This window comes from Amycolatopsis sp. cmx-4-61 (genome assembly GCF_046548775.1).
Lineage (GTDB): Bacteria > Actinomycetota > Actinomycetes > Mycobacteriales > Pseudonocardiaceae > Amycolatopsis.
The window spans coordinates 222872-278695 of the sequence record NZ_JAEBEI010000006.1; the positions used below are offsets into that span (position 1 = coordinate 222872).

The following is a 55824-nucleotide window of genomic DNA, read 5'->3' on the forward strand; positions in this document are numbered from 1 at the left end:
CGTTCAATCACGCGTGTCGACCCTCTGATCATGCGGCTCGGCCGGATCGCCGGTCGAAGGCCTGCCGCAACTCGGTCAGCAGGCGGCTCGGGTCCCGGAGATCGGCTGCGGTGGCTCGAACGGTGATCCAGCCGCGGGCGGCCATACGCTGATCGCGCTCGAGGTCGTACTCGCGCCGGTCCTCGTGGGCGGCGAACCCGTCGTACTCGAGCGCAATCTGCCTGTTCGGCCAGGCCATGTCGAACACGTAGAGCTTGCGGCCGTCGATGGTCATGATCTGGTGCTGCGGGTCCGGCACCGGAAAACCGGCTTCGACGACGATCAGCCGGAGCACGCTCTCGGGAGGTGATTCCGCCTTGCCCGTGGCGAGGTCCAAGAGCATCAGAGCCCTGTGGATACCTCGTCGGTCCCGGCGATCCGAAAGACGATCGCGGACGTTCTCGCGAAGCTTCGCGCGGTGGTCCGTCGGCAGCCCTCGCATGGCTTCGTCGACAGCCGAAAAGGCCGCTCGCTTGTCGCCGTCACAGAGGAAGTCGGCCAGTGCCCGGTCGAGCAGGAACGTCGCGAGACCATCGATTTCGATGACGTCGTGATCACGGAAGCCGCCTTGGTGCACGACCAGGCCGGCACGCGATCGGATACGCCTCGAATAGGGCACCGTCACGTGGATCTCGCGCTCGTCGGCTGCGGAAATCCCATGCAGCGCAAGGGAAGTGACGCCAGCCAACGCGGCAGGAGGACCGACAGCGAGCAGAGCGGCCGCGGCTCTCGTCGGCAGCTTCAGCAAGTCGGCAGCGTGCACGACGACGCCTCTCCACGGCTGGGAGAGCACCCCCCGTTCGAGGCCTTCGAGGACTTTGCGTCGCCCCAGGATTCGATCGGCTTCGCCGCGCGAGAGCACTCCGTGTCGCCTTGCCCACTGGTTCACAAGATCGAGGATGAGGCCCGATCGGCCGGTCCCGGAAGGGCCTCAACCCTCATTCTGTGGACAACTACCTGCCTGTGGATAACTTGTGCACAACTCGCTCCGTGAAGGAGCAGTCGACACGCGTGATTGAGGGGTCGACACGCGTGATCAGAAGGTCGACACGCGTGACTGGAGGGTCGACACGAGTTAGGCGAGGGTGGTCAGGGCGGTGTGGACCAGGGTTCGGACTCCGCAGAGGAGGGCGCGCTCGTCCAGGAGGAACGTGGGGCGGTGGATGTCCGACTGGGGGGCCGGGGGGCCGGGCCAGACGCCGAGGCGGGCGAACGCTCCCTGGACGTGTTCCAGGTACCAGCCGAAGTCCTCGCCGCCGGAGGACTGCTCCGTCTGGGCCACCGCGCCCTCGCCCAACGCGGCCTCGACGCCGGCGCGCATCAGGGCCGTCGACTCCGGGTCCGAGACCACCGGCGGGACGCCGCGGCGGTAGTCCAGCGAGAAGCCGACGCCGGTCGGAGCCAGCAGGGACTCCACCGAAGCCGCCACCAGGGGCTCCAGGGCCGTCCAGACCTCGTGGTCGGCCGTCCGCAGCGTGCCGCGCAGGACGCCGTCCTGGGGCACCGCGTTGGCCGCCTGGCCCGCGTGGACGGCTCCCCAGACCAGGATCGTGCCGGAACGAGGGTCGACGCGGCGGGAGAGCACCGCCGGCAGGGACGTGATCACCGTGCCCAGCGCGTGCACCAGGTCGGCCGTCAGGTGAGGGCGGGACGTGTGGCCGCCCGGGGACGTCAGGCGCAGCTCGATCAGGTCCGCGGCCGACGTCAGCGCGCCGACGCGCATCCCGACCGAGCCCACCTCGAGGCGCGGGTCCACGTGCAGGCCGTAGATGCGCTCGACGCCCTCCAGCGCGCCCGCCGCGATCATGTCCAGCGCGCCGCCGGGCATGACCTCCTCGGCGGGCTGGAAGATCAGCCGCACGCGGCCGGGCAGCTCCGGCGCGCCGGCCAGCGCGCGGGCCGCGCCGAGCAGGATCGCCGTGTGGGCGTCGTGGCCGCACATGTGCGCCGCGCCCTCGATCGTCGACGCGTACGGCAGCCCGGTCGCCTCCGTCAGCGGCAGCGCGTCCATGTCCGCACGCAGCGCCACGCACCGCTCACCGGTGCCGATGTCGCACACCACGCCGGTGCCGCCCGGCAGCACCCACGGCTTGAGCCCGACCGAACGCAGCAGCGTGACGACCAGTTCCGTGGTCGCGAACTCGTGCCGTGACAGCTCCGGGTGCGCGTGGATGTGCCGCCGCCAGGCCAGCACGTCGGTGGCGTTGGCGCGCAGCCAGTCGTCCAGCCAGAACGGGCCGCGGCCCGCACCAAGGTCCTCCACGGGAGCCATGCTTACGCCGGCGTCGGAAATCAGCGCTTCGGACCCCTCCATGGGGTTGATGATGCGCCCTTGGGGGTCGCCTGGAACGTCCGGTCGTGAATCCAACACCGTCACGCCGCACCTCCTCCCGCAACACGGGTAACCCGCGCAGCGGCTGGGGTCACGCGTCGTGCCGATCGATCTGTCGTACGCATTTGCAGACGATCGTGCACCATGCAGGCGGCAAGCCGCCCCTCGAAAACGGCCGTCCGAGACGGCCGGTACCGGATCTGCGTTGAACGGCGGGCTCAGTTCGGCAAAGCCGAAGGCCTCAGGACCCCTTGGCCCGCTTCGAACGGATCTTGCGCCCCCAGATCACGATGGCGAGCAGGACGACCGCGAGCAGGCCCGCGATCAGCTTGTTCTTGGTCTTTTCGCTGTTCGCCTTGTCCGTCTGGGCCGGGTCGAGGACCGGGCCCGGCTCGACCGTGGTCTGCGCCGGGACCGGACCGGCGGGAACGTGCGCCGCGCTCACCGTGACGACGGCCGGCCGCACCGGCCCGGCGAGCGCCAGCGCCGGCGAGGCGGTGAACAGCACCGCGCCCAGCAGGCCGACCAGGACCAGACCCCGCAGTTTCGCCATGTCATCCCTTCGCCACGACCAGGCATTCTGCCCGCGGACCGCCCGCGCGTCAGCCACTGAACGCGTCGAGGATCCGCTGAGCACCGAGGGTAGCCGTCAGTTCACCGTCCCGCACCGCCCGTTCGACGTCGGGAACGACCGTTCGCACGTCCGGATGCGCCGCCAGCCGACCCAGCAGCTGCTCGCGGACCATCGCCCAGGTCCAGTCGACCTGCTGCTGCCGCCGCCGGGCGTCGAGTTCGCCGGACGCCGTGAGCGTGTCGCGGTGCTGCTCGATCGCGCCCCAGACCTCGTCGAGCCGCAGGTTGTGCAGGCCGCTGCAGGTCAGCACCGGCGGCGTCCACGACGCCTCGGGCCCGTAGATCATCCGCAGCGCGCCCGCCAGCTCACGAGCCGCACGCTTGGCGTCCCGCTCGTGGTCACCGTCGGCCTTGTTGACGGCGATGACGTCGGCGAGCTCCAGCACGCCCTTCTTGATGCCCTGGAGCTGGTCGCCGGTGCGGGCGAGCGTCAGGAAGAGGAAGCAGTCGACCATGTTCGCCACGGTCACTTCGGACTGTCCGACCCCGACCGTCTCGACCAGCACGATGTCGTAGCCGGCCGCTTCCATCAGCACGATCGTCTCGCGGGTCGCCCGCGCGACCCCGCCCAAGGTCCCGGAGGTCGGCGACGGCCGGATGAACGCCTGCGGGTCGACCGCCAGCCGCGCCATCCGCGTCTTGTCGCCGAGGATCGACCCGCCGGTCCGCGTCGACGACGGGTCGACGGCCAGCACGGCGACCCGGTGCCCCGCCGCGGTCAGGTCGGTGCCCAGCTGGTCGATGAATGTCGACTTGCCGACACCGGGGACGCCGGTGATGCCGACGCGCTGCGCCCCGCCGGCCGCGGGCAGCAGCTCGACCAGCAGCTCCTGCGCCAGCGCCCGGTGGTCGTCGCGCTGCGACTCGACCAGCGTGATCGCCTTCGACAGCGTCCCGCGGTCGCCCGCCAGGACGCCCTTGGCGTAGGCGGTGACGTCGATCTTGCGCGGCAACGGTCAGGACTCCTGCGCCGACAGCTGGCCGAGCAGGTCGATGGCGGCGTCCGCGAGCACCGTGCCGGGCCCGAAGATGGCGGCCGCCCCGGCCTCGCGCAGCGCCGGGTAGTCCTGCGGCGGGATGACGCCGCCGACCACGACCATGATGTCCTCGCGGCCCAGCTCGGCGAGCTCGTGCCGCAGCGCGGGCACCAGCGAGAGGTGCCCGGCGGCCAGCGACGAGACGCCGACGACGTGCACGTCCGCTTCGATCGCCTGCCGCGCGACCTCGGCCGGGGTGGAGAACAGCGGGCCGACGTCGACGTCGAAGCCCAGGTCGGCGAAGCCGGTGGCGATCACCTTCTGGCCGCGGTCGTGGCCGTCCTGGCCCATCTTCGCGACGAGGATCCGGGGACGGCGGCCCTCCTCCGCGGCGAACTCGTCGACCAGCTGACGGGCCTTCTCGACGTTCTGCGTCTTCCCCACCTCCTCGCGGTACACCCCCGAGATCGTCCGGATCTGCCCGGAGTGGCGGCCCCAGATCTTCTCGAGCGCGTCGGAGATCTCGCCGACCGTCGCCTTCGCGCGGGCCGCGTCGATGGCCAGCTCCAGGAGGTTGCCGCCGTTCTGCGCGCCTTCGGTGAGCCGCCGCAGCGCGTCCTCCGTCGCCGACGAGTCGCGTTCGGACCGCAGCCGCCGCAGCTTCTCCAGCTGCTGGGCGCGGACGCCGGCGTTGTCGACCTTGAGGACGTCGATGTCGATGTCGTCGGTGACCTGGTACTTGTTCACGCCGATCACCGGCTGCCGCCCGGAGTCGATCCGCGCCTGGGTGCGCGCGGCGGCCTCCTCGATGCGCAGCTTGGGGATGCCCGCGTCGATCGCCTTGGCCATGCCGCCGGCCCGCTCGACCTCGCTGATGTGGCCCCACGCCTTGCGCGCGAGGTCGTAGGTCAGCTTCTCGACGAACGCGCTGCCGCCCCACGGGTCGATCACGCGCGTGGTGCCGGACTCCTGCTGCAGCAGCAGCTGCGTGTTGCGGGCGATCCGCGCGGAGAAGTCCGTCGGGAGCGCCAGTGCCTCGTCCAACGCGTTCGTGTGCAGCGACTGCGTGTGGCCCTGGGTCGCGGCCATCGCCTCGACGCAGGTCCGGACGACGTTGTTGTAAACGTCCTGCGCGGTCAGCGACCAACCCGACGTCTGGGAGTGCGTCCGCAGCGAAAGCGACTTCGGCGACTGCGGGTCGAAGCCCTTCACGAGCTTCGCCCACAGCAGGCGCGCCGCGCGCAGCTTCGCGACCTCCATGAAGAAGTTCATGCCGATGGCCCAGAAGAACGACAGCCGCGGCGCGAACTTGTCGACGCTCAGTCCCGCGGCAACACCCGATCGGATGTATTCGACGCCGTCGGCCAGCGTGTACGCCAGCTCCAGGTCGGCCGTCGCGCCGGCTTCCTGCATGTGGTAGCCGGAGATGGAGATCGAGTTGTACTTCGGCATGTGCTGCGAAGTGAAGGCGAAGATGTCGGAGATGATCCGCATCGACGGCTGCGGCGGGTAGATGTAGGTGTTGCGGACCATGAACTCCTTGAGGATGTCGTTCTGGATGGTCCCCGCGAGCTGCTCCGGCTTCACCCCCTGCTCCTCGGCCGCGACGACGTACAGCGCGAGCACCGGCAGCACCGCGCCGTTCATGGTCATGGACACCGACATCCTGTCCAGCGGGATGCCGTCGAAGAGCTGGCGCATGTCGTAGATGGAGTCGATCGCGACGCCCGCCATGCCGACGTCGCCCGACACGCGCGGGTGGTCGGAGTCGTAGCCGCGGTGGGTGGCCAGGTCGAAGGCGACCGAGAGGCCCTTCTGGCCGGCCGCGAGGTTGCGCCGGTAGAAGGCGTTGGACTCCTCGGCGGTGGAGAACCCGGCGTACTGGCGGATGGTCCACGGCTGGTTGACGTACATCGTCGGGTACGGCCCGCGCAGGAAGGGGGCGATGCCCGGGTACGTGTCCAGGAAGTCCACATCGGACAGGTCGGCGGCCGTGTAGACGGGTTTGACGCCGATGCCCTCGGGCGTCTCCCAGGCCAGGGCGTCCGGGCCCTTGCCGGTGGCGCTCTCCACCGCGCGCGCCCACGTCTCGCGGTCGGCGGGGGCGGGCGTGCCGAGGTCGAGACCGGCGAAGTTCGGGATGGTCATCGCGCAACTCCCAGCTTGGCGTGCAGGCCGTCGAGGACTTCCAGAGCGTCGCAGCCGGCGAAGATGGTGCCGTCGACGCCGTCGTAGGACCCCTTGCCCGCGAGCAGGACGTACTCGGCTCCGAGGGACCCGGCGACGTCGGCCGCGTGGGCCGCGTAGGCGTCGTCGGTGCCGCAGAGGCAGGCGATCTTCGCGCCGGAAGCGCGGAACGCGCCGGGCAGGTCGTCGGTCGCGCCCGGGTTCACGGCTTCGATGCCGCCCGCCTGGAACAGGTTGGCGGCGAACCCGGCCCGCGCGGTGTGCGCGGCGACCGGGCCGAGGGTGGCCAGGAAGATCTTCGGCCGCGAACCGTGCTCGGCCAGGTACGCGTCCGAAGCGTCCCGAAGCGCTTCGAAGCCTTCGGCGTACCGGTGCCGCGGCAACCCACCTTCCACAGTGGACTCCAGCGGCGCCCGGACCACGGGTTTCTCGGCCAGGTTCGGGAACTCGCTGACGCCCGTGAGCGGGTCGCGCCGCGTCGCGATCCGCGCAGAACGCTTCTCCCACGTCGACGCGAGCCGCCCGGCCAGCGCGCCGGAGGCGAGCTCCGCGACCAGCCCGCCCGCGCCCTCGACGGCGGTGAACTCGGCCCAGGCCGCGTGCGCCAGGTCGTCGGTGAGCTTTTCGACGTACCAGGAGCCGCCCGCCGGGTCGGCCACGCCGGCCAGTTTGGACTCCTCGAGCAGCACGGCGTGGGTGTTGCGGGCGATCCGCGCGGAGAAGGCGTCGGGCCGGCCGATGGCGGCGTCGAACGGCAGCACGGTGACCGCGTCCGCGCCGCCCACACCCGCGCCGAAGCAGGCGACCGTCGTGCGCAGCATGTTCACCCAGGGATCGCGCCGGGTCAGCATGGCCGGCGACGTCACGGCGTGCTGGCGCATCGGCGAGGTGAAGCCGCAGACCTCGGCGACGCGGGCCCACAGGCGGCGCGCCGCGCGCAGCTTGGCGATGGTGGAGAACTGGTCGGCGGTCGCGGCCAGCCGGAACTCCAGCTGCCCGGCCGCCGCTTCGACGTCGAGCCCGGCGTCGGTCAGCGAACGCAGGTAGGTGACGCCGGCCGCGACGAGCGCGCCCAGCTCCTGCGCGTCCGACCCGCCCGCTTCGTGGAACGGCAGGCCGTCGGCGACGATCGTGCGCACCTTCGGGTACTTCCCGGCGACACGCGCGGCGAGCGCGGCAGCCGGTCCGAGGTCGGCGGGCGAGCCGGTGCGGGCCGCCAGCCCGATCGGGTCGGCGCCCAGCACGGCCGTCGCTTCGCTCGCCGGGATCTCGCGCTCGGCGAACAGCGCCAGCAGCTCCGCAGCGGCAGCTTCGTAGGACGGGCCCGCGTCCAGCACGACCGGCGCCAGGTCGAGGTACACCTCGTTCAGCGCGTCGGCCAGGGCCGCGGGCGGGACCGAGAGCCAGATCGACGTCACGCCGCCTTCGAGGTCGGCCAGGATCGCCCTGTTGACCTCGCGCGCGTCGGAGCCGGTGAACCGGGCCCGGACGTCCCAGCCGGTGCCGACCCGGCCGTCCGGGCGCGCGCCGCGCACGTACGGCGGCAGGCCGGGGAAGCCGATGTCACCGGGGACGTCCTCCGCCGTGTACAGCGGCTGGATCTCGATCCCGTCGTAGGTCCGCGTGACGAGCTTGCTCTCCGGGGCGCCCGCGAAGTCCTCCGGCAGCTTCCCGCTCTTGCGGAGCACGCCCGCGACCAGCTCCTGCCACTGCTCGCGCGTCGCCTGGGGGAACTCCGCCGCGAGGTCGAGCTCGGAGATCGGCACTGACTCCGGACCGGCCACTTCAGTCATAACCTGTGATGGTAGAGGCACTCGCCGCGCTCGACCTGTGAGTCTGGTCGCGCCGGGGGCAGGGTTGGGGGACCGAACGCGCACGCTGCGTCGAGACGGCCGGTCGCGTACGACACAATTGGCGCGTGCCCCCCTCCAGCGAAGACACACGAGTGGTCGCCGGTCGCTACCGGCTGCGTTCGGTGCTCGGCTCCGGGTCGATGGGCACCGTCTGGTCGGCCTACGACGAGTTCCTGCACCGGCAGGTGGCCGTCAAGGAGATGAAGGTGCCGCCGGGCATCCCGGCGTCGCAGGCGGACGAGCTGCGGGAGCGCACGCTGCGCGAGGCGCGCGCGATCGCCGTGCTCTCCCACCCGAACGTCATCATCCTGCACGACGTCGCCCGCGAGGACGACCAGCCGTTCGTGGTCATGGAGCTGCTGCCCTCCCGCAGCCTCGCGCACATCCTGCGGGACCACGGGCCGCTGACCGTCGGGCAGGCCGCCGCGGTCGGCATCGCCGTGGCGTCCGCGCTGGAGGCCGCGCACTCCGCCGGGATCACCCACCGCGACGTCAAGCCGGGCAACGTCCTGGTGGCCAGCGACGGCCGCATCAAGCTGACCGACTTCGGCATCGCCCGCAACGTCTCCGAGGCGACCATGACCCGCACCGGGATCATGCTCGGCTCGCCCGCCTACATCGCCCCGGAGGTGGCCTCCGGCGGCGCCGTCACGCCGGCCGCGGACCTGTGGGGTCTCGGCGCCACGCTGTTCGCCGCGGTCGAGGGCGCACCGCCGTACGACGCCGACGGCGATCCCCTGGAGACGGTCGGCAAGGTCGTCAACGGGAAGGTGCCGCAGCCGAAGGCCGGTCCGCTGGCCGACGTCATCGGCGCGCTGATGCGGAAGGAGCCCGGCCGGCGGATCACGCTGCGCGAGGTCCGGCACCGGCTGTACCCGCTGCAGACGAAGACGCCGCTCGACCTGTTCGGGTCCGAGCTGTTCCACACCCCGGACGGCAAGAAGACGTCCGCGCAGCCGGACGCCACCGACACGCAGGTGATCAAGACGGTCCTGCCCGAGAAGGCCAAGGCGGAGAAGAAGGCCGAGGGGTCGAGCAGCGAGCTCGCCGCCGATCCGGGCCCGCTGCCGTTCCTGCGCCCGCCCACCCCGGCGCCGGCCGCGGACCCGCCGACGGTGTTCGTCGCGCCGCCGCGGGTGAGCCGCCGCAGCTCCACGGCCACCGCCGTGCTCGTCGCGGTCGCGATCCTGCTCTTCCTCCTCGCCGCGGGCGGCGGGTTCGCGCTGGCCAGGGCGGTCGGCGGCCAGTCCCTGCTGCCGCCGGCCGCCGCCCCGCGCAGCACGTCGAACGGCGTGACCGAGGTGCCGCCGCCGTCGCTGGTGCAGCAGTCCGGCGACGCCAGTTACGTGACCGGCAACGGCGGGCAGTTCGGCCTCCAGGTGCCCGAGGGCTGGCAGAAGTTCGTCGCCCCGCACACGACCACGAAGTTCGGGGCGAGCACGGCGGTCCAGTACGTCTCCCCCGACGGCCGCCGGTCGCTGCGGGTGGAACGGCTGGCGAAGTACTTCGCCCAGTACCCCGACGACGGCGAGTACATCACCTGGCTGAAGGGGTCCTACCTGGACAACACGTTCGTGCTCGACGGGCCGGTGCCGCTGCCGGGCGGCAAGGGGTCGACGCTGACGTACCGCCTGGCCGAGGGCGGCACGCTGCCGGAAAGCGACAGGAGCGGCGGCACCCGGGTGACGTTCATGAACCTGACGCAGGCGGGTACCAGCCTGTGGATCCTGTCCGTCACCGTGCCGGCCGAGCAGGAGAACTCGGGCCGCCGGGACGTCTTCGACCGCGTCGCCCCCACGTTGAGCGTCTCGGACTAACCGCCGAGGACCTCGCGGGACACCTGTTCCTGGGCGAGGTGGCGCAGGCCGGCGAAGATCCGGTCGCCGAGCACGGTCGCGACGAGCCCGGTCTCGATGATCCGGTCCACCGAAGTCAGGCCGGCCACCGTCGCGACGTCGACTTCGGCGACGCGCATCGCCAGGCCGGCGTACTCCTCGAGCCGTTCGATCAGCTTCCCCTGCCCCAGCTCCTTGGCCGTCGCCAGCGCGGCGACGAGGTTGGCCATCGTCCGGTGCTCGGGCGGGTGCGCCTTCCAGCCGTGCCGGCGCATGAGGTCGGCCAGCCGCCCGGACGCCCACTCGGCGGCCTCTTCGGAGACCTTCGGCGGAGTCCCGGCCAGCTCCTGCTGGACGACGCCCATGGTGCGATGCGGGCTCTCGTCGCCGTCGATCGCGTTCAGCACGACGCCGACCGAGGCCAGCGACAGCCCGCCGACCTCGGTGAGCGCCTTGATCAGCCGCAGCCGCTGGACGTGCGCCGCGGAGTAGCGCGCCTGGTTCGGGCTGGTGCGCTCGCCGGCCGGGAGCAGGCCTTCGCGCAGGTAGTACTTGACGGTCGCGACCGGCACCCCGGACTCGGCGCTCAGCTCGGCCATCCGCATGCGTTTCCGCTCCGATCCCGGGGTCCGCCTCGGGGACAACCCTGAAGACTTCTCAGCATGGATAGTTTAACTTCCCAAAACGGAGAGCTTTACTATCCGTTCTGGGAGGAACCATGACCATCTTTGCCGATCTCCGGAGCAGGACGAACTCCTGGCACCGGCCGTCCGCGCTCGCGGCCGCCGCACTGGGGGTGGTCGCGGTGCTGTGCGTCGCGGCCATGGTCCTCGACCGGCGAACCCTGGGCGGCGCGCCGATCTGGGCGAAGCCGTTCAAGTTCGCGGTGTCCGGCGCGCTCTACTTGGCCACCTGGAGCTGGCTCGTCTCGCTGCTGCCGCGGTTCCGGCGCACGGCGCACTGGCTGACGAACCTCCTGGTCCTCATCTTCGCCGCCGAGTACGTCCTGCTGGTGTTCCAGGCCGCGCGCGGCCGGGCGAGCCACTTCAACGTCGCGACCCCGCAGGACGCCACCGTCTTCGGCACGATGGCCGTGATGATCGTCGTGCTGTGGGTCGCCACCCTGGCGCTCACGGTGCTGATGCTGTTCACGAAGGTGCCCGACCGCGCGTCGTACTGGGCGGTGCGTGCCGGGGCGGCGCTCTCGCTGGTGGGGATCACGCTCGGCCAGCTGATGACGAACCCGACCGCGCAGCAGCTCGCTCAGTGGCAGAGCGGCGGGCGGCCGGACATGGTGGGCGGCCACACCGTCGGGCTCCAAGACGGCGGCCCCGGCCTGCCGATCCTCGGCTGGAGCACCGTCGGCGGCGACCTGCGCATCCCGCACTTCGTCGGGATGCACGCCCTGCAGGCCCTGCCCCTGCTCGCCATCGCGCTGGCCGCGCTGGCCTCGCGCTTCCCGCGCCTGCGTGACGATGTCGTCCGCGCCCGGCTCGTCCTGCTCGGCGCGGCCGGGTACGCGGGGCTGATCGCGCTGGTCACGTGGCAGGCGCTGCGGGCCCAGTCGATCGTGCACCCGGACGCGGCGACGCTGGGGGCGTTCACGCTGCTGGTGGCCGCGGTCGGGCTCGGTGCGCTGGCCGTCGTCCGCGCGCCGGAGCGGGCGGCCGGCCGATGACCCTGTTCACCTGGGCGTTCCCGCTGGCGGCGCCGTTCTGGGCGCTGCTGGTCCTGGCCCCGAACCGGCGGTGGACCGAGCGGATCATGGCGTCGCCGTGGGTGCCGCTGCTGCCGCTCGTCTGCTACTTCGGGCTCGTGCTGCCGCACTTCGGCGAGTGGGGGCGGGCGATGCTGCGGCCGGACCTCGGCGTCCTGCAGGCACTGCTCGCGACGCCGTGGGGCGCCGGGCTGGTCTGGGCGCACCTGATCGCGTTCGACCTGTTCATCGCCCGGTGGATGTACTTCGAAGGGCGTTCGGCCGGGATCTCGCCGTGGCTCGTCAGCCCGATCCTGCTGCTGACGATCTTCCTCTCGCCGTTCGGGCTGGTGGTGTTCCTCGTGGTGAGAGCCGTCCGGATACGCTCGCTCGCATGACTGAACAAGAAGCCGCGAGCGCCATCGCCAAGCGCACCGGCGTCGACGCGCACGACATCGCGGTGGTACTGGGGTCGGGCTGGCGTCCGGCGGCGGACGTCATCGGGGAGTGCGAGACGGAGATCCCGTTCGCCGAACTGCCCGGTTTCACCACGCCCGGCGCGGTGGGCCACGGCGGCACCATCCGCTCGCTGGAGATCGGCGGCAAGCACGTCCTGGTGATGCTCGGGCGGACGCACTTCTACGAGGGCAAGGGCATCGACCCGGTGGTGCACAACGTGCGCACCGCGGCGGCGGCCGGCGTCCGGACGGTGCTGCTCACGAACGCGGCGGGCGGCCTGCGCGAGGGCTTCCAGGTGGGTCAGCCGGTGCTGATCGCCGACCACCTCAACCTGACCGCGCGCTCGCCGATCGTCGGCGCGAACTTCGTCGACCTGACGGACCTGTACTCGAAGCGGCTGCGGGACATCGCCCGCGAGATCGATCCGTCGCTCGAAGAAGGCGTCTACGCGGGTCTGGTGGGGCCGCACTTCGAGACGCCGGCGGAAATCCGGATGCTGCGCACGCTGGGCGCGGACCTGGTCGGCATGTCGACGGTCCTGGAGGCGATCGCCGCCCGCGCGGCCGGCGTCGAGGTCTTCGGCCTGTCCCTGGTGACGAACCTGGCCGCGGGCATGACCGGCGAGCCGCTGAACCACCAGGAAGTCCTGGAAGCCGGCCGCGCGGCGGCCACGAAGATGGGCTCCCTGCTGCGGGAACTGGTCACCCGCGCCTGACCCGAGCGCCCCAATGTGGCCTTCGGTCCGTCTCACGCACCCAAGGCGGCCTTCGGTGCGTCTCACGCACCGAAGGCCACATTGGGGCGCTTCAGGCCAGGGTGGGGAGTTGCGCGGCCACCTCGGCCGGGGAGGGCATGGCCGCGACCTCGTCGGCCAAGACGCGGGCTGCGTCGCGGACCGAGGTGTCCGTCAGGAGGTGGCGGGCCTTGGTGGCCACCGCTTCGGCCGTGACCTCGGGGCCGAGGAGGCGGTCGCCGACACCGGCGGCGAGGACCGCGTCCGCGTTGGTGAACTGGTCCGCGCCCTGCGGCATCAGCAGCTGCGGGAGGGCCGCGCCGAACGCGCCGAGCGTCGTGCCGCTGCCGCCGTGGTGGACGATCAGGTCGACGTGCGGGAGCAGCGCCGCCTGCGGGACCCACGCCTCGAGCCGGACGTTCGCCGGGACCTCGCCCAGTGCGTCGTCCGGCAGCGACGGGCCGGTGGCGACCAGGACGTCGACGTCCAAACCGGACAGACCGGCGATCGCCTCGGTGAGCACGCCCGCGTGGCCCATGGCCGTGCCCAGCGTCAGGTAGACCAGCGGACGCCGCTTGTCGAGCACGCCCGGCGGCAGCTGCCCCGGCTCGCTCCAGCCGACCGGGCGCAGCGGCACCCGGTGGGTGCGGGCCAGGAAAGCCCGGTCCTGCACCGACTCCGGGCAGATGTCGACGAACGGGCCGCCGAACGCCAGGTCCTCGCCGACCTCGATGCCCAGCGCGGCGCCGTGCTCGCGGATCGCGCCCCGGATCTGCGTGGTCATCGGATCGCCGGTCGACACGCGCCCGAAACCGTGCGCCACCACCGGGATCCCCGCCTTGAGCGCGGCGAAGGCGCCCCCGGAGTTGGCCACCTCGCTCACGACCAGGTCGGGCCGGACGTGGTCGAAGACGGGCAGCAGGTCGGCGAGGATCCGCTTCGGCATCAGCTCGCCGAACACCTTCGCGACGACCGGGAACAGCTCCTCGCGCGGGATGTCGCCGGGCGGGCGCCGCGGGCCGGGCGGGCCGGATTCGGCGAACGCCTGCCCGAACGCGTCCTTGATGGCGGGCCCGGCGGCCGCCGTCTCGAGCCCGGCCTTCGTCAGCTGCGGCAGGAAGTCTTCCGAGGTGGCGAAGACGACGTCGTGGCCCGCGTCGCGCGCGGCGACCGCCAGCGGGACGAGCGGGAAGGTGTGGCCGAAGGACCCCAGTGAGGTGAAGAGTAAGCGCACCTACCCGACCTTAGCCCGTAGGCTGACGCGGTGACATCGGATTCCACCCTGCGTGACGCCGCTTCCCGCTGGATCGCCGCCGATCCGGACCCCGCCACCCGCGCCGAGCTCGAGGCCCTGCTGACCCGGGCCGCGGACGACCCCGTGGCCGCCGAAGACCTCGCCGACCGGCTGGCCGGGCCGCTCGAATTCGGCACCGCCGGGCTGCGCGGCCCGGTGCGCGCGGGGCCGAACGGGATGAACGTCGCCGTCGTCACCCGCACGACGGCCGGGGTCGCCCAGTGGCTGCACGGCCACGGGCACGCCGGTGCGCTGGTCGTCGTCGGCCGGGACGCGCGGCACGGCTCGGAAGCGTTCGCGACCGCCGCCGCCGAGGTGCTGACCGCGGCCGGCTTCGACGTCAAGGTGTTCCCCCGCCCGCTGCCGACGCCGGTGCTCGCCTTCGCCGTCGGGCGGCTCGGCGCGGTGGCCGGGATCCAGATCACCGCGTCCCACAATCCCCCGGCGGACAACGGGTACAAGCTCTACGACGCGACCGGCGGGCAGATCGTCCCGCCGTCCGACGGCGAGATCGAGCGCGCCATCGAGGCCGCGCCGCCCGCCGCCGAAGTCCCGCGGGCGCCCGGCGCCGAGGTCGTCGACCTGCTGCCGCGGTACCTCGACGAGGTCGCGACGCTGCCGCTGGGCCACGAGCGCGCGGTGCGGGTGGCCGCGACGGCGCTGCACGGCGTCGGCGCCGACACGCTGCGCGCGGCGTTCGAGCGGGCCGGGTTCACCGACCTGCACCTCGTCGGCGAACAGACGGCGCCGGACCCGGACTTCCCGACCGTGTCGTTCCCGAACCCGGAAGAGCCGGGCGCGACGGACCTGCTGCTGGCCCTGGCGTCCGATGTGGACGCCGACCTGGCGATCGCCCTCGACCCGGACGCCGACCGGTGCGCGCTCGGGGTGCGCGAGCGGGACGGGCGGTGGCGGATGCTGCGCGGCGACGAGACCGGCGTGCTGCTCGGCTCGTACGTCCTGTCCACAGTGGATCGCACGACACTGCCGGACCCGCTGGTGGCCACCACGATCGTGTCGTCGTCGATGCTCGGCGAAATCGCCAAGGCCGAAGGGGCCCGGTACGCCGAGACGCTCACCGGCTTCAAATGGCTGGTCCGCGCCGGCGAAGGCCTCGTCTTCGCCTACGAAGAAGCCCTCGGGTTGTGCGTGAACCCGGGTTTCGTGCGCGACAAGGACGGCATCGCCGCCGCGACGCTGGCCGCGGGGCTCGCCGCGCAGCTGAAGGCGCAGGGCCGCACGCCGCTGGACGTGCTCGACGAGCTGGCGCAGCGCCACGGCGTCCACCTGACCGACCAGGTTTCCCTGCGGGTCACCGACCTCGCCGTCCGCGGCCAGCTGATGGCGAAGGTGCGGGAGACCCCGCCGGCCCGGCTCGGCGGTGTCGAGGTCGCGCTCGAAGACCTGCTGCCGGACGCCGACGTGGTCCGGCTGACCGGGGACGGCGTCCGCGTGGTCGTGCGGCCGTCCGGGACCGAGCCGAAGCTGAAGGCGTACCTGCAGGTGGTAGCGCCGGTGACGGACGCACTGGCGGACGCCCGCGGCGCGGCGCAGGAACGGCTGACGGCGTTGCGCGCGGACGTCGAGGAGCTGCTCACCTGATGCCGCGGCTGCTGATCGTCCACCACACGCCGTCGCCGTCCACGCAGGCGTTGTTCGAGGCGGTCGTGGCGGGCGCGACGCACCCGGACATCGAGGGGGTGGAGGTGGTCCGCCGCGCGGCGCTGGCGGCCACCCCCTCCGACGTGCTGGCCGCCGACGGGTATCTGCTGGGCACCCCGGCGAACCTGGGCAGCATGAGCGGCGCGCTGAAGCACTTTTTCGACACCGTCTACTACCCGTGCCTGGACGAGACGCGCGGTCGCCCGTTCGGGTACTGGATCCACGGCAACAGCGACACTTCGGGCACCCGACGGCAGCTGCTGGCCATCACGACGGGCCTGGCTTGGGCCGAAGCGGCAGACCCCGTCATCAGCACGGGTGAACCGGACAAGAAGACCCTCGAAGCGTGCACCGAGCTGGGCGGCACCCTGGCCGCCACGCTGATGGGCTGAAACGTAAAGGGGCCTGTCACCGGAAGCCCTGGGGGTCGACCTCCGGCAACAGGCCGTGGCCAAGGGTTCGCCCCGAGGGGCGATCAACCTTGGCCTGTGAAGCGTACTACAGACGGTGCGATCATGACGAGTCGAAGGCACGACAACCTCTCGCCTGAGCTGTTCCGTGCACCCCCAGGGCACGGAGAGCCAGGCGAGAGGCGAGCCAACTGTAAACCACTGCATACGACAGCTGTCAACAAGTGCGTACAGTGGTCTGCGGTTAGAATTTTCGCGGCTGGAGTCCCAGGGGGTGGAGATGGCACGGGAACGCACTTTCGCGGAGCGCCTGAGCGCCCTGATCGAGGCCGCTCGGATGGACGGCCGCGCACCGCACAGCTACCGGGAGATCTCCGCCGCCGTCGAGCGGGCGGGCGGCCCGGCGATGTCGCCCGCCTACCTGCAGCAGCTCGCCACCGGCAAGCGGGTCAACCCGAAGATCCACTACGTCGAGGCGCTGGCGAGGCTGTTCGGCGTGCCGGTGACGTACTTCTTCGACGAAGAGGCCGCCGCGGCGCCCGCGGGCGAGGCCCAGCTGATGGCCATGCGGGCGCAGGAGCTCTCACCGCAGGGCCGTCGTCAGGTGATGGACCTGCTGGAGCTCGTCGAACGCTACGAGCGGGCCGAGCGCGAGGGCCGGCACCCGGAGGACAGCGGGGGCTGGAGCCCGGGGAACACCGCGCGATGAAGGAGCGTGAGCTGCGCCGCCGCTGCCGGAAGCTGCTCAAGGACCTGGACATCGGACCGCCGCTGGACGTCGAGGTGCTGTGCGCGCGGCTGGGCGAGCGGCGCGGGCGGCCGATCCGGCTGCTGGCGTACCCGCTGGAAGTGCCCGGGCCGTTCGGCTGCTGGATCGCGACGTCGTCCGCGGACTACATCTTCTACCAGGCCGAAACCACGAAATCGCACCAGGACCACATCATCCTGCACGAGCTCGGGCACATGCTGGCCGATCACCACCCGCACGGCGACGCCGAGCCGGCGGACTTCCTGCGTGGCCCGGCGGCGGATCTCGACCCGGACGCCGTGCACCGCGCCCTGCGCCGCTCGTCCTACGATGACGCGCACGAGTGGGAAGCCGAGACGGTCGCGACGATCATCCTCGAATGGGCGTCGGTCCTGAACTACACGATCCCCCGGCGCGCCGCTGACCGGGACCTCCGCCGGATCCAGGGCGCGCTCGGCGATCACCAAGGGTGGTTGTGAGCACGCTGTTCAGCCCCGTGAACCTGGTGGCACTGGTGCTGTTCGCCGCGGCGTTGGCGTGGCGGATCTACCAGGTGACGCGCGCACCGACCGTGCCGAACTGGGCCGTCACCGCCTGCGTGGCCGGGTTCGCGGCGGCGTTCCTGCTGCAGCAGCCGGAGCTCTCCGACGACGTCGACGCGCTGCTGGGCGCGGGTGCGGCGCGGGTGGCGAACAACGCCCTGCTGGCCTGCGGGATCTGCGCGCTGGTGATCTTCTTCCTCGGCTCGGCGCTGGGCCCGCGCCGGTACCGGCGGGTGGCGGTGGAGCTGGTGCCGCCGGCCGCGGCGATCACGCTGATGATCGTCACGATGAGCCTGACCCCGCCGCCGCTGCGGGGCCTGCCGCTGGGGCCGTCGACGATCCACGACAGCCGGATCGCGGTGTTCTACCTCGGCGCCGGGCTGTACCTGATCTACGGCCTGATCGCCTGCACCGCCTGGATCGTGCGGTACCAGCGGGTGGCCGACCGGGACCTGCGGATCGGCCTGCGGCTGAGCGCGATCGGCATGGCCGGCGCGGCCGTCGGCAGCATCTTCCGCGCGCTCTACATCGTGGTGGCGTGGGTCTTCGGGCCCGTCGTGAAGGTCCTGCTGGTGCTCGGCGTGCCGTTCGTCGTCGCCGGCGGGATGCTGTTCCTGGCCGGGGTCACCTACCCGGGGGTGCGGGCCCGGGTGTCGGCGCTGCGGCGCCGCCGCCAGCACCGGCGGGAACACGAGGCTCTCGCTCCTCTGTGGACGGTCCTGGTCGAGGCGTTCCCGAGCATCGTGCTGCGGACCCCGCCGCGCCGCGGCGACCGGCTGTCCCCGCGCGGCGTCCACCGGGTGCACTACCGCCGGGTGATCGAGATCCGGGACGGCCTCGTGCAGCTGTCGCCGTACCTCGACGCCGGCTTCGGCGAGGTCGTCGCCACCGATCCCGGTGCCGCGGCGGCGGCGCTGAAGACGGCCCTGCGGCGGCACGCGGCGGGCGAGGCCAGCGACGGCCGCGCCAAACAGGTCCTGCCCGCCGGGGCGGACGACCTCGAATCCGACGTCCGGCCGCTGCTCGCGCTGTCGGCCGCGCTGGCGAACGGGAAGTGACGTGGACACGCTGATCACCGCCGGCCGGGTGCTGCCCCGGCCCGCCACTCCGGTCGACGACGGCGCCGTGCTGGTGCGCGACGGCGTGATCGTGGCGGCGGGCCCGCGCGCGGACGTCGTCGCGCAGGCCACGCCGGACGCGTCCCGGCACGACTTCCCCACCGGCACCGCACTGGCGGGGCTGTGCAACGTCCACGTGCACCTGTCGTTCGACGCGTCCCGCGAAATGCTGGCGCACTTCATCGAAAGCGAAGACCGGCTGGCGGGCGCCCGGGCGCGGCTGACGTCCATGGTGCGCAGCGGGGTCACCACCGTGCGGGACCTCGGGGACCGCGGGCACCTCGGGGCCGCCGTCCGGCGTTCGTTCGAGGGTGCGGTGGCGCCGCGGCTGCTCGTGTCCGGGCCGCCGATCACCGTGCCGGGCGGGCACTGCCACTTCTTCGGTGGTGAAACCGCGTCCGACGACGAAATCCGCGCCCTGATCGACGCGAACGCGGCCGCGGGCGCGGACGTCATCAAGGTGATGGCCAGCGGTGGCCAGCTCACCGAGGGCGGCGCCGACATGTGGGAGTCGCAGTTCGACGCGCGGCAGCTGTCGCTGATCGTCAGCCACGCGGCGTCGCACGGGCTGCCGGTGGCGGCGCACGCCCACGGCGCCGACGCGATCGAGGCCGCCGTCGAGGCCGGGGTGTCGACGGTCGAGCACTGCAGCTTCCTGACCGGGCCCAAGTCGTTCGACCGCCGCGAGCACGTGGCGAAGCGGATGGCCACGGACGGGATTTCGGCGTGCTCGACGAGCAGCCGCAACTGGCGGGTGATCGTCGAGAAGCTCGGCGACGACGTCGCCCACGCGATGTACGGGCGGCTGCCGTGGCTCGAAGAGCACGGCGTCCGGCTGCTTTCCGGGACCGACGCGGGCCTGCCCGGCTCGGTGTTCGACGACCCGGTGGGCGCGCTGGAGCTGTACGAATGGCTCGGCTTTTCCCGGCGCCGGACCCTGGAGATCGCGACCGAGGACAGTGCGGCCGGGCTGGGCCTCGGTTCGGTGACCGGGCGGCTCGAAGCCGGGCTGGCGGCGGACGTCCTGGTCGTCGAAGGCGACCCGCTGGCGTCGCTGGCCGCGCTGCGCAACCCGCTGCTGGTGCTGGCCCAGGGCCGTCCCGTCTAGGTCCCCGACCGGGGAATGCCCACTTCGGTGACAGCGTTTTAAAACAGTGTTACTGTAGCGCTACCCCTCTCGAAGGAGCTTCCCGATGCACGGACCGACCCAGCTGTTCACGGTGATCGCCCTGGTCTCGCTGCCGACCGTGATGTACGGCGGCTACGCGCTGATGGGTGTCCTGCGGGACCGCAAGCTCACCGAACACCAGCGCGCGATGTTCCGCGCCGGCCACGCCCACGCCGGCGTGCTGCTGGTCCTGGCCCTGGTCGCGCTGCAGATCCTCAGCCGCACGACGCTGTCCGACACGACGTTGTGGATCGCGTGCTTCCTGCTGCTGTCCGGGATCCTCGCCCAGTCGGGTGGATTCTTCCTCCATCTGCTCCCGAACCGGGGCAAGCTCGGCGGCCGCGTGACGTCCGCCGGCGCGTTGCTGCTGGCCGCGGCCACATTGCTCACCGCATACGGGGTCGCCTTCGCCTGACCGCCGGTCGTTAAGCTGGGTGACGTGCCTGAATACCTGCCGACCGCGCCCTACAAGGGGACCCGGGACTTCCTGCCCGCCGAAATGTCCGTGCGTACCCAGGTGTTCGGTCATCTCTACGACGTCCTCGAACGCCGCGGCTTCCTCCGCTACGACGGCCCGATCCTCGAATCGGCCGAGATCTACGAGCGCAAGTCCGGTCAGGAGATCGCCGACAAGCAGCTGTACACGCTGACCGACAAGGGCGGGCGGCGGCTGGCGCTGCGGCCGGAGATGACGCCGTCGGTGGCGCGGATGATCGCCGGGAGCGCGAAGTCGCTGTCGTTCCCGGTCCGCTGGTACAGCCACCCGAACTGCCACCGGTACGAGGCGCCGCAGCGCGGCCGCGTCCGCGAGCACTGGCAGATCAACGCGGACATCTTCGGCTCGGACAACGCCAACTGCGAGATCGAGATCTTCGAGCTCGTGCACGACATGATGGCCGCGCTGGGCGCGTCGCCGGACATGTTCGTGCTGCGCGTCAACGACCGGAACCTGCTGACGTCGGCGCTCACCGACGTCGCCGGCGTGTCGGCGGACCACCTGGCCCAGGTGTTCGCGCTGGTCGACCGGTGGGAGAAGTACCCGCGCGAGAAGCTGGCCGAGAACGCCGGCGAGATCGGGCTCTCGGAGAAGCAGTTCGCGAAGCTGGCCGAGACGCTCGACGCGGGCGAGGCGCTGCTCGACGAGCTGCCGGCCGCGGTGCGGGAGCAGTCGAACCTGGTCCGCGTGCTGAACAGCAGCGCGGGTTCGCTGGTGAAGTACGAGCCGATCATCGTGCGCGGGCTGGCGTACTACACGTCGACCGTGTTCGAGGTCTTCGACACCTCGCCGGAGAACCGCCGCGCCCTCTTCGGCGGCGGCCGCTACAGCGACCTGGCGTCGATGTTCACGCCGCAGCAGATCCCGGGCATCGGGTTCGGCATGGGCGATGTGACGCTGATCGACTTCCTCGACACGCACGGCCTGACGCCGGCCCCGCGCAGCGAGGTCGACGTCATGGTGATCCCGGTGACCGAGGACCTCTTCGACGCGGCCCGTTCCGTGGCCGGCTCGCTGCGGGCCGCCGGGCTGCGGACGTCGACGCCGATCGAGCACCGGAAGCTGGGCAAGGAGCTGACCCGCGCGGACAAGGCCGGCGCGGTCGCGGTGGTGATCGTCGGCCAGGAGGACTGGGCCGCCGGGAACGTCACGGTCCGCAGCCTGGCGACGCGGGAGCAGAACCCGGTCGCGATCGCCGACGCGCCCGCGGCGGTGCGGGCCCTGCTGGGGTGAATCGGGTCGGCTCCCCTCCGGCGCCCGGGCATCCTGGGCGCCGGAGGGGAGGCCGATGATCGAGTTCGAAGATGTGCGGCAGTGGGTCGAGTTCGACCGCACGGTGCGGCGGGAGCCGGGGTACCGCCGCGGGCGACGGCTCCGCCGCCGGCCTTCGCGCGAAGAGCTGGCCGAAGCGGCGTGCAACCGCGACGGGTACCTGCGCGAGGCCGCCGTCGAGCGGCTTGCGGTCAGCACCGATCCCGAAGCGCTGCCGCTGTTGCTGATCCGGTGCGTCGACTGGGTCGGGCCGGTCCGGGAACTCGCCCGGTCGATCGTTCCGTCCAAACTGGACGAGCCCGCGCTTCGGGCGACGCTTCCGTTGATCGGCATCCTGCGCCGGCGCCTGCTCGACGACTGGATGACCACACTGCTGCGCGAAAGACTGCCGAGCGTGCTCGACGCCGTCTTGGCGCTGGAAGACCGGGAGGCTCGCCGCTGGGCCCACCGCGAGGCGCTCGGGCTGCTGCCCCGCGAGCGGCTGCTGGAGATCGCTTCCACGCACCACGACTTCGTGGTCCGCTCGATCTGCGGCAACGCGCTGCTCGACCGCGGCGAGTGCGTCGAAGAACTGCTGGCGGCCGGCGTGCCGAAGGTCCGGATGCGGGCGTTGACGCTGCTCGGCGTCGACGCCGCCGTGACCCACCTGGCGGACCGCTCGTCGGCGGTGCGGTCGCGCCGGATCGCCCCGGAGCCGGCGGCGGTGCGGCCGTTGCTGACGGACCCGTCACCCGCGGTGACCCGCGAGGTGGTGAAGTTCCTGCGCGGGCGGTTCGTCGACCCGGCCACGCTGCTGGCCCTGCTGTCCCCGGACCACCCGGTTCACACGCGCCGGGCGGCCGCGGCCCTCCTCCGCGACCGCGACACCCCGCCCTGGCGGCCGAAATCGAAACCCATCTCGACCGCCTTCCGCCCGACATGGCCCGCGAGATCCGCTTCGTCCTCCCGAAACTCGCGTGATCAGAGGGCATCACACGTGATTGGAGGGCCATCACGCGTGACTGGAGGGGCATCACGCGTGATTGGCGAGGCATCACGGGTGATGCCGCTCAGTCACGCGTGATGCCCCGAATGGTCGGCGCGGAGGAGGCGGAGGGTGAAGGTTGCTCCTGCTCCCGGGCGGCCTGCCGCGGCGATCGTGCCGCCGTGGCCCGTCACCACTTCGCGGACCAGGGCGAGGCCGAGGCCGAAGCGGCGGCCGTCGCCGTCGGAGCCGCGGGCGAAGCGCTCGAAGATGCGGTCCGCTTCGGTGGCCGGGAAGCCCACGCCCGTGTCATGGACCCTCAGCTCCACGTGCCGCTCGTCGGGGACGCCGAGCCAGACCTCGATCGAGCCGCCCGGCGGGGTGTGGCCGAGTGCGTTGTCCAGCAACGCCGACAGCACGCGGCGCAACGCCGTCGGCACGCCTTGGACGACGTACGGCCGCCGCTCGCGCGTCACCGCCAACCGGACCCGGCCCTCCGAAGCCCGCACCGCCTCCGCCGCCACCGCTTCCTCGGCCAGCACGCCGAGCTCGACCAGTTCCAGCGACGGCCGTTCGCCGCACGCCTGCGCCGACAGCAGCAGGTCCTCGACGACTTCGCCGAGTTCCCGCGTCCCGCGGACCAGCTGGTCGAGTTCCGCCGCGTCGCGGCCGGACGACCGCCGGGCCAGCAGCTGCGCCCGCGTGTGCAGCCGGGTCAGCGGGGCCCGCAGCTCGTGGGACGCGTCGGCGACGAACGTCCGCTGCCGCCGCAGGGCGTCCTCCAGCGGCCGGATCGCCCGGCGGGCCAGCACCCGCCCGCACCCCAGGGCCGCCAGCAGCGCGAGCACCTCCGCGACGCCGAGACCGGACACCAGGGACGCGCGGTCCTGGATCTGGTACCGCTCCTCGAAGAACGCCTGCGAGACGACGCCGCCGTGGTTCTCCACCCGGATCGTGTGCGTCATCCCGCCGATCGACCGCCGTTCGGTGTGGACGTCGCCCGGCGACGGCACGAAGGCGTTCAGCTCCGGGAGCGGCATCCCCGGCGGCGCCGGTCCCACGGGCGCGTGCGCGTTCGGCGTGAACAGCCAGACGCAGCCGGGCGGGGTCGCGCCGGGGCCGAGCTGGATCGTCCTGGCCAGCGTCCGGTCCGCGTCCGCGTGCTGCCGGGACAGCAGGATGCCGTACGCGATCGCGCCCGCGACGGCCACGAGCAGCGACACCACGACGGCGATCTGCGCGGTGATCACCCACCGCGCCCGCCGCAGCGCCCGTTCCTCCGGGTCGGGGCTCATACCGCGCCGATCTGGTACCCCAGGCCGTGCACGGTCCGCACGACGTCCCGGCCGAGCTTGCGCCGCAGGTAGTACACATACGTGTCCACGATGGACTCACCGGTCGAATCGGCGAACACGCGCGTGCGCAGCGCCGCCCGCGGGTGGATCGCCTTCGGCCGCTGCGCCAGCGTCCGCAGCAGCTCGAACTCCCGCCCGGACAGCGTGATCCGCTCCCCGCGCGGCAGCACGACCTCGTGCCGGCGCAGGTCGAGGGCCGCCGTGCCGAGGGGCAGGCACTCGGCGCCTTCGAAGTCGCGGCGGGCCAGCGCGCGCAGCCGCGCGAGCAGTTCCTCGGCCTCGAACGGCTTGACGAGGTAGTCGTCCGCGCCGGCGTCCAGGCCCGCCACCCGGTCGGCCACCTCCCCCAGCGCCGAGAGCACCAGGACCCGCGTGGTCACCGCCCTGGCCCGCAGCCGCCGCAGCAGCTCCAGCCCGTCGAGCACCGGAACCCGGCGGTCGATGACCATCACGTCGTAGCTCCCGGTGAGCCCGAGGTGCAGCCCACGCTGCCCGTCGTGCGCCACTTCGGTCTCGTAACCCTCGTCCGCGAGCAGCTCCCCCAGCATGCCCGCCAGTTCCCGGTCGTCCTCGACCAGCAGCACCTTCGGCTTCGCCACCCCGTCGCGCACCGATCCATCTTGACAGTTATTTCCGAACTTGAAGAATCAACTTTTCCCGGTCACCGGAACAGGTTCGGCCGTCAGGAGTACTTCGCTGCTCCCCCTGCGCGCATCCCGCCGGTCGAGCCACGCGAGGACCGGCGCAGTCATGATCGTGGTGACCAGCGCGACCAGCACCAGGACCGTGAACAACGCCGGCGACACGATCCCCGCGGCGAGCCCGACGTTGAGCGCGATCAGCTGCATCAGCCCGCGCGCGTTGACGAGCACGCCGACGCGCGAGGCGATCTCCGGCGGCTCCCCCGCCAGCCGCGCCGCGCCCCAGGACGCGCCCAGCTTGCCGACGATCGCCACCGCCACCGTCACCAGCGCGAAGGCGAGCAGCTTCGGGTCGGCGAGCAGGGCGAACCGGGTGTTCAGGCCGGAGTAGGTGAAGAACAGCGGAACGAACACGATCCGCCCGATCGGCATGATCTTCGCCAGCACGGCGTCGGAGGCCAGACCGCGCGGGAACGCCACCCCGACGGTGAAGGCGCCGAACACCGCGTACAGGCCGATGGTGTCGGTGAACCAGGCCGCCGCGAACAGGACCAGCGCGGTGACGAGCACCCGCTGGTCGACGCTCACCCGGTCGCTGCCCATCATCCGGACCAGCAGCCGCCGCCCGACGATGAACACCAGCAGCGCGAACAGCAGGCCGCCACCGAGCGCCAGCGCCACCGGCCCGGCCGACCCCGCGTGCATGCCGAGCACGACGGCCAGCAGCAGCCACGCGAGGACGTCGTCGAGCGCGCCGCAGGCCAGCGCCAGCGAGCCGAACTTCGTCGACGCGATCCCGCGCTCGGTGATGATCCGGACCATCATCGGGAACGCCGTGATCGCCACCGCGACGCCGACGAACGCGGCCGACGTCACCGGGGAGACGCCCTCCTTGCCGATGCCCACCCACGACGTCCCGAGCACCGCGACCGCGATCCCGAGGGCCAGGGGTACCAGCGTGCCGGCCGAAGAGATCGCGGCGACCGACTTCCGGGACTTCGCGATGCTGCCCAGGTTGAACTCGTAGCCGGCGCCGAACATGTAGATGACCAGCCCGATCTGGCCTCCGGTGTAGAGCAGCGAGCGGACCGCGTCGGGGAACAGGGCCGCGTGCACGTCCGGCAGCAGCAGGCCGAACAGCGACGGGCCGAGCAGCACGCCGGCGACCATCTCCCCGACCACCGGCGGCTGGCCGAGCTTGATCGCGACCATGCAGACCAGCCGCACCACCAGCAGGATCACCACGACAGCGAGGAAGAAGACCGGCGCCGCTTCGGACGGGCTCATCGATTGCCTCCGGCGAAGTAGGTCGAACACAGGGCCTGGCGACGGGCGTCGAGGACCATGTAGGTGCCGAACACGAGCTGGGCGAAGCTGCGCCAGACGTCTTCCCAGCGGTCGCGGACCGCGAGCCACGCCAGCGGCGCGCGCCCGGGCCGGGTCCCGCGCGGGGTGAGCAGCGCCGGGCCGCGGTTGGGGATCGAGCGCGTGTGCGCGGCCGTCGAGGCGAGGCCGAAGCGGCGCAGCACCTCCTGCGCCACGACCCGCATGGTCGGCGGCGCGAGCCCCCGGGCCGGGCAGGCGCGGTTCTGCGTGACGCCGAACGGGACGAACTCGGCCTTGGCCGACTGCGCGGCGAAGTCCGGGTAGCTGAAGCACAGCACCGTCCCGGCCGGGATGGTGAGGTGGTCCAGCTCGATGTCGCCGGTGGTGATCCGGTGCGCGATGCCGAACAGCGGGTACGCGCGCAGGCCCTCGTCGATCACGCCGTCGAGGTCCTCGGGGTGCTCGGCGAGCCGCTGCTGGAGATCGCCGTCGCGGGCGATGATCATCAGCAGGTGCGCCATCGCTTCCGACATCTGCACGACGGCGGTGTTGAAGAACGTCCCCTGCAAGTAGAACACCTGCTCGTCGGGGGTCAGGGACGGCGGCAGCGGGTGCGGGACGTCGGCCAGGCGCCGCCGCAGGTACCGCGTCAGCCGGGCCCGGCGGCGCATGTTCCGCGGCCGCACGCACTTGAGCGCCGAGACGACGTCGTCGGCGTGCCCGACGACGAGGTCCCGCGCCTCGGGCGGGCACGGTTCCTCGAACACCAGCTCGTGGTACAGCTCGGCCCAGATCGGCATCATCAGGTCGCGCAGCCGGATGAACCCGGGCTCGACGTCGTCGAGGACGTGCGCGGCCACCCGCCGGGCCAGCTCCTCGGAGTCCTTTTTGGACCGGACCAGGATGTGCCGGGTGCACTTGGCCACCTCGTCGTAGCGCGGCCCGGCTTCGAGGTGCTCCTGGTGCACCTGCGGGCCGGGCGCGAGCCAGTACCAGAACAGGTCGGACAGCGCGGCGCCGCGGCTGCGGCCGTTCGCCGCGGGATCGGCGTAGACGCGCTTGAAGTCCCCGGCGCCGACCTGCGGCCCCGGGATCGTCACCGCGTCCTGGCCGTTGACCAGCGCGAAGATCTTCATCCGCAGCGCCACCACGCGGCGGGGCAGCCAGGCCGGCGCGGAGACCACGGCCGCGGCCGCCAGCACCCGGCCGATCACCGCCGCACCTGGTCCGGGGTGAGGTCGGCCGGGTGCCGGCCGCCGCACAGCGCGAGGGCCTGGTCGAAGTCGGCCCGCAGCAGGTCCAGGACTTCCGAGACGCCTTCGCGGCCGCCCGCGGCCAGCCCCCACACCACCGGACGGCCGACGCCGACCGCGTCCGCGCCCAGGGCGAGCGCCTTGACGACGTCGGTGCCGCGGCGGATCCCGCCGTCGAGCAGCACCGGCAGCGTCCCGCCCACCGCCGCGGCGATCTCGGGCAGCACGTCGATGGTCGCGGGCACGGTGTCGAGCTGGCGGCCGCCGTGGTTGGACACGACGATCCCGGCGACGCCGTGGTGCACGGCCAGCCGCGCGTCCTCGGCGTGCAGCACGCCCTTGATCAGCACGGGCAGCTTCGTCTTGCTCCGCAGCCACGCGATGTGGTCCCAGTTCAGGCCGGCGGACATGACGATCTCCCGCACGTGGCTGGCGTTGCCGCCGCTGCGGTTCTCGCCGAGGTTGCGCAGGTTCTCCACGGCCAGCCCGGGTGGCAGGTCGTGGAAGGCGTTGCGGTCGTCGCGCTCGCGGCGGCCGAGCACGGGCGAGTCGACGGTCACCACGAACGCCTTCACCCCGGCGTTCTCGGCGCGGCGCACGATCGCCTCGGTGAACTCCAGGTCCGGCTGCAGGTAGAGCTGGAACCACAGGCCCGGGTCCGGCGCGGCCTCGCGGGCGGCCGCGGCGATGTCCTCGACCGCCGTGGTCGCGGCCATGCTGACGATCATGATCGTGCCCGCCCGCGCCGCCGCCCGCGCGGTGGCGAGCTCGCCGTCGGGGTGCGCGAGCCGGTGGAACGCCGTGGGCGCGACGAGGATCGGCATCGACGACGGCGTCCCGAGCAGTTCGATCGACAGGTCGCGCTTGTCGCTGCCGCGCAGCACGCGGGGCACCAGCCGCAGCCGCCGGAACGCCGTTTCGTTCTCCCGCAGGGTGATCTCGTCCTGCGCGCCGCCCGCGAAGTAGTCGTAGTGCGCCGGCTCGAGGCGCTCGCGGGCCGCCGCCTCGAACTCCGCGATCGTCCGCATCACAGCTCCCGCGTGAAGAAGGCGGTCAGCGGCTCGACGTGCACCTCTTTGTCCCACTCGTTCTCGAGGTTCTCGGTGACGTGGTGGGTGGCGACCAGCTCGCCGCGGCGGTAGTGGCGGACGATCGGGTGCAGGTAGTGGCCTTCGCCGTGGTCGTTCGCCTTGTCCTGGGCGGCGCGGGCGACGAAGTCGAACGGGTCGACCTTGTCGTGGTCGGGGCCGTAGTCGAGGGTGACGACGTAGGCGTCGGCCGGCGGGTCTTCCAGCACCCGGTCGACCGGCACCTCTTCCAGGTAGCGGGCGGTGTCGCCGTCCACGACCACGACGTCACCGAGGAACCCGAACTGCTGGTACAGCCCGGAAGTCCGGTTGATCCGGGTGATCACGGCGTCGGTCAGCGCGTCCGGTTTGGCGGGCAGCTCGGTGTGCGGCCACGGGACGCCGTGGTGGCGCTCGTTCAGCACCTTCGCCAGCGCGCGGACGCCGTAGCGGAAGCCGTGGATGAAGGCGCTGGTGGCCTTCTTGAAGTCGCGGACCTGCGTGATCGTGCCGGCGAAGTAGAGGCCGGGCACGTTGACCGACTCCCAGTTCGCCGTCTGCGCCGGGAACCGGTTGTTGATGGTGAGCTCGGGCCGGCAGTCTTCGTCGAAGAGAGAAGCGTCGAACCGGAAGCCGGTGCAGCCGATCACGCGGTCGTAGCGGATTTCCTTGATGACCTCGTCGGCGCGGGCGAAGGCGAACTTGACGTGGTAGCCGTCGGCGTCCTTGCGGACTTCGCGCACGTCGCCGTCGAGGATCGCGTGCTGCAGCTTCAGCTGGTACATGTCGAGGATGCCCGCGTTGTAGGCGCGGAGGTGGCCGACGAAGTGCGTCCGCCAGGCCAGTTTCACCGGCCGCGGCCCGCCGACGTGCACGACCGCGGCCGTCTCGATGAGGTTGTCGGCGGTCTCGAAGGCGGAGTTCCCCTTGCCCAGCACGAGAACGCGCTGGTCGGTGAAGCTCTTCGGGTCGACGTCGACGTCCACGTACTGGTCGATGAGCTCGACGCCGGGGAACTGCGGGATGTACGGCTTGGTGACGCCGGTGGCCATGACCAGCCGGGCGGCCCGGTATTCGGCGTCGCCGGCGGTGAGGACGAAAGTTTCGCCCTCGCGGCGGATGCGCGTCACGCGGGTGTCGTACCGGATGTTCAGCCGGTGCTTCGCCGCGTAGTCGGCGACATAGCGCAGGAAGTCCTGGGCGTCGGGGAAGAGCTTCTCGCTGTAGTCGGTGAAGACCAGCTGGTCTCCGTCGCCGTCGGTGAGGATCGAGTTCCAGTCCATCCGCATGCGCAGCTCCGGGTCGGCGTACCCGGTGTGCTTCTTGTTGATGGAGATGAGGGTCCGGTGCCGCGGGAAGGTCTCGAAGAAGTGCCCGGGCGCGGAACCGCCTTCCAGCACGAGGTACCGGTGCCCGGCGTGGCCGAGGTGCTGCGCCAGCTGCAAGCCGGCCGGCCCCGCCCCGACGACCAGATAATCGAGCACTTCCTCCGCCACGACGACCTCCTGGGGCTCGGCACCGACCGCATGATCGGCGCCGAGCCTGCTCCGGAGATCTCAGAAAAGCCTCAGAAGAAAGTTACTTCCCGGCCGCGCGGGCGAGCCGTTCCGGATAGCGCTCTCCGGCGATCGCGTTCGCCGGGGCCGCCGCTTCGATGGCCGCCAGGTCCTCGGCCGTCAGCTCCAGCGAGGCCGCCGCCACGTTCTCCTCGAGGTACTTGCGGCGCTTGGTCCCCGGGATCGGCACCACGTCCTCGCCCTGGGCCTGGACCCACGCCAGCGCCAGCTGCCCGGCGGTGACCCCCTTCGCCTCGGCCAGCTTCCGCAGCGCCTCGACGATCGCCAGGTTGCGCTCGAAGTTGCCCTCCGCGAAGCGCGGCAGGCCGCGGCGCATGTCGTCCTCCGGCAGGTCCGCGACCGACTTCACCGCGCCCGTCAGGAAACCGCGGCCGAGCGGGGAGAACGGGACGATCCCGATGCCGAGCTCCCGGCACGTGTCCAGGACCTCCCCTTCGATCCCGCGGGTCCACAGCGACCACTCGCTCTGCAGCGCCGTCACCGGGTGCACCGCGTGCGCGGCCCGGATCGTCGCCGCGCTCGCCTCGGAAATCCCGGCGTACCGGATCTTCCCGGCTTCCACCAGCGAAGCCAGCGCGCCCCAGGTCTCCTCGATCGGCGTGTCGGGGTCGACGCGGTGCTGGTAGTAGAGGTCGATGTGGTCGACGCCCAGGCGGCGCAGCGACTCGTCGCAGCTCTGCTTGACGTAGGCGGCGTCACCGCGGGCGCCCATCGCGCCGTCGTTCCACACGATGCCGAACTTCGTCGCGAGCACGACCTCGTCGCGGCGGCCGGCGATCGCGCGGCCGACCAGCTCCTCGTTGACGCCGTTCCCGTAAACGTTCGCCGTGTCGAGCAGCGTCACGCCGAGCTCGAGCGCGCGGTGGACGGTCGCGATCGACTCGTCGTCGTTGTCGCGCACGCCGTAGGCCTGGCTCATGCCCATGCAGCCGAGCCCCTGGGCGCCGACTTCCAGGCCGCCCAGCTTCCTGTTCTTCACGCGGACATCTCCTCCACACCGGGTTCCACGCCGAGCACCTTGCGCTCGACCTGGGCGTAGTTCTCGATCTTGTAGTCGAGGATGTCGAGACAGCCCTGCAGCTCGGCGATCCGCTCGGCGACCGACCGCCGCTGCTCCACCAGCAGGGCCTTGCGGCGGCCCGCGCTCGCGACGCCGTGGCGGCGCAGCGACGCGTACTCGCGCATGCTCTTGATGGGCATCCCGGTGGTGCGCAGCTTGGTCAGGAACCCCAGCCAGTTGAGGTCGTCGTCCGAGTAGGCCCGGCGCCCCGCGGCGTCCCGCGCGGGCGGGTCGAGCAGTTTGATGCGCTCGTAGTACCGGAGGGTGTCGATGGACAGTCCGCTACGTCGAGCGGCTTCCGCTATCGAGTAGCTCATGAGCCGACAGTACGACCTGGAGTGCACTCCAGGTCAACTCGCGATCCCTGGCTTCCATAACACCGTTCCGATACGCTGGGTGCATGGCGCGACCACGCACGCATGACGAAGCGCTCCGGCTCAAGCTGCTCGACCGGGCCGGCGAGCTCATCGCGGCCGACGGGCCGAAGGCGCTTTCGCTGCGCAAGCTGGCCGCCGACGCCGGGACGTCGACCACCGCCGTGTACTCGCTCTTCGGCAGCAAACCCGATCTGGTGAACGCCCTCTACACCGAGGGTTTCCGCCGCTTCGGCGCCCGGATGGCCGGGACGCCGCTGACCGGCGACGCCGTCGAGGACCTCGTCGCGCTCGGCCGCGCCTACCGCACGAGCGCGCTGGCCGACCCGCACCTCTACGGGATCATGTTCACCAAGTCGGTGCCCGGGTTCGAGCCCAACGAAGACGCCGAGAAGCTCGCCCGCAAGACGCTGGAACCCCTGGAGCAGGTGATCCGCCGGGCCGTCGCGGACGGCGTCTTCCTGGACGTCCCGCCGGAGACGGTCGCGGTCGGCTGCTGGGCCCTCGTCCACGGCCTGGTGTCGCTGGAGCTGACCGGGAACCTGCCGGAGGAGTTCGACGTCACGACGTCGTACGAGGCGGCGTTGCGCGCCAACGCCTCCGGCTGGCTGCGGCCTCAAGGCAGCAGCACCGTCCCGTCGTAGACGACCGCGCCCTTCGCGTCCCGCGCGGTCACATGGACCTTCGCCTCCGGGGAGATCTTGATGTCCTCGGGGGCCCACACGACGACCATCCCGGCCACGACGTGGGCCTCGGTACGCGCGCCGCTCCCGAAGTCGATGACCGCCGTCGCCGCGCTCTCGGGCAGGGCCGCGGCGACCGGACGGCGATCCGTGGCCGGCGGGGCGCCCGGCCGGCGGCCCAGGGTGTCCACCCTCAGCGGGTACGCCGGCGGTGCCTGCGGCGGGGGGCCGCTCGGGAAGGCGCGGGCCCGCGTCTTCCCCGGCCGCTGGTAGTCCGGCTCGGTGGTGCAGACCACGAACCGGTCGCCGTAGCGGCCGACGACCACGCGGTATTCGTCGGTCTCGAGCAGCGGCCCCGGCGCGTACGCCGCGGGATCGGGGATCGCCTCCAGCTCCGCCGCCGCCAGGCAGTCGCCGAGGGCCCGGCCCGCTCCGGACGTCCGGTCGGCGGTCACCGGGCGGTCGGTGACCGCGAGCAGGGGCGGGGGCGCCGCGGGCAGCGTCACTCCCGGTTGCATCGGCTTGCCGAGGGTCAGCGTCGTCCGCGCCGGGTCGGCCCGGGTCACGCCGACGAACTGACGGGTGATCGGGGAGACGAACAGCTGCGACAGGCTGCTTTCCCCGTCCTCGGTTTCCGCGCCGAGGTAACCGTCGTCCCCGTCCGGGGCGAGGACCCCGCCGACCATCCCGGTCGCGCTGTGCAGCAGCAGCCCCGTGCGGGTGCCCGGGACGTAGGCGGGTGTGGCCTCCGGATCCGACAGCGTCACGGTCGTGTCGGTCGTCTCGCAGAACATCGGCTTGCCGGCGACGGTCACCGCGACCACCGCGTCCGCGGGCAGGACCTGCGTGAACTCGGGGATCCAGTCCGCACGCGGCGGCACGCGGTCCTGCTTGCCCGCCGCCTGCACCGCGGCCCAGCAGCGGTCCAGGGACGAGGTCGCCACCCGCACGTCGAGGGTGAGCGGGTTGGCGGTGTCCGGCCCGGGTCCGGGCCCGGCGACGGGCTGGTGCCGGATCACCTGCGTCGCGACGACCGCCCCCGCGGCCAGCACCACGACGGCCGCCGCGGCGGCGTACCAGACACGGGACGGACGCCGTTTCCCGAGGCCACGGCGGACTTCGGCCCGCAGCCGCGCGCGGACGTCGTCCGGCAGCTCACGCCGGGGTGGCAGCTCGAGGTCGGCGGTCATTTCTCCTCCAGCAGCGTGCGCAGCCGGGCGCGGGCCCGGGACAGGTGAGCGCGGACGGTGACCTCGGCGACGGACAGCAGCGCGGCCGCGTCGGCGGCGCTCACCTCGCCGAGCAGGCACAGCTCGACGACCTCGCGCTGCGCCTTCGGCAGGGTCCGGACGGCTTCGACGATCTCGCGCAGCCGCCGCTCGCCGTCGAGCCGCTCGGCGACCGCCTCGGCGTGGTCGGACACCACCGGTGCGTCGGGCATCTTCCGCAGCAGCCGCAGCCGTCTTCGCGCCCCGCGGTGTTCGTCGCGGGCCGCGTTGCCGGCGACCGTGTAGAGCCACGGCAGAGCACTGTCGCGCACCAGCGTCACCTCGGCGCGGCGGCGCCAGGCGGTGAGGAAGGTGTTCGAGGTGAGGTCCTCGGCCGCGGTCCACGACCCGGTCAGCCGGTAGGCGTGGTTCCAGACGGCCTCCGCGTGGCGTTCGAAGAGCTCGCTGAAGGCTGCTTCGTCGCCTTCGGACGCCCGGTTCCACAGATCCCGGTCATCCACCGGCGCCCCCGTCGCTTGGCTGGTCACACCCCTTCATGGCCGGCACCGCCCGGGACGTTGCTACGCGGGGAACTGCGCGTCCGTCAGATCGAGGTCTTCGTGTTCGCCGCCCTCGAAGTCGGCGCCCTCGGCGAAGACGGTGTGGGAGAACTGGAACTTCCCGCCCGAGCGGATCCGGGTGAAGCGGACGCTGCGGGCGAAGTGCGCCCAGGAGAAGAACGCCCCCTCGTCGAACACCGACCGGTCGAAGTTCGCGATGTCGGTGAACTCAGCGCCGTAGAACCCCGTCCGCCGCGTGAAGCGCGAACCGCGGATGTGGACCGCGCCGACGAACCGGGCGCGGCTGAAGTCGGCGGCGGCCAGGGTGCAGCCGCTCAGCCGGAAGTCGACGAGGACGGCCCGCTGCAGGTCGACCGACATCCCCGGCCAGTGGCCCGGGTCGTCGTGGCTCAGGTGCGTCTTGAGCAGTTCCTGCGCGGCCAGCCGGACCAGCAGCTCGGGGTCGGTGTCCTCGCCGAGTTCGGCGCCGGTCCGGCCGCGCAGACCGGTTTTCGGGCCCATGAACGGCATCCGCAGGTACGCGCACAGCACGTTGACGATCATCTGGCGCTGCTTCGGGTTGTCCTGCCCGAGCCGCTCCAGCGCGTACAGCCCGCCCAGCCGCACCGGTGCCTTGTCGCTCCCGAGCTGTTCGACGGCCTTCGTGTACAGCTCGGTGACGCGCCGCTCTTCGAGGTCCCGCTCGGTCACCGCGGCGACGCGGGTCGTCTCGGCCAGCTGCAGTTCCAGCGTTCGCTGGCGGCGCGTCGCCAGCCAGAGCGCGAACACGCCGCCCGCACCCGCGCCGACGCCGAACGCCGTCTTCACCGCGTCGATCCGGACCGGCGCGTCCGGGCGCCCCGACCAGGCGAGGAACGACCAGAGCAGCACCCCGGTGACGGCGGCGACCGCGACGGCGGCCACGGCGATCCACCGCCACTTCAGCACCGGCACCGGCTCAGACGGCGCCGTACTGGCGGTCACCCGCGTCGCCGAGGCCCGGGACGATGAAGCCCGAGTCGTTGAGGCGCTCGTCGATGCTCGCGGTGACCACCCGGACCGGCAGGCCGGTCTTCTCCAGGTGGGCCAGGCCCTCCGGGGCGGCCAGCGCGCAGATGGCGGTGACGTCGTCGGCGCCGCGGTCGGTGAGCAGGCGGATCGTGTACTCCATCGAGCCGCCGGTGGCGAGCATCGGGTCGAGCACCAGCACCGGCCGGTCGGCGAGCGATTCCGGCAGCGACTCGAGGTACGGCGTCGGCTTGAGCGTCTCCTCGTCGCGCGCGAGGCCGACGAAGCCCATCTGCGCGTCCGGGATGAGCTTGTGCGCCTGGTCGGCCATGCCGAGCCCGGCGCGCAGCACGGGAACGAGCAGCGGCGGCTTCGCGAGGGAGTAGCCGTCGGTGCGGGCGACCGGGGTGTGGATCCGCTGGACCTTCACCGGCACGTCGCGCGTGGCTTCGTAGACGAGCATGACGGTCAGCTCGTGCAGCGCGGCCCGGAACGCGGCGCTGTCGGTGCGCGCGTCGCGCATCGTGGAGAGCCGGGCCTTCGCGAGGGGGTGGTCGACGACGTGCACATCCATGCGGGTCAATCTAGCTGTTTCGCGAAGCTCTTCACCCAGCCGCGCTGCCAGGGTGTTTCGACGGCTCGCTCGTGGTAGTTGGCTCTGGTCCAGGCGACGGCTTCTTCGGCCGGGACGCCGGAGAGGATCGCCAGGCACGCCAGCACCGTGCCGGTCCGCCCGGCACCGCCGTAGCAGGCGACCTCGACGGATTCGGTCTTCGCCCGTTCGTGGAGGGCCTTGATCTTTTCGCGGGCGTCGGCGGGCCTGGTGGGCAGCAGGAAATCGGGCCAGGTGATCCACTCGTGCGGCCAGGTGATCCCGCCGCCGTGCTTGCGCCGCAGGTGGCTGGTCCCCAGGTAGAGCCCGAAATCGGGCGCGGGTCCGTCGGGGCGTGGGCGCCGGAGCCCGCGTCCGTGCACGCGGGTGCCGTCCGGAAACTCGACCATGGACCCAGTGTCCTCCAGAAGATGGACACACAGAGTGGTTTTCGCCGATAGGCTGCGCCGCGTGAGCGAACTGACGCCCGACCAGATGCGGGCTTCCGACGCGGACCGTGAACGCGTCGCCCAGGTGCTGCACAACGCCCTCGCGGAAGGGCGGATCACGGTCAACGAGCTGGAAGAGCGGCTCACGACGGTCTACGCGGCGAAAACCCTCGGCGAGCTGAAGCCGGTGACGGCGGACCTGCCGACGGCTTCGGCGGCGGTCGAGCCGGCCGCGACCCGGGCACTGGGCTTCCCGGACCAGCGCATCGGCGGCCACCCGGGCTCCCCGGTGTCGATCGGCGTGCTGTCGGGAGCGGTCCGCAAGGGCAGCTGGGTCCTGCCCCCGCAGCACAACAGCCTGGCGTTCTGGGGCGGCGCGGAGATCGACCTGCGCCAGGCCCGCTTCGCGGACAAGCACTGCACGATCACGGCGGTCGCCATCATGGGCGGCATCCAGATCACGGTCCCGGACGACATCAACGTGGACGTCACGGGCATCGGCCTGATGGGCGGGTTCGTGCTGGAGGACAAGTCGGGCGCACCCCCGGCCCCGCCGACGGCCCCGACGGTGAAGATCAACGGCCTGGCGTTCTGGGGCGGGGTCGTGGTGTACCGGAAGCCGGCGAAGCGGGCCGAGCCGCCGCAGATCGAGGGGGCTTGACCACGAGTTTGTGACGCGTTCGGCGCCCAGCGTCACCATCGACGGGGGCTCGCGCTGTCGGACCCGCCGCCTAGACTCAGGCGCATGACAGCCACGACCAGCACGTCAGCGGCGCCGGCCACCCCGGCACCGCTGGTGGACGCGACTCGCGACGACGCGAGCCTGCGCCGCTTCCTGCTCGGGCTGCCCGGTGTCGACCAGGTCGGCGTCGAGCAGCGCGCGGCGGGCCTCGGCACGCGCAGCATCAAGAAGGACGCCAAGCGGTGGGCCATCGACACCGCCATCTCCATGGTCGACCTGACCACCCTGGAGGGCGCCGACACCCGGGGCAAGGTCCGCGCGCTGGCCGCGAAGGCCGTGCGGCCCGATCCCGAGCGGCAGGACACCCCGCGCGTCGCCGCCGTCTGCGTGTACCCGGACATGGTCGCCACGGCCGTCGAAGCGCTCGAGGGCAGCGGCGTGCACGTCGCCAGCGTCGCCACCGGCTTCCCGGCCGGGCGCACCAGCCGCGAGATCAAGCTGGCCGACACGAAGATCGCCGTCGAGGCCGGCGCGCACGAAGTCGACATGGTGATCGACCGCGGTGCCTTCCTCGAGGGCCGGTACATGGCCGTCTTCGAGGAGATCCAGGCCGTCAAAGCCGCCTGCGGCGACGCCCACCTGAAGGTCATCCTCGAGACCGGCGAGCTGGCGACCTACGACAACGTCCGGCGCGCGTCGTGGCTGGCGCTGCTGGCCGGCGGGGACTTCATCAAGACGTCCACCGGCAAGGTCTCCCCCGCCGCGACCCTGCCCGTCACCCACATCATGCTGCAGGCCGTCCACGACTGGCACCGGCAGACCGGGCAGCTGCGCGGGGTCAAGCCCGCGGGCGGCATCCGGACGACGAAGGACGCGATCAAGTACCTGGTCGCGGTGCACGAGGTCGCCGGCGAGCAGTGGCTGACCCCGGACCTGTTCCGCTTCGGCGCGTCCAGCCTGCTCAACGACCTGCTGCTGCAGCGCCGCACCCAGGTGGACGGCCACTACAGCGGCCCCGACTACGTGACGGTGGACTGATGCCTGTTTTCGAGTACGCCCCGGCGCCGGAGTCGCGCGCCATCGCGAACCTCAAGGACTCCTACAAGCCGTTCGTCAACGGCGAATTCGTCGACGGCTCGGGTGAGCCGCTCAAGACGATCAACCCGGCCACCGAAGAGGTGCTCGCCGAGGTCGGCACGGCCTCGAAGTCCGACGTGGACATCGCGGTCAAGGCCGCGCGCAAGGCGTACGACAGCGTCTGGTCGAAGCTGCCGGGCACCGAGCGCGCGAAGTACCTGTTCCGCATCGCGCGGCTCATCCAGGAGCGCTCGCGTGAGCTGGCGGTGCTGGAAAGCCTCGACAACGGCAAGCCGATCAAGGAGTCGCGCGACTCCGACGTCCCGACGGCGGCCGCGCACTTCTTCTACCACGCGGGCTGGGCCGACAAGCTGGAGTACGCGGGGTACGGGCCGAACCCGCGTCCGCTGGGGGTCGCGGGCCAGATCATCCCGTGGAACTTCCCGCTGCTGATGCTGGCCTGGAAGATCGCCCCGGCCCTGGCCACCGGCAACACGGTGGTCCTCAAGCCGGCCGAGACGACGCCGTTGACCGCGCTGGTCTTCGCGGAGATCTGCCAGCAGGCCGAGCTGCCGCCGGGCGTGGTGAACATCCTGCCGGGCGCGGGCGACATCGGCGCGTCCATTGTGGAGCACGCGGGCATCGACAAGATCGCCTTCACCGGCTCGACCGACGTCGGCAAGGCGATCCAGCGCCAGGTCGCGGGCACGCCGAAGAAGCTGACGCTGGAGCTGGGCGGCAAGGCGGCGAACATCGTGTTCGAGGACGCGCCGCTCGACCAGGCCGTCGAGGGCATCGTCAACGGCATCTTCTTCAACCAGGGCCACGTCTGCTGCGCGGGCTCGCGGCTGCTGGTCCAGGAGTCGATCGCCGAAGAGGTCCTCGAAAAACTGCGCTACCGGGTGTCCACCCTGCGCATCGGCGACCCGCTGGACAAGAACACCGACATCGGCGCGATCAACTCCGCGGAGCAGCTGGCGAAGATCCGCGGGCTGGTCGAATCGGGGGACGCCGAAGGCGCCGAGCGCTGGACCAGCCCGTGCCCGATCCCGGAGCGCGGGTTCTTCTTCGCGCCGACAGTGTTCGCGAACGTCCACCAGTCGATGCGGATCGCCCGTGAGGAGATCTTCGGCCCGGTGCTGTCGGTGCTGACGTTCCGCACGCCCGACGAGGCCGTGGCGAAGGCGAACAACACGCCGTACGGGCTTTCGGCGGGCATCTGGACCGAAAAGGGCTCCCGGATCCTGTGGATGGCGAACCAGCTGCGCGCCGGCGTGGTCTGGGCCAACACCTTCAACCGCTTCGACCCCGCCGCCCCGTTCGGCGGCTACCAGGAATCCGGCTTCGGGCGCGAAGGCGGCCGCACCGGGCTGGAGGGCTACCTGAATGTTTGATTCAACGCAGTCTGACCGGATTTCCGTCGCGAAGACGTACAAGCTGTACCTCGGCGGCAAGTTCCCCCGTTCGGAGTCCGGCCGGGTGTACCCGGTAACGGACGGCAAGGGCAAGTTCCTGGCGAACGCGGCCCACGCGTCCCGCAAGGACGTCCGTGACGCGGTGGTGGCGGCCCGCAAGGCATTCGGAGGTTGGGCCGCGGCGACGGCGTACAACCGTGGCCAGGTCCTCTACCGGGTGGCCGAGGTGCTCGAAGGCCGCCGCGACCAGTTCGTCGCGGAGGTCTCGGCCTCGGAGGGCCTGGCGGCGAAGAAGGCCGAGACCCTGGTGGACGCGGCGATCGACCGCTGGGTCTGGTACGCGGGCTGGACGGACAAGATCGCGACGGTCCTCGGCGCGGCCAACCCGGTGGCGGGCCCGTACTTCTCGTTCACGGTCCCGGAGCCGACGGGGGTGGTGGGCGTACTGGCCCCGCAGCAGTCGTCCCTGCTGGGCCTGGTCGAGGTCCTCGCGCCGGTCCTGGCCACGGGCTCGACGGCGGTGGTGGTTTCGAGCGCGGAGCGGCCTCTGCCGGCGATCACGCTGTCGGAGGTCCTGGCGACGTCGGACGTCCCGGGCGGCGTGGCGAACATCCTGACGGGCCGGGCTTCGGAACTGGGCCCCTGGCTGGCCTCCCACGGCGACGTGAACGCGCTGGACCCGACGGGAGCCGCCCCGGCGGACCGCGTCGAACTCGCCCGCGAGGCGGCGAACACGGTGAAGCGGGTGCTGACGGTCCCGGAGGCGGAACCGGACTGGACGGCCGCACCGGATCTCACCCGCCTGCGCCGGTACCTGGAGGCCAAGACGGTCTGGCACCCCCTGGGCGTCTGAGTGCGGGCGCGAAGGCCACCATCCGGGCGTACCCGGGTGGTGGCCTTCAGCCTGCTGACCGCGCTTCGCGCCCTTGCCGAGCCCGGTCAAGTCCGGTGGGTTCAGCCGCTCCTGCAGCTCGACCCGGATCGGAACCTGCCGAGCAGCTCGACGACATCGAAGAGGTCGCACGCCACCTGCACCGCCTGGGCAGGCGGTGTTGGATCGACGCCTCCGACGTGGCGAACCGGCCCGGGTTCGGCGCCGGTGGCGCACTCGGCCGGCTGGCCGACCGGTTGGGCGGGCCGGCCGATCTCTTCGACAGGGCTTGGCCGATCACGTTCGTCCCGGTGGTCCGCAGCGACGCCACCGAGCAGGCGCCCCGCGGCCGCGGGGCGCCTCGGCGACGAACTGGGAGCCGGAGCCGCCGTCCGGGTCCGGCCGGGCGCGGCCGACCGGGACACCCTCGGCCGGATCATCGAGCGGCTGGCGCGGGCACCGGGCGACATCCACGTCGTGCTGGACCTGCAGTACGTCGCCGAGGCAACGGCCGACGGGGTCGAGCGAGCCGCGGCCATCCTCACCACGCTCACCGAATCGGGTGCGTTCGGGTCGACGACCTTGCTGACCGGCTCGATCCCGAAGACGCTCGGGCACACCGCGACGTGGGAACAGGCGCGAGCCGAGGAAGTGCTCTGGGAACGCCTCGTGCGCGCCGGTGCCGGAAACCTCCGGTTCGGCGACTACGGCGCCGTGCACCCGATTCCGAGCAAGGGATTCCGCAGCAAGCACGTCGCGCTGAAGTACACGTGCCCACGCCGCTGGCTCTACTCGCGGGAGCAGATGCCGGACGAGAAGGGTGACGAGTCGGCGCGCGGTCACACCTTCCGGGTCGTGTGCCGCCACGTCATCGAATCGGAGGGCTACGCCGGGCCCGGCTTCTCCTGGGGAGACCGTGAAATCCTCGAGGCGGCGACCGGTGCCGGGACCGGTCTGGGCGACACCCGCAAGCCCGTAGCGTTGGCGACCTCGCACCACCTGGCCTACCTGGCCGCCCGGGCCGCGGCTTGACGGTCAGCTCATCGTCACCGAGAAGTCCGACAGCGTGAACCGCGCCTTGCCGCCCCCGGTCGAGCAGAACTCGATCCCGTAGCCGATCTGGTTCACCGTCGGGTTCGGCGGGATCAGGCCCTTGCCGATCGCCCACGCGATCATCGCCTTCAGGTCCACACTTCCCGAGTACTGCGTGGAGCGGGACACGAACGCCACGTACCCCTCGTCGTCCGCCCAGACGTCGTACGTGAAACCAGCCGCCGTGTACGTCGTCAGCTTGTCGCCCGAGGGGACCTGCTTGCTGTTCTCCGTCCAGACCATCACCTCGGTGACGCCCTTGCCGTTGCCCACGCCGTTCAGCCACAGGTCGTACGCCACGTCGTAGGTGCCCGTGCCCGGGCCGCGGCCGGCGAACGTCGATTTGATCACCGAATAGTCGTTGAACGGCTTCCCGTTCTGGTCGTTGATGTCCTTGTGCACGTTCGGATAGGTTTTCACCGACGTCGAATCGGGTTGGGTGGAATCGACGTACCAGTTGTCGTACGCGCACGCACGCAGCGTTTCCGGGCCCGCTTCCCCGGCGTTCCACATGTTGTTGTGGACGTAGTAACCGCCGTCGGACCAGCCGCCGTCGGGGTCGCTCGTGGTGAACTCCGGGCTGCGGCAGCTGCGCACCGGCGTGGCCGACGGCGGTACCGGAGTCGACGAAGGTGCAGGTCGAGCGGCTGAAGACGACGACGGCGCAGACGACGAAGCGACAGAAGGAGGAGCAGAAGCAGACGAAGACGCGGCAACCGGCAACGGCGAAGGCACGCCGTCGACGGGCGCGCCGCCGCAGCCGGTGAGCACCGGGAAGGAAATCGCCAACAACACGGCCAGCATTCTTCGTCGCATTTTCCCGCCCGCAGCTGCAATTCCGGCAGAACGAGGCGGAACCCTAACACGGAAATCGCCGGATTCAGTCCGGGTCGAGATCCCCGGACGTGATCGGCCGGCCGGGCAGCGGCGAACCGGGCCGGGCGCGGAGGCCGTCGATCATGATGCCGACGCACCGGCGGGCCGCCATCTCGGCCACCTCCGGCGACTTCGCGCGCATCTGGCGCAGCAGCGTCGCGAACAGGATCGCGATGTCGCCCGCCCCGACGTCGTCGCGGAGCTTGCCCTCGGCCTTGGCGCCGTCGACGAAGCCGTCGAGGACCGCGAGGATCTCGTCGCGCAGCCGCCGGACCTCCGGGTCGTTCTTGAGGATCACCAGCGCCCGGTGCGACACCATCGCCAGCTGCACGCTCAGCTGCAGCTCCACCGACTGCCGCAGCAGCCGCTCCAGCGCGCGCCACGACGACGTCTCCTCGGCGGCGATCACGCGCGCGTCGATCAGCACCCGCTCGAAGTTGTCCATGGCCACCGCGCGGACCAGCGCGTCGCGGTCCGGGAACCGGCGGTACAGCGTGCCGACGCCGACGCCGGCCGCGCGCGCGATCTCCTCCATCGGCACCTCGGGACCGGAAACGGCGAAGATGTGCTTCGCGGCGGCCAGGATCTGGTCGCGGTTGCGCCGCGCGTCCGCCCGCAGGGTGGTCTCGGGGTCTGCCGTCATGCCGTTCGCCTTCCGCTGAATCGCGCGGGGTGATTCTCGCATGGTCAACGGGCCACCCACTTCCCCTGCGATCGGGTAGTAGGCATCTAGTGGACGACTTCCTTCCGCTTCGGTACCTTGGACCGGAGAACCGGAATGTAATCCTCCGCATACTTTCCGTCCGATTTAGGGGGTCCGAAATGACCGAAGTGGCCGAACCCGCGACGCGGGACGACACCTTCCCGCTGCTCCGCACGTGCCCGTTCGCCCCGCCGCCGGCGTACGAAAAGCTGCGCGAGGCGGGGCCGGTCCACCGCGTCACGCTCCAGTCCGGCCAGGAGGCGTGGGCCGTGACGCGCCTCGAGGACGTCCGGACCGTGCTGAACGACCCGCGGTTCAGCTCCGACCGGTTCAACCCCGGCTTCCCGATCCTGACGAGGCAGGGACGTCCGCAGCGCCGCCGCTTCACCGCGTCGCTGATCAACATGGACCCCCCGGAGCACGGCGCCGCCCGCCGCGAGGTCGTCGGCGAGTTCACCGTCAAGCGGATGAAGGCGCTGCAGCCGCGGATCCAGCAGATCGTCGACGAGCACATCGACGCGATCCTGGCCGGCCCGAAGCCCGCCGACCTGGTCTCCGCGCTGAGCCTGCCCGTGCCGTCGCTGGTCATCTGCGAGCAGCTCGGCGTCCCGTACGCCGACCACGACTTCTTCCAGTCGCGCAGCTCCACCCTGCTGAACCGGGAAGTGACGCAGGAAGTGCGGATGCAGGCCGTCGAGGAGATGCAGAACTACCTCGACGAACTGGTCTCGGCGAAGGAGGCCGACCCGACCGACGACCTGCTCGGCCGCCAGATCCTCAAGCAGCGCGAAGAGCACGGCGACGTCGCGCACGACGAGCTCGTCTCGCTGGCCTTTCTGCTGCTCCTCGCCGGGCACGAGACGACGGCCAACATGATCTCGCTCGGCACCGTCGCGCTGCTGGAGAACCCGGACCAGCTCGCGATCATCAAGAACGACCCGGGCAAGACCCTCGACGCCGTCGAGGAGCTGCTGCGGTACTTCACCATCGCCGAGTTCGCGACCTCGCGCGTCGCCACGGAGGACGTCGAGATCGGCGGCCAGCTGATCCGCGCGGGCGAGGGCGTGCTCGGGCTCAGCTACTCCGGCAACCGCGACGCGGCGGCGTTCGAGAACCCGGACGCCCTCGACCTCGAGCGCGGCGCCCGCCACCACGTCGCCTTCGGCTTCGGGCCGCACCAGTGCCTGGGCCAGAACCTGGCCCGGATGGAACTGCAGATCGTCTTCGACACGCTGTTCCGGCGCATCCCGGACCTGAAGCTGGCCGCGCCGGTGGACCAGCTGCCGTACAAGCACGACTCCTCGATCTTCGGCCTCTACTGCCTGCCCGTGACCTGGTGAGGGAGACGTCATGACGACCGTCGAAGAGCGCGAATTCCCGATGACCCGCACGTGCCCGTTCGCGCCGCCGCCGGCGTACGAGGAGATCCGCGAGGGCGAGCCCGTCTCGCGGGTCCGGCTGCCCGACGGCGGCCACGCCTGGGCCGTCACCCGGCACGAGGACGTCCGGACCGTGCTGAACGACCGGCGCTTCAGCGCCGACCGGCAGCACCCGGACTTCCCGCAGCTGGTCAAGGGCGGGTTCCGGCGCCAGGGCGACGAGCGCACCATGATCACCATGGACGCGCCGGAGCACGGCCCGGCCCGCAAGGCCGTGCTCGGCGAGTTCACCGTGCGCCGGATGGAGGCGCTGCGGCCGCGCATCCAGGAGATCGTCGACAGCCGGATCGACGCGCTGCTGGCCGGCCCGAAGCCCGGCGACCTGGTCGAGGCGCTGTCGCTGCCGGTGCCGTCGCTGGTCATCTGCGAGATGCTCGGCGTCCCGTACGCCGACCACGGCTTCTTCCAGATCCACACGGCGCAGATGCTCAAGCGCGCGACGCCGCCGGAGGAGCGGCGGGCGGCGTTCGACACCATCCGCGGGTACATGGCGGACCTCATCGCCGAGAAGGAAGCGAACCCGCCGGACGACCTGCTCGGCCGGCAGATCGTCAAGCTCCGCGAAGAGGGCACCTACCGGCGGGAGTCGCTGGCCGCGACGGGGTTCCTGCTGCTGGTGGCGGGCCACGAGACGACGGCGAACATGATCTCGCTGTCCACCGTCGCCTTCCTGCGCAACCCGGAGCAGCTCGCGGTGATCAAGGCGGACCCGGGCAAGACGCTCGACGCCGTCGAGGAGATGCTGCGGTACTGGACGATCGTCGACGCGGCCACGGCACGCCTGTGCGTCGAGGACATCGAGGTCGGCGGGCAGCTGATCCGCGCCGGCGAGGGGGTCCTGGCGCTGGGGTACGCGGCGAACCGCGATCCGCGCGCGTTCGACGACCCGGACACGCTCGACATCGAGCGCGGCGCGCGGCACCACGTGGCGTTCGGGTTCGGGCCGCACCAGTGCCTCGGCCAGAACCTCGCGCGGATGGAACTGCAGATCGTCTTCGACACGCTCTTCCGCCGGATCCCGCAGCTGGCGCTGGCCGCGCCGGTCGACGACCTGCCGTTCAAGGACGACGCGAACATCTACGGCCTGTACCGGCTGCCGGTGACCTGGTAGAGACGAACTGCCAACCCACCACAGGAGAAGAGGACCATGAAGATCATCGCGGACACCGGCAAGTGCGTCGGCGCCGGCCAGTGCGTGCTCACCGAGCCCTCCCTGTTCGACCAGAGCGAGGAGGACGGCACGGTCATCGTGCTCGACGACCAGCCCCAGGGCGTGCTGGTCGAGAAGGCCCGTGAAGCGGTGCACGTCTGCCCGAGCCAGGCCCTCTCGCTCGAAGAGTGACCGCGCGAAGGCCACCTCGATGGTGCTCGAGGTGGCCTTCGGCGTTGCTCGACGCGTTACTCGACCGGGTTACTTGACTGGGGTTACTTGACTGCGCCCATGGACAGGCCGCGGACCAGGTGGTTCTGCGCGATCCAGCCGACGATCATCACCGGCAGGGACGCCAGCAGCGCCGCCGCGGACAGCTGCGCCCAGTACAGGCCTTCGCTGGTGATGAACCCGACGAGGAACACCGGGACCGTCCCGGCGCGGGCCGCCGTCAGGTTGACCGCGTAGAAGAACTCCGTCCAGGAGAAGATCACGCAGATCAGCGCGGTCGCCGCGATCCCGGGCGCGACCACCGGCATGATGATCTTCCGCAGCAGCGTCGGCAGGTTGGCGCCGTCGATGCGGCCCGCCTCGATCATCTCGTGCGGCACCTCGAGGAAGAACGACCGCATCATCCAGATGGCCAGCGGCAGGTTCATCGACGTGTACAGGATGACCAGCGCCCACACCGTGTCGAGCAGCTCGGTGTTCTGCGAGATCACGTACAGCGGGATGATCGCCGCCACGATCGGCAGCATCTTCGTCGACAGGAAGAACCCGAGGGCGTTCGACGTGCCCTTGACCGGCGCCAGCGACAGCGCGTACGCCGCCGGGACGCCGAAGAGCAGCACCAAGACCGTCGACAGGATCGTGACGAACGCCGAGTTCGACAGGTACGGCAGGAACCCGCCGTTCAGGACGTTGCCGAGCTGTTCGAACGTCGGCGTGAAGAACAGCTTCGGCGGATCGGTGTAGGCGTCCGCCTCCTGCTTGAACGCCGTGAGGATCATCCACAGCAGCGGGAAGACGAACAGGATCGCGATCACCCAGGTCGCGACGGTCAGCGACCCCTTGCCGTAGGCCCGCTTGCGGGGCGCCACCGTCGTCACTTGATCCCTCCGCTCACCGAGAAGGTCCGGAACATCAGGCGCAGGGCGAAGGTCGCGACGATCATCGTCAGGATCACCACGATCACGCCCATCGCCGAGGACTGGCCGACGTCGAAGCCCTCGAACGCGCGCTGGTAGATGTAGTACGGCAGGTTGGTGCTCGCCGTGCCCGGGCCGCCCTGGGTCATCAGGAAGATCGCGTCGAAGCTGTTCACGATGTAGATCGCGCCCAGCAGCGTGGCCAGCTGCAGGAACCGGGACAGGTGCGGCAGGGTGATGGAGACGAACGTCCGCCACCGGCCGGCACCGTCCACGTTGGCCGCTTCGAGGACGTCCTTGGCCTGGCTCTGCAGGCCGGCCAGGATGAGCAGCATCATGAACGGCGTCCACTGCCACACGATCTGCGCCATCACCGAAGCCAGCGGGAACTCCGAAAGCCAGTCGGCGTCGGTGCCGAAGACGAAGTGCAGCAGCCCGTAGGTCGGGTCGAACACCGTCGTCTTCCACAGCAGCGCGCCGGCCGCCGGCAGGATGAGGAACGGCGTGATCAGCAGCGTCCGGACGACGCCGCGGCCGAGGAACTTGCGGTCGAGCAGGATGGCCAGGCCGAGGCCGAGGAGCAGCGCGACGAACACGCAGACCACGGTCAGCAGCACCGTGTTGAGCAGCGCGACCAGGAACGTCGTGTCGCTGAAGACGTCGATGTAGTTGTCCAGGCCGACGAAGTGCCGTGACCCGGGCCGGACCAGGTTCCACGACTGGAACGAGTAGAACACGGTGAGCAGGAACGGCAGCTGCGTCACCGCGACGACGAAGATCAGCGCGGGCAGCAGCGGCAGCCGCCGCTTGGCCGCGGTGCTCAGGCCGCGTTTCTCTTCGGTCTTCGCCTGGGTCCGGGAGGTGGGGGTGGATACGGAGAGCGTGGACATCACTGCACCGCCTTGTAGGAGTCGCCCACGGTTTGCGCGTAGTCCTGGGACTGCTTCAGCGCGTCTTCGACGGATTCGCGGCCGGCGATCGCGGCCGACAGCTGCTGGCTCACCCGGGTGCCCAGGTCCTGGAACTCGGGGATGCCGACGAACTGGATGCCGGGGTAGGGCACCGGGTTCGCCATCACCTTCTGCTGGTTCGCGTCCGCGATGCCGTCGAGGGTGGGCTTCGCGTAGGCCTTCGCCGCGTCGGCGTACTCGGGGATGGCGTACGTCGACTGGCGGACGCCCGGCGGGACGCGGTTCCAGCCGTAGGTGTGGCCGACCTTCTGCACGTACGCCTTGTCGGTCATCCAGGCCATGAACTTCCAGGCCGCGTCCTTGTCCTTGGCGACCTTCGGAATGCCGAGGGCCCAGGTGTAGAGCCAGCCGCTGGCCGGGGTCTTGACGACCGGCGCGGGTGCGTAGCCGGACTTGCCGACGATCTTGCTGCTGGACGGGTCCTCGTTGGTGCCCGCCATGACCGTGGCGTCGTACCACATCGCCGCGTTGCCTTGGGTGTAGCGCGTGCCGCACTCGGAGAACCCGGCGCTGGAGGCGCCGACTTCGCCGTGCTCGCGGATCAGGTTGACGTAGAAGTTCGCGGCCTGCGTGAACTCCGGGGACGTCAGCTTGGCGGTCCAGTCCTTGTCGAACCACTGCGCGCCGAAGGTGTTGGCCACCGTCGTGAACGGCGCGAGGCTCTCGCCCCAGCCGGGCTTGCCGCGCAGGCAGATGCCCGCGACGCCGGCCGCCTTGTCGTCGAGCTTTGCGGCGAACTCGGCGATCTGCGGCCACGTCGGCTTGGCGGGCATGGTGAGCCCGGCCTTGTCGAAGAGGTCCTTGCGGTAGGCCAGGAACGACGACTCGCCGTAGAACGGCACCGCGTACATCTGGTTCCGGTACGACAGCGACTGCTTGATGCTGGGGATGAAGTCGCCTTCGTCGTAGCCCGGGGTGGCCGTCATGTGCGGTTCGAGGTTCTCGAGCCAGCCGTTGGCCGCCCACTGCGGGGCCTCGTAGTTGCTGATCATGACGACGTCGAACTCGCCGCCCTCGGTGGCGGTCGACGCGGTGATCTTGGCGCGGGCCTGGTTTTCCGGCAGCGACACGAACTTGAGGCTGATGCCGGTGGCCCTTTCGAACTCCGGCGCGAGCGAGATCGCGTCCTTCATCTGCGGGTTCGCCACGATCGCGATGACGAGCGTGCTGCTGCCGGTACCGAGCGAGCCGGCGCCCGCACAGCCGGTGGCCAGCAGCGACGTCGCCGCGAGGAGGGTGAGGAGCTTACGCACGGCCACCTCCGGGGAGGACTTGCACCTTCAGGCCCGCGCCGCTGCGCATCTTGGCCAGCGCCTCGGGGTACTGCTCCAGCGGCAGGGTGTCGGTGAGCAGCGCGTCCGTGTCGATCGCGCCGGACGCCACCAGGTCGAGGGCGGCGCCGAAGCTGTGCAGCACGGCCATCGAGCCGACGACGGTGATTTCGTCGTTGTAGATGCGGAACGGCGAAAGCGCGACGCGGGCTTCGGCCGGCGCGACGCCGAAGACGAGCAGCCGTCCGCCGCGCCGGATCGCGTCGAAGGCGGCTTCGATGGCGGGGGCGGCGCCGGTGCAGTCGACGGCGACGTCGAACTTCTCGTCGTTCAGGTCCTTGACGTCCTTCGCCGTGGCGACGGCACCGAGACTCGCTGCGCGCGGCAGCCGGGCCTCGTTGCGGTCGACCACGGTGACCTGCGCGCCCGAGCGCTGCAGCAGCTGCTGCATGATGAGGCCCATGGTGCCGGCGCCGACGACGAGGAAGCGTTCGCCGGCTTCGACGCCGACGCGACGAACACCGTGCACCGCGCAGGAAACCGGCTCGACCAGCGCACCCTGTTCCCAGGTCATCGCGTCGGGCATGCGGTAGCAGGTGGACGACGGCACAGCGACGTATTCGGCGAACGCGCCGTTGACGGTGTCGCCGGTGGCGCCCCAGTTCGCGCAGAGGTTGCCGTGGCCGGCGCGGCACGGGCCGCAGTAGCCGCAGAACAGCGACGGGTCGACGGCCACCCGGTCGCCGACCTGCCAGTCGCCCGGCACGTCCGCGCCGAGCTCGACGATCTCCCCGGCGAACTCGTGGCCGGGGACGATGGGGTACGGGGTGGGCGGGAAGTGCCCGTCCGCGATGTGCAGGTCGGTGCCGCAGATACCGCACGCTCCGACCTTGACGACGACCTGACGTTCCCCGGGTTTCGGATCGGGCACCTCGCCGACCCTGATCTCACCGGGCCGGTCGACGATGGCGGCACGCATGCCTTGCCCCTTCCTCGCGCTCAGATGAGCAACGTTGACCTATCGCGACGAGAAGATGTGAAGGCATTACAGGTCTGACGTCGGTATCACGTCAACCTTTCGGCTGGATTTCGCGCTATTATGCTCAAATGAGCGCTTCCCGTAAGAGTGCTTCGCTCACCGAAGCGATGCTGCTCGCCACCGTCGCCCGGCGCTTCTACGTGCAGGGACGCTCCAAGCTGGAGATCGCCGACGAGTTCGGCGTCAGCCGGTTCAAGGTGGCGCGGATGCTCGACACGGCCATGGAGTCCGGGCTGGTCAGGGTGGAGTTCTCGCTGCCGGCGCCGGTGGACCTCGCGCTGTCGGACGAGGTGCGCTCGGCGTACGGGCTGAAGCGTGCGCTGGTGCTCGAACGCTCAACCGAGCGCGAGCCGAAGGAGGTCGTCCGGGCGAAGATCGGTGCGCTGGCCGCGCGGCTGCTCGAGGAGATCGCGGTCCCGTCGGACGTCATCGGGCTGTCGTGGGCGCGGTCGGTGAACGCGATGGCGGAGGCGGTCCGGTCGCTGCCGCGGTGCCCGATCGTCCAGCTGTGCGGGGTGCAGGCGGGGATGGACATGCGCGGCCGCTCGGTGGAGACGGTCAGCCGCGTGACGTCGGTGTCCGGCGGCGACGCGTACCCGATCTTCGGGCCGCTGGTGCTCCCGGACCGCCGCACGACGGAGACGTTGCGGCGCCAGCCGGGGATCGCAGAGACGTTCGGCCAGTTCCGCAACCTGACGAAGGCGGTGGTCAGCATCGGCGCGTGGCAACCGGGCGAGTCGACGGTGTACGACGCCCTGGACGAAGCCGAGCGCGCGGCGATCGCGGCCCGCGGGGCGACGGCGGAGGTCGCGGCCCGCCTCTTCGACGCGTCCGGCAACGCGCTCTCGACCGGCTTGGCCCACCACGTCCTGGCGATCAGCCACGAGGAGCTGATGGCGGTCCCGGAGGTGATCGCCCTGGGCTACAGCCGTCCGAAGGCGGCGGCGGTGGACGCGGTGCTGCGGTCGGGCATGGTCTCGACCCTGATCACCGACGCCGCGGCTGCGGTCCCGTTGCTGGCCTTGGCGGCGAAGAACCCACCCTCGTGACAACCCGCAGGGTACGGCGCAGCCGGCGGCCTACTCCGCCCGGGGTAGGCGCGGCTCTCCCGCCTCCGGGACGAAACCCGGGTCGCGCCCGATGTGCCGGCGCGGCCGCTTCGCGAGCCTGGGGGTCGTGAAGACTTCTCCCCGCTGGCGCCAGGCCGTCGTCTGGCTGCACGTCGTTTCGTCGGTCGCCTGGATGAGCCAGGCCCTCGCCCTGGTCGTGCTCATGTCGTCAGGCGCGCCCGAAATGGCCGACCGGCTCGACTCCGTCCTGCTCGCCCCCATGGCGAACGTCTCCGCGTTCACCGGCCTCCTGCTGGCCGGCGCGACCGCGTGGGGCTACTTCCGGCACTGGTGGGTGCTCACGAAGTTCGCACTGACGCTGATCCAGCTCTACGCCGGGATCTTCCTGCTGTCCCCCGCGCTGCGCGAGTCGGCGGACACCGGCACCGTCGCCTGGCCGCAGATCGCCGGAGCGGCGCTGATGGCGAGCGCACTCGCGTTCCAAGCCTGGCTGTCCGTCGCGAAGCCGGGCCGCAGGACGCCGTGGTCCCCCGCCGCGAAGCCGCTGACCGCACCGGCTTGGGTGTTCGCGGCCGGCATCGGCACACCCGTGATCGACGTCGCCGCCGGGCTCACCCTCGGCTATCCGCTGCCCGCGTTGGAGCTGCTGACGCTGGGCGTGCTCGCGTTCGAGCGGCGGCGACGTCATCGCCGTGCTCAGCGGCCCAGCGCCCGAAGCCCTCGATCGGCGGCAGCAGCGTCTCGCCCGACGGCGTAAGCGCGTACCCGCCCTCGCGGCGCTCGACGAGACCGGCTTGACCGCCGGGCGGTCAGTGCGCCCCGACCTCGGTCACCCGCACGACCGCCATCCCGGCTTCGTCCGACGCGGCCAGGTCGACCTCGGCGCTGATGCCCCAGTCGTGGTCGCCGGCCGGGTCGTCGAAGATCTGGCGCACCTTCCAGACGTCCGGCTGCTGGTCGATCATGAGCAGCCGCGGGCCGCGCGCGTCCGGGCCGGTGCCCAGCGTCTCGTACTCCTCGAAGTAGCCTTCGATCGCTTCCTGCCACGCGTCGGCGTCCCAGCCCGAAGCCGCGTCCAGCTCGCCGAGCGGGGACCACGCCCGCCGCGCGAAGAGCTCGACCCGGCGGAACAGCTCGTTGCGGACCAGGACGCGGAAGGCGCGCTCGTTGCGGGTGACGGCCGGCGGCGGCTCCGGAGGCCGGTGCGACACCGGGCCCTCCGCCGCCGGGTGCCGCAGCGCTTCCCACTCGTCGAGCAGGCTGGAGTCGACCTGCCGGACGAGCTCGCCGAGCCACTCGATGAGGTCCTGCAGCGGCTCGGTCTTGGCCTCGTCCGGGACCGTGTGGCGCAGGGCGTCGTAGACGTCGGCGAGGTAGCGCAGCACCAGGCCCTCGGACCGGGCCAGCTGGTAGAAGCCGATGTACTCGACGAAGTTCATCGCGCGCTCGTACATGTCCCGCACGACCGACTTCGGCGACAGCTCGTAGTCGGCGACCCACGGATGGCCCTGCCGGTAGCTGTGGAACGCGCCCTGCAGCAGCTCTTCGAGCGGCTTGGGGTAGCTGATGTTCTCGAGCAGCTCCATCCGCTCGTCGTACTCGATGCCCTCGGCCTTCATCGCCTGCACGGCCTCGCCGCGCGCCTTGAACTGCTGCTGCGAGAGCACCGGCCGCGGGTTGTCCACTGTGGATTCCACAACGGACACGACGTCGAGCGCGTAGCTCGGCGACTCGAGGTCGAACAGCTCGATGGCGGCCAGCGCGAACGGCGAAAGCGGCTGGTTGAGCGCGAAGTCGAACTGCAGGTCGACGGTGAGCCGGATGATCCGGCCCTGTTCGTCCGGTTCGGACAGTCGTTCGACGACGCCGGCGGCGAGCAGCGCGCGGTAGATCGCGATGGCGCGCAGGATCAGCTTGCGCTGCGACGCCCGGTCCTCGTGGTTGTCCTCGAGCAGGTGCCGCATCGAGTCGAAGGCGTTGCCCGGCCGCGAGATCACGTTCAGCAGCATCGAGTGGGTGACCTTGAAGCTGGACGTCAGCGGCTCGGGGTCGGCCGCGATGAGCCGGTCGAACGTGCTCTCGGTCCAGTTGACGAACCCCTCCGGGGCCTTCTTCCGGACGATCTTCTTTTTCTTCTTCGGGTCGTCACCGGCCTTCTCGAGGGCCTTGGCGTTCTCGACGACGTGGTCGGGCGCCTGCACGACGACGTAGCCGTCGGTGTCGTAGCCCGCGCGCCCGGCCCGGCCGGCGATCTGGTGGAACTCGCGCGCCTTGAGGTGCCGCTGGCGGACGCCGTCGTACTTCGTCAGCGCGGAGAACACGACCGTCCGGATCGGGACGTTGATGCCGACGCCGAGCGTGTCGGTCCCGCAGATCACCTTGAGCAGCCCGGACTGGGCCAGGGTCTCGACCAGCCGGCGGTACTTGGGCAGCATCCCGGCGTGGTGCACGCCGATGCCGTGGCGGACCAGCCGCGAGAGCGTCTTGCCGAACCCGGCGGAGAACCGGAAGTCGCCGATCAGCTCGGCGATGGCCTCCTTCTCGGCCTTCGACGTGACGTTGATGCTCATCAGCGTCTGCGCCCGCTCGATGGCCGCGGCCTGGGAGAAGTGGACGACGTAGACGGGCGCCTGACCACCGTTCAACAGCTCGGACATCGTCTCGTGCAGCGGCGTCAGCGCGTAGCGGAAGGTCAGCGGGACCGGGCGCTGCGCCGACGTGACGACGGCGGTCGGCTTGCCGGTGCGGCGGGTGAGGTCCTTCTCGAAGAAGGACACGTCGCCCAGGGTCGCCGACATCAGGACGAACTGGGCCTTCGGCAGCTCCAGCAGCGGCACCTGCCAGGCCCAGCCGCGGTCGGGCTCGGAGTAGAAGTGGAACTCGTCGGCCACGACCTGCCCGACCGGGGCGTCCGCACCGAAGCGCAACGCGATGTTCGCCAGGATTTCGGCCGTGCAGCAGATGATCGGGGCGTCCGCGTTGACGCTGGAGTCGCCGGTCATCATCCCGACGTTGTCGGCGCCGAAGATGTCGATGAGCTGGAAGAACTTCTCCGAGACGAGGGCCTTGATGGGCGCGGTGTAGTAGCTGCGGCGGCCCTGGGCGAGCGCGGTGAAGTGCGCGCCGACGGCGACGAGGCTCTTCCCGGAGCCGGTCGGCGTCGAAAGGATGACGTTCGATCCGGAGACGACCTCCATCACCGCCTCCTCCTGCGCCGGGTACAGCTCGATACCCCGTTCGGCCGTCCAGGTCGTGAAGGCTTCGAAGAGCGCGTCGGGGTCGGGATCCGCAGGCAGGAGGTCTGTGAGAGTCATCAGGCGTCCATCGTGCCATCCGCTCGTCGCAAAGTCGGCAGGGGCGATCGCATCGCGAGTGCGAAACCCGTAGGCTTCGCGGTACCGCGCGTGGACTCAGGTGGTACTTCCGGTCCCGCGCGCACACGGGCGGTACTCCGGAGGGCTAAGGAATGGCACAGGACATCATCCCGATCGAACTCGGCCTGCCGCAGGGCGACGTCGTCACCCTGTGGGCGCCGCGCTGGCGGGAAGACGGCGAGGAGTGGGAAGCGTTCCTCGGCGACGAGGACGACCTGTACGCCTTCCCCGACGCCGCTCACCTGGCCGCCTTCGTCCGCACGTCCGAGCGGCACGACCTGCTCGACCACCCGGCGTGGGACGCGGTGCCGTCGCTGAACGTGCCCGAGCTGATCCCGGACGAGGACCACACGTACGACCTCGTCGGCGTGCCGGAGCTGGTCGCCGAGGAGCCGGACGTCTGGCACATCGCGGAGCTGGCGGAGATCGTCGGCATCGTGCGGTCGCTCGCCGACGTCTGCGACCTCGAGGAGGTCCACGAGATCCTCGACTCGACCGAGGGTTTCTCGCTGCTCGACCAGGGGACGCTGCCGTTCACCGGGGGCGTCGGCGTGCAGGTGTGGAACGACCTGTCCGAGACGGTGTCGCAGAAGTGGGACACCGTGCTCGACGCGATCGACGGCCTGGTCACCCAGCCGGAGGTCGACGAGAAGGTGCTGGAGCAGACGGCCGAGGAGCTGGCGGCGTTCCACGAGGAGTCCGCCGAGGCCGAGGCCGGCGCCGAGGGCGAAGAGGACCTCGAGGCCCTCTCGTCCGAAGACGACGAAGACTCGATCGAGGACGAGGACGAGGACGAGGGCCCGGTCGGCTTCTGGGCCGAGGTCGGCATCGACCCGATCAAGATCATCACCTCGGGCGCGGAGTACTACACGCTGCGCTGCTACCTCGACGACGCCCCGGTGTTCCTGGGCAGCGAGGGCGAGATCGACGTGTTCACGTCGACGGGCGCGCTGGCCCGCGCCCTGGCGGACGGCAAGGAGCTGGCCGACACCGACCTCGCGGACGTGTCCACGTGGGACGAGGTGCTGGCCAAGGCGACGGCGGGCGAACTCGAGATCGAGGTCGACCCGGAGAACACGTACGTGCTGACGGGCCTGGACGCGGACATCGCGGAGGGCCCGGAGGCGATCGACCCGACGCAGCTGGAGCTGGCGGTCGAGCTGATCACGGACGCCGCGGAGTGGGCCGGCGACGACTCGGCCGAGACGGCACTGGCGGGCAACGAAAGCCTGGGCTGGCTGGTGTCGTTCGTCCTGCGCCCGGACCCGTCCCGCCTGGAGCCGTCGGCACCGTTCGACGCCGAGCAGAGCGCGTGGCGCAAGCTCGTCGAAACTTTCGAGAACCGCCTGACGGTGGCTTGATCGTTCTCGCCGAAGGCCGCCTCCCGCAGTTTGGGAGGCGGCCTTCGGCCTGTCCGCCGCGTGTCGACCGTCCAATCACGCGTGTCGACCCTCCAATCACGCGTGTCGACCCTCCAGACACGCGAGTCGACCCTCCAGACACGCGTGTCGACCCTCCAGACACGCGAGTTGGTCGGCTCGTACTCAGCCGGGCATCTCGCGTGGCTGGGCGGGCATCACGCGTGATCGGGCGGGCATCAGGGCTCCGGGTGTTCCGCGCGGACCGGGACCACCGCCACCGCCAGCGCCGGGAACACCGCCGCCACGCAGAACGCCAGGGCGTACCGGCTGTCGCCGATCACCAGGCCCAGCAGCGGCGGGGTCAGGGAGGCCGCGATGTTCTGGCCCGTGTTCTGCGTGCCCATCGCGCGGCCCGACCACGCCAACCCGGCCAGCTCCGCCGAGGCCGTGAAGCCCAGGCCGTTGTCCGCCACCGTGATCACCCCCGCCAGCGCCAGGGCCAGCAGCACCAGCCACGGCCAGGACGCGTCCCCGAGCGCCACCAGCAGCATGACCAGGCAACTCGCGACCGCCAGCACCCGCATCGGGCGCAGGCGGCTGCCCGCCCGGTCCGACCACCAGCCCGACCCGAGCCGGCCGCACGCGCCCAGCACCTGGACCACCGCCAGGTACCAGCCCGCCGACAACGCGCTCCAGTGCTGCACCGACACCAGG

General features: G+C 71.3%; 54 protein-coding genes (1 of these 54 running past the window's edge). 25 read left to right on the plus strand and 29 right to left on the minus strand.

Annotated features, from left to right (window positions below; genetic code table 11):
• Positions 1-28 precede the first annotated feature (28 nt).
• The 6 genes from ACLJOU_RS20040 to ACLJOU_RS20065 form a co-directional block, all read right to left on the minus strand.
• Positions 29-871: a DUF559 domain-containing protein gene (locus ACLJOU_RS20040; RefSeq protein WP_410569328.1), complete on the minus strand. Its 843-nt coding sequence runs from the start codon at positions 869-871 to the stop codon at positions 29-31.
• A 243-nt stretch (positions 872-1114) separates the two neighbouring features.
• Positions 1115-2416: an amidohydrolase gene (locus ACLJOU_RS20045; protein WP_410569166.1), complete on the minus strand. Its 1302-nt coding sequence runs from the start codon at positions 2414-2416 to the stop codon at positions 1115-1117.
• 196 nt (positions 2417-2612) lie between these two features.
• Positions 2613-2924 carry a hypothetical protein gene (locus tag ACLJOU_RS20050; protein WP_410569167.1) on the minus strand — a complete coding sequence of 104 codons (312 nt, stop codon included), beginning with the start codon at positions 2922-2924 and terminating at the stop codon, positions 2613-2615.
• Between the two features lie 49 nt (positions 2925-2973).
• Positions 2974-3957: a methylmalonyl Co-A mutase-associated GTPase MeaB gene (meaB, locus tag ACLJOU_RS20055; RefSeq protein ID WP_410569168.1), complete on the minus strand. Its 984-nt coding sequence runs from the start codon at positions 3955-3957 to the stop codon at positions 2974-2976.
• A 3-nt stretch (positions 3958-3960) separates the two neighbouring features.
• Entirely contained in the window at positions 3961-6129 is a 2169-nt protein-coding gene (gene scpA, locus ACLJOU_RS20060) for a methylmalonyl-CoA mutase (RefSeq protein ID WP_410569169.1), read from the minus strand.
• A complete protein-coding gene (locus ACLJOU_RS20065) occupies positions 6126-7961 on the minus strand; it encodes a methylmalonyl-CoA mutase family protein (RefSeq protein ID WP_410569170.1) in 1836 nt (611 codons plus the stop codon). The genes scpA and ACLJOU_RS20065 overlap by 4 nt, the downstream gene beginning before the upstream one ends.
• Positions 7962-8113: 152 nt before the next feature.
• Here ACLJOU_RS20065 and ACLJOU_RS20070 point away from each other — a divergent pair, with 152 nt between their 5' ends.
• Positions 8114-9838, plus strand: a complete 1725-nt coding sequence (locus ACLJOU_RS20070; protein ID WP_410569329.1) for a serine/threonine-protein kinase — start codon at positions 8114-8116, stop codon at positions 9836-9838.
• Here ACLJOU_RS20070 and ACLJOU_RS20075 read toward each other — a convergent pair.
• Positions 9835-10461 carry a MerR family transcriptional regulator gene (locus ACLJOU_RS20075; RefSeq protein WP_410569171.1) on the minus strand — a complete coding sequence of 209 codons (627 nt, stop codon included), beginning with the start codon at positions 10459-10461 and terminating at the stop codon, positions 9835-9837. The two genes, ACLJOU_RS20070 and ACLJOU_RS20075, sit on opposite strands and share 4 nt — an antisense overlap.
• 113 nt (positions 10462-10574) lie before the next feature.
• On the opposite strand from ACLJOU_RS20075, the gene ACLJOU_RS20080 reads away from it, so the two are divergent.
• Genes ACLJOU_RS20080 through ACLJOU_RS20090 form a run of 3 tightly spaced genes read left to right on the plus strand, consistent with a single transcriptional unit; the run spans position 10575 to position 12726 of the window.
• Positions 10575-11534: a hypothetical protein gene (locus tag ACLJOU_RS20080; RefSeq protein ID WP_410569172.1), complete on the plus strand. Its 960-nt coding sequence runs from the start codon at positions 10575-10577 to the stop codon at positions 11532-11534.
• Positions 11531-11950: an ABA4-like family protein gene (locus ACLJOU_RS20085; protein ID WP_410569173.1), complete on the plus strand. Its 420-nt coding sequence runs from the start codon at positions 11531-11533 to the stop codon at positions 11948-11950. Before ACLJOU_RS20080 ends, ACLJOU_RS20085 begins: the two co-directional genes overlap by 4 nt.
• The gene (locus ACLJOU_RS20090) at positions 11947-12726 is read left to right on the plus strand and encodes a purine-nucleoside phosphorylase (protein ID WP_410569174.1); all 780 of its coding nucleotides are present in this window, start codon (positions 11947-11949) and stop codon (positions 12724-12726) included. The genes ACLJOU_RS20085 and ACLJOU_RS20090 overlap by 4 nt, the downstream gene beginning before the upstream one ends.
• Before the next feature lie 91 nt (positions 12727-12817).
• Here the strand turns inward: ACLJOU_RS20090 and ACLJOU_RS20095 are convergent, their stop codons facing one another.
• Positions 12818-13978 carry a glycosyltransferase gene (locus ACLJOU_RS20095; protein ID WP_410569175.1) on the minus strand — a complete coding sequence of 387 codons (1161 nt, stop codon included), beginning with the start codon at positions 13976-13978 and terminating at the stop codon, positions 12818-12820.
• A 30-nt stretch (positions 13979-14008) separates the two neighbouring features.
• Between ACLJOU_RS20095 and ACLJOU_RS20100 the strand changes: the two genes are divergently transcribed.
• From ACLJOU_RS20100 to ACLJOU_RS20140, 9 genes are all read left to right on the plus strand, one after another.
• The gene (locus tag ACLJOU_RS20100; RefSeq protein ID WP_410569176.1) at positions 14009-15640 is read left to right on the plus strand and encodes a phospho-sugar mutase; all 1632 of its coding nucleotides are present in this window, start codon (positions 14009-14011) and stop codon (positions 15638-15640) included.
• Positions 15640-16092: a flavodoxin family protein gene (locus tag ACLJOU_RS20105; RefSeq protein WP_410569177.1), complete on the plus strand. Its 453-nt coding sequence runs from the start codon at positions 15640-15642 to the stop codon at positions 16090-16092. Before ACLJOU_RS20100 ends, ACLJOU_RS20105 begins: the two co-directional genes overlap by 1 nt.
• A 298-nt stretch (positions 16093-16390) precedes the next feature.
• Positions 16391-16819, plus strand: a complete 429-nt coding sequence (locus ACLJOU_RS20110; protein ID WP_410569178.1) for an XRE family transcriptional regulator — start codon at positions 16391-16393, stop codon at positions 16817-16819.
• Positions 16816-17337 carry a hypothetical protein gene (locus tag ACLJOU_RS20115; RefSeq protein ID WP_410569179.1) on the plus strand — a complete coding sequence of 174 codons (522 nt, stop codon included), beginning with the start codon at positions 16816-16818 and terminating at the stop codon, positions 17335-17337. The genes ACLJOU_RS20110 and ACLJOU_RS20115 overlap by 4 nt, the downstream gene beginning before the upstream one ends.
• Positions 17334-18458 carry an MAB_1171c family putative transporter gene (locus ACLJOU_RS20120; protein WP_410569180.1) on the plus strand — a complete coding sequence of 375 codons (1125 nt, stop codon included), beginning with the start codon at positions 17334-17336 and terminating at the stop codon, positions 18456-18458. Before ACLJOU_RS20115 ends, ACLJOU_RS20120 begins: the two co-directional genes overlap by 4 nt.
• A 1-nt stretch (position 18459) precedes the next feature.
• Positions 18460-19626: an amidohydrolase family protein gene (locus tag ACLJOU_RS20125; protein WP_410569181.1), complete on the plus strand. Its 1167-nt coding sequence runs from the start codon at positions 18460-18462 to the stop codon at positions 19624-19626.
• 85 nt (positions 19627-19711) lie between these two features.
• The gene (locus ACLJOU_RS20130) at positions 19712-20101 is read left to right on the plus strand and encodes a hypothetical protein (protein ID WP_410569182.1); all 390 of its coding nucleotides are present in this window, start codon (positions 19712-19714) and stop codon (positions 20099-20101) included.
• 24 nt (positions 20102-20125) lie between these two features.
• The gene (gene hisS, locus ACLJOU_RS20135; RefSeq protein ID WP_410569183.1) at positions 20126-21415 is read left to right on the plus strand and encodes a histidine--tRNA ligase; all 1290 of its coding nucleotides are present in this window, start codon (positions 20126-20128) and stop codon (positions 21413-21415) included.
• A gap of 55 nt (positions 21416-21470) precedes the next feature.
• Positions 21471-22517, plus strand: a complete 1047-nt coding sequence (locus ACLJOU_RS20140; protein ID WP_410569184.1) for a hypothetical protein — start codon at positions 21471-21473, stop codon at positions 22515-22517.
• Here the strand turns inward: ACLJOU_RS20140 and ACLJOU_RS20145 are convergent.
• The 8 genes from ACLJOU_RS20145 to ACLJOU_RS20180 form a co-directional block, all read right to left on the minus strand.
• Positions 22508-23713 (minus strand): sensor histidine kinase, encoded by a 1206-nt coding sequence (locus ACLJOU_RS20145; RefSeq protein WP_410569185.1) that lies wholly within the window; start codon positions 23711-23713, stop codon positions 22508-22510. The two genes, ACLJOU_RS20140 and ACLJOU_RS20145, sit on opposite strands and share 10 nt — an antisense overlap.
• Positions 23710-24357, minus strand: a complete 648-nt coding sequence (locus ACLJOU_RS20150) for a response regulator transcription factor (protein WP_410569330.1) — start codon at positions 24355-24357, stop codon at positions 23710-23712. Before ACLJOU_RS20150 ends, ACLJOU_RS20145 begins: the two co-directional genes overlap by 4 nt.
• Before the next feature lie 63 nt (positions 24358-24420).
• Positions 24421-25701 (minus strand): cation:proton antiporter, encoded by a 1281-nt coding sequence (locus tag ACLJOU_RS20155; protein WP_410569186.1) that lies wholly within the window; start codon positions 25699-25701, stop codon positions 24421-24423.
• Positions 25698-26954: a cytochrome P450 gene (locus tag ACLJOU_RS20160; protein ID WP_410569187.1), complete on the minus strand. Its 1257-nt coding sequence runs from the start codon at positions 26952-26954 to the stop codon at positions 25698-25700. The genes ACLJOU_RS20155 and ACLJOU_RS20160 overlap by 4 nt, the downstream gene beginning before the upstream one ends.
• Positions 26951-28021 (minus strand): alpha-hydroxy acid oxidase, encoded by a 1071-nt coding sequence (locus ACLJOU_RS20165; protein ID WP_410569188.1) that lies wholly within the window; start codon positions 28019-28021, stop codon positions 26951-26953. The genes ACLJOU_RS20160 and ACLJOU_RS20165 overlap by 4 nt, the downstream gene beginning before the upstream one ends.
• Positions 28021-29556 carry an NAD(P)-binding domain-containing protein gene (locus ACLJOU_RS20170; protein WP_410569189.1) on the minus strand — a complete coding sequence of 512 codons (1536 nt, stop codon included), beginning with the start codon at positions 29554-29556 and terminating at the stop codon, positions 28021-28023. Before ACLJOU_RS20170 ends, ACLJOU_RS20165 begins: the two co-directional genes overlap by 1 nt.
• A gap of 82 nt (positions 29557-29638) precedes the next feature.
• Complete coding sequence (locus tag ACLJOU_RS20175; RefSeq protein WP_410569331.1) at positions 29639-30562, minus strand: aldo/keto reductase; 924 nt, start codon at positions 30560-30562, stop codon at positions 29639-29641.
• Positions 30563-30612: 50 nt separating this feature from the next.
• Complete coding sequence (locus ACLJOU_RS20180) at positions 30613-31014, minus strand: MerR family transcriptional regulator (protein WP_410569190.1); 402 nt, start codon at positions 31012-31014, stop codon at positions 30613-30615.
• 83 nt (positions 31015-31097) lie between these two features.
• Here ACLJOU_RS20180 and ACLJOU_RS20185 point away from each other — a divergent pair, with 83 nt between their 5' ends.
• Complete coding sequence (locus tag ACLJOU_RS20185) at positions 31098-31715, plus strand: TetR/AcrR family transcriptional regulator (protein WP_410569191.1); 618 nt, start codon at positions 31098-31100, stop codon at positions 31713-31715.
• Here ACLJOU_RS20185 and ACLJOU_RS20190 read toward each other — a convergent pair.
• From ACLJOU_RS20190 to ACLJOU_RS20210, 5 genes are read right to left on the minus strand one after another with little or no spacing between them, the layout of a single operon-like run.
• Entirely contained in the window at positions 31688-32944 is a 1257-nt protein-coding gene (locus tag ACLJOU_RS20190) for a hypothetical protein (protein WP_410569192.1), read from the minus strand. The genes ACLJOU_RS20185 and ACLJOU_RS20190 overlap by 28 nt on opposite strands.
• Positions 32941-33510 (minus strand): RNA polymerase sigma factor, encoded by a 570-nt coding sequence (locus ACLJOU_RS20195; RefSeq protein ID WP_410569193.1) that lies wholly within the window; start codon positions 33508-33510, stop codon positions 32941-32943. Before ACLJOU_RS20195 ends, ACLJOU_RS20190 begins: the two co-directional genes overlap by 4 nt.
• Positions 33511-33543: 33 nt before the next feature.
• Entirely contained in the window at positions 33544-34506 is a 963-nt protein-coding gene (locus ACLJOU_RS20200) for a pentapeptide repeat-containing protein (protein WP_410569194.1), read from the minus strand.
• Positions 34481-35104: a uracil phosphoribosyltransferase gene (gene upp / locus ACLJOU_RS20205; RefSeq protein ID WP_410569195.1), complete on the minus strand. Its 624-nt coding sequence runs from the start codon at positions 35102-35104 to the stop codon at positions 34481-34483. The genes ACLJOU_RS20200 and upp overlap by 26 nt, the downstream gene beginning before the upstream one ends.
• A gap of 5 nt (positions 35105-35109) precedes the next feature.
• Positions 35110-35532 (minus strand): protein-tyrosine phosphatase family protein, encoded by a 423-nt coding sequence (locus tag ACLJOU_RS20210; RefSeq protein WP_410569196.1) that lies wholly within the window; start codon positions 35530-35532, stop codon positions 35110-35112.
• A gap of 85 nt (positions 35533-35617) precedes the next feature.
• Here ACLJOU_RS20210 and ACLJOU_RS20215 point away from each other — a divergent pair, with 85 nt between their 5' ends.
• The 5 genes from ACLJOU_RS20215 to ACLJOU_RS20235 all read left to right on the plus strand — a co-directional run bounded on the left by ACLJOU_RS20215 (position 35618) and on the right by ACLJOU_RS20235 (position 40648).
• Positions 35618-36232 carry a DUF1707 domain-containing protein gene (locus ACLJOU_RS20215; protein ID WP_410569332.1) on the plus strand — a complete coding sequence of 205 codons (615 nt, stop codon included), beginning with the start codon at positions 35618-35620 and terminating at the stop codon, positions 36230-36232.
• A gap of 84 nt (positions 36233-36316) precedes the next feature.
• The gene (gene deoC, locus ACLJOU_RS20220; RefSeq protein ID WP_410569197.1) at positions 36317-37291 is read left to right on the plus strand and encodes a deoxyribose-phosphate aldolase; all 975 of its coding nucleotides are present in this window, start codon (positions 36317-36319) and stop codon (positions 37289-37291) included.
• Positions 37291-38724: an aldehyde dehydrogenase family protein gene (locus ACLJOU_RS20225; protein ID WP_410569198.1), complete on the plus strand. Its 1434-nt coding sequence runs from the start codon at positions 37291-37293 to the stop codon at positions 38722-38724. The genes deoC and ACLJOU_RS20225 overlap by 1 nt, the downstream gene beginning before the upstream one ends.
• Positions 38717-39598: an aldehyde dehydrogenase family protein gene (locus tag ACLJOU_RS20230; RefSeq protein ID WP_410569199.1), complete on the plus strand. Its 882-nt coding sequence runs from the start codon at positions 38717-38719 to the stop codon at positions 39596-39598. Before ACLJOU_RS20225 ends, ACLJOU_RS20230 begins: the two co-directional genes overlap by 8 nt.
• Positions 39599-39844: 246 nt before the next feature.
• Positions 39845-40648 carry a beta family protein gene (locus tag ACLJOU_RS20235; RefSeq protein WP_410569200.1) on the plus strand — a complete coding sequence of 268 codons (804 nt, stop codon included), beginning with the start codon at positions 39845-39847 and terminating at the stop codon, positions 40646-40648.
• A gap of 3 nt (positions 40649-40651) precedes the next feature.
• Here the strand turns inward: ACLJOU_RS20235 and ACLJOU_RS20240 are convergent, their stop codons facing one another.
• Positions 40652-41305: a hypothetical protein gene (locus ACLJOU_RS20240; RefSeq protein ID WP_410569201.1), complete on the minus strand. Its 654-nt coding sequence runs from the start codon at positions 41303-41305 to the stop codon at positions 40652-40654.
• Between the two features lie 283 nt (positions 41306-41588).
• On the minus strand, positions 41589-42227 hold the full coding sequence (locus ACLJOU_RS20245; protein ID WP_410569202.1) for a TetR/AcrR family transcriptional regulator: 639 nt from the start codon (positions 42225-42227) through the stop codon (positions 41589-41591).
• A gap of 179 nt (positions 42228-42406) precedes the next feature.
• Between ACLJOU_RS20245 and ACLJOU_RS20250 the strand changes: the two genes are divergently transcribed.
• Genes ACLJOU_RS20250 through ACLJOU_RS20260 form a run of 3 tightly spaced genes read left to right on the plus strand, consistent with a single transcriptional unit; the run spans position 42407 to position 45068 of the window.
• The gene (locus ACLJOU_RS20250; RefSeq protein WP_410569203.1) at positions 42407-43627 is read left to right on the plus strand and encodes a cytochrome P450; all 1221 of its coding nucleotides are present in this window, start codon (positions 42407-42409) and stop codon (positions 43625-43627) included.
• A 10-nt stretch (positions 43628-43637) separates the two neighbouring features.
• Positions 43638-44837: a cytochrome P450 gene (locus tag ACLJOU_RS20255; protein ID WP_410569204.1), complete on the plus strand. Its 1200-nt coding sequence runs from the start codon at positions 43638-43640 to the stop codon at positions 44835-44837.
• A gap of 36 nt (positions 44838-44873) precedes the next feature.
• Positions 44874-45068 (plus strand): ferredoxin, encoded by a 195-nt coding sequence (locus ACLJOU_RS20260; protein WP_410569205.1) that lies wholly within the window; start codon positions 44874-44876, stop codon positions 45066-45068.
• 83 nt (positions 45069-45151) lie between these two features.
• Here ACLJOU_RS20260 and ACLJOU_RS20265 read toward each other — a convergent pair whose 3' ends face one another.
• The 4 genes from ACLJOU_RS20265 to ACLJOU_RS20280 are packed head-to-tail and all read right to left on the minus strand — an operon-like array spanning position 45152 to position 49245.
• The gene (locus ACLJOU_RS20265) at positions 45152-45985 is read right to left on the minus strand and encodes a carbohydrate ABC transporter permease (protein ID WP_410569206.1); all 834 of its coding nucleotides are present in this window, start codon (positions 45983-45985) and stop codon (positions 45152-45154) included.
• The gene (locus ACLJOU_RS20270; protein WP_410569207.1) at positions 45982-46914 is read right to left on the minus strand and encodes a carbohydrate ABC transporter permease; all 933 of its coding nucleotides are present in this window, start codon (positions 46912-46914) and stop codon (positions 45982-45984) included. Before ACLJOU_RS20270 ends, ACLJOU_RS20265 begins: the two co-directional genes overlap by 4 nt.
• On the minus strand, positions 46914-48254 hold the full coding sequence (locus tag ACLJOU_RS20275) for an ABC transporter substrate-binding protein (RefSeq protein WP_410569208.1): 1341 nt from the start codon (positions 48252-48254) through the stop codon (positions 46914-46916). The genes ACLJOU_RS20270 and ACLJOU_RS20275 overlap by 1 nt, the downstream gene beginning before the upstream one ends.
• Complete coding sequence (locus ACLJOU_RS20280) at positions 48241-49245, minus strand: zinc-dependent alcohol dehydrogenase family protein (protein WP_410569209.1); 1005 nt, start codon at positions 49243-49245, stop codon at positions 48241-48243. Before ACLJOU_RS20280 ends, ACLJOU_RS20275 begins: the two co-directional genes overlap by 14 nt.
• Before the next feature lie 128 nt (positions 49246-49373).
• Between ACLJOU_RS20280 and ACLJOU_RS20285 the strand changes: the two genes are divergently transcribed.
• Positions 49374-50354 carry a sugar-binding transcriptional regulator gene (locus tag ACLJOU_RS20285; RefSeq protein WP_410569210.1) on the plus strand — a complete coding sequence of 327 codons (981 nt, stop codon included), beginning with the start codon at positions 49374-49376 and terminating at the stop codon, positions 50352-50354.
• 127 nt (positions 50355-50481) lie between these two features.
• Complete coding sequence (locus ACLJOU_RS20290) at positions 50482-51132, plus strand: hypothetical protein (RefSeq protein WP_410569211.1); 651 nt, start codon at positions 50482-50484, stop codon at positions 51130-51132.
• Positions 51133-51184: 52 nt separating this feature from the next.
• Here ACLJOU_RS20290 and ACLJOU_RS20295 read toward each other — a convergent pair whose 3' ends face one another.
• Positions 51185-53689 carry a DEAD/DEAH box helicase gene (locus ACLJOU_RS20295; RefSeq protein WP_410569212.1) on the minus strand — a complete coding sequence of 835 codons (2505 nt, stop codon included), beginning with the start codon at positions 53687-53689 and terminating at the stop codon, positions 51185-51187.
• Positions 53690-53841: 152 nt separating this feature from the next.
• Here ACLJOU_RS20295 and ACLJOU_RS20300 point away from each other — a divergent pair, with 152 nt between their 5' ends.
• Complete coding sequence (locus ACLJOU_RS20300; protein ID WP_410569213.1) at positions 53842-55110, plus strand: primosomal protein; 1269 nt, start codon at positions 53842-53844, stop codon at positions 55108-55110.
• Between the two features lie 236 nt (positions 55111-55346).
• On the opposite strand, the gene ACLJOU_RS20305 is transcribed toward ACLJOU_RS20300, so the two are convergent.
• Positions 55347-55824, minus strand: the 3' portion of a protein-coding gene (locus ACLJOU_RS20305; protein ID WP_410569333.1) for an MFS transporter. The gene runs 719 nt beyond the window's last position; only the last 478 of its 1197 coding nucleotides appear in the window; the start codon falls outside the window, past its right edge; the stop codon is at positions 55347-55349.

What these genes read in the sequence shown, in the direction of transcription:
- ACLJOU_RS20050 (WP_410569167.1), bottom strand. Translation starts at nt 2,924, where the DNA reads ATGGCGAAACTGCGGGGTCTGGTCCTGGTCGGCCTGCTGGGCGCGGTG.
- scpA (WP_410569169.1), bottom strand. Translation starts at nt 6,129, where the DNA reads ATGACCATCCCGAACTTCGCCGGTCTCGACCTCGGCACGCCCGCCCCC.
- ACLJOU_RS20065 (WP_410569170.1), bottom strand. Translation starts at nt 7,961, where the DNA reads ATGACTGAAGTGGCCGGTCCGGAGTCAGTGCCGATCTCCGAGCTCGAC.
- ACLJOU_RS20075 (WP_410569171.1), bottom strand. Translation starts at nt 10,461, where the DNA reads ATGCGGATGGCCGAGCTGAGCGCCGAGTCCGGGGTGCCGGTCGCGACC.
- ACLJOU_RS20080 (WP_410569172.1), top strand. Translation starts at nt 10,575, where the DNA reads ATGACCATCTTTGCCGATCTCCGGAGCAGGACGAACTCCTGGCACCGG.
- ACLJOU_RS20085 (WP_410569173.1), top strand. Translation starts at nt 11,531, where the DNA reads ATGACCCTGTTCACCTGGGCGTTCCCGCTGGCGGCGCCGTTCTGGGCG.
- ACLJOU_RS20090 (WP_410569174.1), top strand. Translation starts at nt 11,947, where the DNA reads ATGACTGAACAAGAAGCCGCGAGCGCCATCGCCAAGCGCACCGGCGTC.
- ACLJOU_RS20105 (WP_410569177.1), top strand. Translation starts at nt 15,640, where the DNA reads ATGCCGCGGCTGCTGATCGTCCACCACACGCCGTCGCCGTCCACGCAG.
- ACLJOU_RS20110 (WP_410569178.1), top strand. Translation starts at nt 16,391, where the DNA reads ATGGCACGGGAACGCACTTTCGCGGAGCGCCTGAGCGCCCTGATCGAG.
- ACLJOU_RS20115 (WP_410569179.1), top strand. Translation starts at nt 16,816, where the DNA reads ATGAAGGAGCGTGAGCTGCGCCGCCGCTGCCGGAAGCTGCTCAAGGAC.
- ACLJOU_RS20130 (WP_410569182.1), top strand. Translation starts at nt 19,712, where the DNA reads ATGCACGGACCGACCCAGCTGTTCACGGTGATCGCCCTGGTCTCGCTG.
- ACLJOU_RS20140 (WP_410569184.1), top strand. Translation starts at nt 21,471, where the DNA reads ATGATCGAGTTCGAAGATGTGCGGCAGTGGGTCGAGTTCGACCGCACG.
- ACLJOU_RS20145 (WP_410569185.1), bottom strand. Translation starts at nt 23,713, where the DNA reads ATGAGCCCCGACCCGGAGGAACGGGCGCTGCGGCGGGCGCGGTGGGTG.
- ACLJOU_RS20155 (WP_410569186.1), bottom strand. Translation starts at nt 25,701, where the DNA reads ATGAGCCCGTCCGAAGCGGCGCCGGTCTTCTTCCTCGCTGTCGTGGTG.
- ACLJOU_RS20165 (WP_410569188.1), bottom strand. Translation starts at nt 28,021, where the DNA reads ATGCGGACGATCGCGGAGTTCGAGGCGGCGGCCCGCGAGCGCCTCGAG.
- ACLJOU_RS20175 (WP_410569331.1), bottom strand. Translation starts at nt 30,562, where the DNA reads ATGGGCATGAGCCAGGCCTACGGCGTGCGCGACAACGACGACGAGTCG.
- ACLJOU_RS20180 (WP_410569190.1), bottom strand. Translation starts at nt 31,014, where the DNA reads ATGAGCTACTCGATAGCGGAAGCCGCTCGACGTAGCGGACTGTCCATC.
- ACLJOU_RS20185 (WP_410569191.1), top strand. Translation starts at nt 31,098, where the DNA reads ATGGCGCGACCACGCACGCATGACGAAGCGCTCCGGCTCAAGCTGCTC.
- ACLJOU_RS20190 (WP_410569192.1), bottom strand. Translation starts at nt 32,944, where the DNA reads ATGACCGCCGACCTCGAGCTGCCACCCCGGCGTGAGCTGCCGGACGAC.
- upp (WP_410569195.1), bottom strand. Translation starts at nt 35,104, where the DNA reads ATGGATGTGCACGTCGTCGACCACCCCCTCGCGAAGGCCCGGCTCTCC.
- ACLJOU_RS20210 (WP_410569196.1), bottom strand. Translation starts at nt 35,532, where the DNA reads ATGGTCGAGTTTCCGGACGGCACCCGCGTGCACGGACGCGGGCTCCGG.
- ACLJOU_RS20215 (WP_410569332.1), top strand. Translation starts at nt 35,618, where the DNA reads ATGCGGGCTTCCGACGCGGACCGTGAACGCGTCGCCCAGGTGCTGCAC.
- deoC (WP_410569197.1), top strand. Translation starts at nt 36,317, where the DNA reads ATGACAGCCACGACCAGCACGTCAGCGGCGCCGGCCACCCCGGCACCG.
- ACLJOU_RS20225 (WP_410569198.1), top strand. Translation starts at nt 37,291, where the DNA reads ATGCCTGTTTTCGAGTACGCCCCGGCGCCGGAGTCGCGCGCCATCGCG.
- ACLJOU_RS20230 (WP_410569199.1), top strand. Translation starts at nt 38,717, where the DNA reads ATGTTTGATTCAACGCAGTCTGACCGGATTTCCGTCGCGAAGACGTAC.
- ACLJOU_RS20245 (WP_410569202.1), bottom strand. Translation starts at nt 42,227, where the DNA reads ATGACGGCAGACCCCGAGACCACCCTGCGGGCGGACGCGCGGCGCAAC.
- ACLJOU_RS20250 (WP_410569203.1), top strand. Translation starts at nt 42,407, where the DNA reads ATGACCGAAGTGGCCGAACCCGCGACGCGGGACGACACCTTCCCGCTG.
- ACLJOU_RS20255 (WP_410569204.1), top strand. Translation starts at nt 43,638, where the DNA reads ATGACGACCGTCGAAGAGCGCGAATTCCCGATGACCCGCACGTGCCCG.
- ACLJOU_RS20260 (WP_410569205.1), top strand. Translation starts at nt 44,874, where the DNA reads ATGAAGATCATCGCGGACACCGGCAAGTGCGTCGGCGCCGGCCAGTGC.
- ACLJOU_RS20270 (WP_410569207.1), bottom strand. Translation starts at nt 46,914, where the DNA reads ATGTCCACGCTCTCCGTATCCACCCCCACCTCCCGGACCCAGGCGAAG.
- ACLJOU_RS20280 (WP_410569209.1), bottom strand. Translation starts at nt 49,245, where the DNA reads ATGCGTGCCGCCATCGTCGACCGGCCCGGTGAGATCAGGGTCGGCGAG.
- ACLJOU_RS20285 (WP_410569210.1), top strand. Translation starts at nt 49,374, where the DNA reads ATGAGCGCTTCCCGTAAGAGTGCTTCGCTCACCGAAGCGATGCTGCTC.
- ACLJOU_RS20295 (WP_410569212.1), bottom strand. Translation starts at nt 53,689, where the DNA reads ATGACTCTCACAGACCTCCTGCCTGCGGATCCCGACCCCGACGCGCTC.
- ACLJOU_RS20300 (WP_410569213.1), top strand. Translation starts at nt 53,842, where the DNA reads ATGGCACAGGACATCATCCCGATCGAACTCGGCCTGCCGCAGGGCGAC.